45 protein-coding genes and 1 tRNA gene (1 of these 46 running past the window's edge) are annotated in these 57671 nt (G+C 60.2%); 22 read left to right on the top strand and 24 right to left on the bottom strand.

Annotation, left to right across the window (positions count from 1 at the left end; genetic code table 11):
• Positions 1-113 precede the first annotated feature (113 nt).
• Positions 114-4454, bottom strand: a complete 4341-nt coding sequence (locus AC19YY_RS23540; RefSeq protein WP_500604953.1) for an NACHT domain-containing protein — start codon at positions 4452-4454, stop codon at positions 114-116.
• A gap of 496 nt (positions 4455-4950) precedes the next feature.
• Between AC19YY_RS23540 and AC19YY_RS23545 the strand changes: the two genes are divergently transcribed.
• Together AC19YY_RS23545 and AC19YY_RS23550 are read left to right on the top strand one after the other, a co-directional pair.
• Positions 4951-5880 (top strand): AbiTii domain-containing protein, encoded by a 930-nt coding sequence (locus AC19YY_RS23545; RefSeq protein WP_500604954.1) that lies wholly within the window; start codon positions 4951-4953, stop codon positions 5878-5880.
• Between the two features lie 142 nt (positions 5881-6022).
• Complete coding sequence (locus tag AC19YY_RS23550) at positions 6023-6916, top strand: hypothetical protein (protein ID WP_500604955.1); 894 nt, start codon at positions 6023-6025, stop codon at positions 6914-6916.
• 326 nt (positions 6917-7242) lie between these two features.
• Here AC19YY_RS23550 and AC19YY_RS23555 read toward each other — a convergent pair.
• Positions 7243-7316, bottom strand: a tRNA-Cys gene (locus AC19YY_RS23555).
• A 239-nt stretch (positions 7317-7555) separates the two neighbouring features.
• A complete protein-coding gene (gene ggt, locus AC19YY_RS23560) occupies positions 7556-9280 on the bottom strand; it encodes a gamma-glutamyltransferase (RefSeq protein ID WP_170057134.1) in 1725 nt (574 codons plus the stop codon).
• Positions 9281-9424: 144 nt separating this feature from the next.
• Between ggt and AC19YY_RS23565 the strand changes: the two genes are divergently transcribed.
• On the top strand, positions 9425-10711 hold the full coding sequence (locus tag AC19YY_RS23565) for an MFS transporter (RefSeq protein ID WP_500604956.1): 1287 nt from the start codon (positions 9425-9427) through the stop codon (positions 10709-10711).
• Between the two features lie 406 nt (positions 10712-11117).
• Here AC19YY_RS23565 and AC19YY_RS23570 read toward each other — a convergent pair whose 3' ends face one another.
• From AC19YY_RS23570 to AC19YY_RS23635, 14 genes are all read right to left on the bottom strand, one after another.
• Positions 11118-11621, bottom strand: a complete 504-nt coding sequence (locus AC19YY_RS23570) for a nitrous oxide reductase accessory protein NosL (RefSeq protein ID WP_169957071.1) — start codon at positions 11619-11621, stop codon at positions 11118-11120.
• A 26-nt stretch (positions 11622-11647) separates the two neighbouring features.
• Positions 11648-12478 (bottom strand): ABC transporter permease, encoded by an 831-nt coding sequence (locus AC19YY_RS23575; RefSeq protein ID WP_432754305.1) that lies wholly within the window; start codon positions 12476-12478, stop codon positions 11648-11650.
• The gene (locus AC19YY_RS23580; protein WP_169957087.1) at positions 12475-13386 is read right to left on the bottom strand and encodes an ABC transporter ATP-binding protein; all 912 of its coding nucleotides are present in this window, start codon (positions 13384-13386) and stop codon (positions 12475-12477) included. Before AC19YY_RS23580 ends, AC19YY_RS23575 begins: the two co-directional genes overlap by 4 nt.
• Positions 13386-14633, bottom strand: a complete 1248-nt coding sequence (locus tag AC19YY_RS23585) for a nitrous oxide reductase family maturation protein NosD (RefSeq protein WP_500604992.1) — start codon at positions 14631-14633, stop codon at positions 13386-13388. Before AC19YY_RS23585 ends, AC19YY_RS23580 begins: the two co-directional genes overlap by 1 nt.
• A 172-nt stretch (positions 14634-14805) precedes the next feature.
• A complete protein-coding gene (nosZ, locus tag AC19YY_RS23590) occupies positions 14806-16728 on the bottom strand; it encodes a TAT-dependent nitrous-oxide reductase (RefSeq protein WP_169957073.1) in 1923 nt (640 codons plus the stop codon).
• A 38-nt stretch (positions 16729-16766) separates the two neighbouring features.
• A complete protein-coding gene (gene nosR / locus AC19YY_RS23595; protein WP_500604957.1) occupies positions 16767-18947 on the bottom strand; it encodes a transcriptional regulator NosR in 2181 nt (726 codons plus the stop codon).
• Between the two features lie 110 nt (positions 18948-19057).
• Positions 19058-20338, bottom strand: a complete 1281-nt coding sequence (gene dctM, locus AC19YY_RS23600) for a C4-dicarboxylate TRAP transporter large permease protein DctM (RefSeq protein ID WP_099169959.1) — start codon at positions 20336-20338, stop codon at positions 19058-19060.
• Entirely contained in the window at positions 20338-20970 is a 633-nt protein-coding gene (locus tag AC19YY_RS23605) for a TRAP transporter small permease (protein ID WP_169957076.1), read from the bottom strand. Before AC19YY_RS23605 ends, dctM begins: the two co-directional genes overlap by 1 nt.
• 145 nt (positions 20971-21115) lie before the next feature.
• Positions 21116-22099 carry a TRAP transporter substrate-binding protein gene (locus AC19YY_RS23610; RefSeq protein ID WP_170041092.1) on the bottom strand — a complete coding sequence of 328 codons (984 nt, stop codon included), beginning with the start codon at positions 22097-22099 and terminating at the stop codon, positions 21116-21118.
• Positions 22100-22222: 123 nt separating this feature from the next.
• Positions 22223-23044, bottom strand: coding sequence for an HpcH/HpaI aldolase/citrate lyase family protein (locus tag AC19YY_RS23615; RefSeq protein ID WP_170041090.1), 822 nt, complete (start codon positions 23042-23044; stop codon positions 22223-22225).
• 14 nt (positions 23045-23058) lie between these two features.
• Positions 23059-24255 carry a CaiB/BaiF CoA transferase family protein gene (locus AC19YY_RS23620; RefSeq protein WP_169957078.1) on the bottom strand — a complete coding sequence of 399 codons (1197 nt, stop codon included), beginning with the start codon at positions 24253-24255 and terminating at the stop codon, positions 23059-23061.
• A 9-nt stretch (positions 24256-24264) separates the two neighbouring features.
• Entirely contained in the window at positions 24265-25614 is a 1350-nt protein-coding gene (locus tag AC19YY_RS23625; RefSeq protein ID WP_500604958.1) for an MmgE/PrpD family protein, read from the bottom strand.
• 10 nt (positions 25615-25624) lie between these two features.
• Positions 25625-26788, bottom strand: coding sequence for an acyl-CoA dehydrogenase family protein (locus AC19YY_RS23630; RefSeq protein ID WP_500604959.1), 1164 nt, complete (start codon positions 26786-26788; stop codon positions 25625-25627).
• 28 nt (positions 26789-26816) lie between these two features.
• Positions 26817-27635: an HTD2 family dehydratase gene (locus AC19YY_RS23635; protein ID WP_500604960.1), complete on the bottom strand. Its 819-nt coding sequence runs from the start codon at positions 27633-27635 to the stop codon at positions 26817-26819.
• A gap of 131 nt (positions 27636-27766) precedes the next feature.
• On the opposite strand from AC19YY_RS23635, the gene AC19YY_RS23640 reads away from it, so the two are divergent.
• Together AC19YY_RS23640 and AC19YY_RS23645 are read left to right on the top strand one after the other, a co-directional pair.
• Positions 27767-28654 carry a LysR family transcriptional regulator gene (locus AC19YY_RS23640; protein WP_170041597.1) on the top strand — a complete coding sequence of 296 codons (888 nt, stop codon included), beginning with the start codon at positions 27767-27769 and terminating at the stop codon, positions 28652-28654.
• Positions 28655-28746: 92 nt separating this feature from the next.
• Positions 28747-29538, top strand: a complete 792-nt coding sequence (locus AC19YY_RS23645) for a MipA/OmpV family protein (RefSeq protein WP_500604961.1) — start codon at positions 28747-28749, stop codon at positions 29536-29538.
• Positions 29539-30102: 564 nt separating this feature from the next.
• Here AC19YY_RS23645 and AC19YY_RS23650 read toward each other — a convergent pair.
• The 3 genes from AC19YY_RS23650 to AC19YY_RS23660 all read right to left on the bottom strand — a co-directional run bounded on the left by AC19YY_RS23650 (position 30103) and on the right by AC19YY_RS23660 (position 32859).
• On the bottom strand, positions 30103-31383 hold the full coding sequence (locus AC19YY_RS23650) for an ATP-binding protein (protein WP_169957368.1): 1281 nt from the start codon (positions 31381-31383) through the stop codon (positions 30103-30105).
• A 4-nt stretch (positions 31384-31387) separates the two neighbouring features.
• Complete coding sequence (locus AC19YY_RS23655; RefSeq protein WP_169957369.1) at positions 31388-32095, bottom strand: winged helix-turn-helix domain-containing protein; 708 nt, start codon at positions 32093-32095, stop codon at positions 31388-31390.
• Positions 32096-32256: 161 nt separating this feature from the next.
• Entirely contained in the window at positions 32257-32859 is a 603-nt protein-coding gene (locus AC19YY_RS23660) for a MiaE family protein (RefSeq protein WP_029294839.1), read from the bottom strand.
• 157 nt (positions 32860-33016) lie between these two features.
• Between AC19YY_RS23660 and AC19YY_RS23665 the strand changes: the two genes are divergently transcribed.
• Entirely contained in the window at positions 33017-33883 is an 867-nt protein-coding gene (locus tag AC19YY_RS23665) for a universal stress protein (protein ID WP_500604962.1), read from the top strand.
• A gap of 189 nt (positions 33884-34072) precedes the next feature.
• Here AC19YY_RS23665 and AC19YY_RS23670 read toward each other — a convergent pair whose 3' ends face one another.
• On the bottom strand, positions 34073-34543 hold the full coding sequence (locus tag AC19YY_RS23670) for a DUF1289 domain-containing protein (RefSeq protein WP_170041082.1): 471 nt from the start codon (positions 34541-34543) through the stop codon (positions 34073-34075).
• Positions 34544-34938: 395 nt separating this feature from the next.
• Here AC19YY_RS23670 and acnB point away from each other — a divergent pair, with 395 nt between their 5' ends.
• The 5 genes from acnB to AC19YY_RS23695 all read left to right on the top strand — a co-directional run bounded on the left by acnB (position 34939) and on the right by AC19YY_RS23695 (position 41505).
• Positions 34939-37548, top strand: coding sequence for a bifunctional aconitate hydratase 2/2-methylisocitrate dehydratase (gene acnB, locus AC19YY_RS23675; RefSeq protein ID WP_169955792.1), 2610 nt, complete (start codon positions 34939-34941; stop codon positions 37546-37548).
• Positions 37549-37863: 315 nt separating this feature from the next.
• Entirely contained in the window at positions 37864-38757 is an 894-nt protein-coding gene (locus AC19YY_RS23680; protein ID WP_170041081.1) for an alpha/beta fold hydrolase, read from the top strand.
• 25 nt (positions 38758-38782) lie between these two features.
• The gene (locus tag AC19YY_RS23685) at positions 38783-40054 is read left to right on the top strand and encodes a glycosyltransferase (RefSeq protein WP_170041596.1); all 1272 of its coding nucleotides are present in this window, start codon (positions 38783-38785) and stop codon (positions 40052-40054) included.
• Positions 40055-40172: 118 nt separating this feature from the next.
• A complete protein-coding gene (locus AC19YY_RS23690) occupies positions 40173-40898 on the top strand; it encodes an autoinducer binding domain-containing protein (RefSeq protein WP_169955743.1) in 726 nt (241 codons plus the stop codon).
• Between the two features lie 28 nt (positions 40899-40926).
• Positions 40927-41505, top strand: a complete 579-nt coding sequence (locus AC19YY_RS23695; RefSeq protein WP_169955744.1) for an acyl-homoserine-lactone synthase — start codon at positions 40927-40929, stop codon at positions 41503-41505.
• 42 nt (positions 41506-41547) lie between these two features.
• On the opposite strand, the gene AC19YY_RS23700 is transcribed toward AC19YY_RS23695, so the two are convergent.
• Positions 41548-42825, bottom strand: a complete 1278-nt coding sequence (locus AC19YY_RS23700; protein WP_169955745.1) for an HAAAP family serine/threonine permease — start codon at positions 42823-42825, stop codon at positions 41548-41550.
• A 237-nt stretch (positions 42826-43062) separates the two neighbouring features.
• On the opposite strand from AC19YY_RS23700, the gene AC19YY_RS23705 reads away from it, so the two are divergent.
• From AC19YY_RS23705 to AC19YY_RS23740, 8 genes are all read left to right on the top strand, one after another.
• Positions 43063-43257: a hypothetical protein gene (locus AC19YY_RS23705; protein WP_169955746.1), complete on the top strand. Its 195-nt coding sequence runs from the start codon at positions 43063-43065 to the stop codon at positions 43255-43257.
• A 433-nt stretch (positions 43258-43690) separates the two neighbouring features.
• On the top strand, positions 43691-44185 hold the full coding sequence (locus tag AC19YY_RS23710) for a DUF4822 domain-containing protein (RefSeq protein ID WP_500604963.1): 495 nt from the start codon (positions 43691-43693) through the stop codon (positions 44183-44185).
• Positions 44186-44239: 54 nt separating this feature from the next.
• A complete protein-coding gene (locus AC19YY_RS23715) occupies positions 44240-44659 on the top strand; it encodes a hypothetical protein (protein WP_169955748.1) in 420 nt (139 codons plus the stop codon).
• 155 nt (positions 44660-44814) lie between these two features.
• Positions 44815-45768 (top strand): 2-hydroxyacid dehydrogenase, encoded by a 954-nt coding sequence (locus tag AC19YY_RS23720; protein ID WP_169955749.1) that lies wholly within the window; start codon positions 44815-44817, stop codon positions 45766-45768.
• Positions 45769-45897: 129 nt separating this feature from the next.
• Complete coding sequence (locus tag AC19YY_RS23725) at positions 45898-46965, top strand: phosphotransferase family protein (RefSeq protein ID WP_169955750.1); 1068 nt, start codon at positions 45898-45900, stop codon at positions 46963-46965.
• 17 nt (positions 46966-46982) lie between these two features.
• A complete protein-coding gene (locus AC19YY_RS23730) occupies positions 46983-47750 on the top strand; it encodes an SDR family oxidoreductase (protein ID WP_169955751.1) in 768 nt (255 codons plus the stop codon).
• A gap of 72 nt (positions 47751-47822) precedes the next feature.
• Positions 47823-49256, top strand: a complete 1434-nt coding sequence (pdxR, locus tag AC19YY_RS23735; protein WP_169955752.1) for a MocR-like pyridoxine biosynthesis transcription factor PdxR — start codon at positions 47823-47825, stop codon at positions 49254-49256.
• A gap of 84 nt (positions 49257-49340) precedes the next feature.
• On the top strand, positions 49341-49748 hold the full coding sequence (locus AC19YY_RS23740) for a cupin domain-containing protein (protein WP_169955753.1): 408 nt from the start codon (positions 49341-49343) through the stop codon (positions 49746-49748).
• 29 nt (positions 49749-49777) lie between these two features.
• On the opposite strand, the gene AC19YY_RS23745 is transcribed toward AC19YY_RS23740, so the two are convergent.
• Positions 49778-50407: a DNA-3-methyladenine glycosylase I gene (locus tag AC19YY_RS23745; RefSeq protein WP_169955754.1), complete on the bottom strand. Its 630-nt coding sequence runs from the start codon at positions 50405-50407 to the stop codon at positions 49778-49780.
• Between the two features lie 217 nt (positions 50408-50624).
• Between AC19YY_RS23745 and AC19YY_RS23750 the strand changes: the two genes are divergently transcribed.
• The 3 genes from AC19YY_RS23750 to AC19YY_RS23760 all read left to right on the top strand — a co-directional run bounded on the left by AC19YY_RS23750 (position 50625) and on the right by AC19YY_RS23760 (position 53497).
• Positions 50625-51950 (top strand): C4-dicarboxylate transporter DctA, encoded by a 1326-nt coding sequence (locus AC19YY_RS23750; protein WP_170041595.1) that lies wholly within the window; start codon positions 50625-50627, stop codon positions 51948-51950.
• 152 nt (positions 51951-52102) lie between these two features.
• Positions 52103-52804, top strand: a complete 702-nt coding sequence (locus AC19YY_RS23755) for an FCD domain-containing protein (RefSeq protein ID WP_172311742.1) — start codon at positions 52103-52105, stop codon at positions 52802-52804.
• 15 nt (positions 52805-52819) lie between these two features.
• Complete coding sequence (locus tag AC19YY_RS23760; protein WP_500604964.1) at positions 52820-53497, top strand: GntR family transcriptional regulator; 678 nt, start codon at positions 52820-52822, stop codon at positions 53495-53497.
• 1984 nt (positions 53498-55481) lie between these two features.
• Here the strand turns inward: AC19YY_RS23760 and AC19YY_RS23765 are convergent.
• A protein-coding gene (locus AC19YY_RS23765) for an NAD-glutamate dehydrogenase (protein WP_169955757.1) crosses the window boundary here: on the bottom strand, positions 55482-57671 show its 3' end. Its footprint extends 2670 nt past the window's final position; 2190 of the gene's 4860 nt are visible here — the last part of the coding sequence; the start codon falls outside the window, past its right edge — the gene reads right to left on this strand; it ends in the stop codon at positions 55482-55484.

Raw genomic sequence — 57671 nt, forward strand, 5'->3', positions numbered from 1 at the left:
TGCTTTTCGGTCACTTGCTTGACCGCCTGGATTTTGAATTCTTCGGGATAACGCTGGTTGCTCATGGCACCTCCTAATGGGCCTCATTTTAAGGCTTGGAGGTGTCTACGAAACTAGGGGCGATTCACTATGTAGTCTGCCGCTGTTTGTACGACATCTTCTAGTCCTGTGGCGCCATCGCTGAGTGTGAGCAACGCAGCCTCTAGATTACATTTATCGCATCCAGAGCCAGCCAGCAGAAGCATCCCCCTACGTTTGTAGTAGGGAGCATCCGAGCTCAAATCGCGTTCCGCCTGGCCAAGGAGCCATTCACGATTTCCTCCTTGGATTAGTAGCTCACAATTGGCTAGAACATAGGCGTCGCTCTCTGACGCATCGATGCGTGCTAGCCAGAGATGGCAAGCTTCGTTTGGTCGGGGATAAGACGATAGCGCCGCATCTAGTAGGTCCCCCTCAGTCAGGCCATCAACTGTCCGTACCACCACATCATCCGTTCGAATCAAGCTCATAAGCTCCAACCCCATTGCGTCGCCAGAATTGAGCAGCACCCTGGCGAGCGCTGAAACAAAGCTCCCGATAGACCTCAGGCGATTGCGGTTCTTGGCGTATTCAATGAGCGCCTGGACTTCCTCTCGAAAACCAGACACTTTGTCGAGCATTGCATTGAGCGTTAAATCCGACCAGAAGGCTGTGTAAGCCCAATTCCCGCGCTCAGTTGACGACTTAATCCCATCTCTCAGAGCTTTCTGTAGGTCCGCAAACTTGCGGTCAGAAAAGCTGTCCTGCAATGCAGCAAATCCGTCGCCTTGCTCCAACCCTCCCCATGATGACAACTCAGAACGGAAGGATACGGTGCTGTCAATTTGGCTCCAGTCCACTGAGACAGACGCCACGCCTCTTCGATCTGGTGCTGGCGCCTGGACAGTCACTCTGAGTTCAGGAGAGGGGGGCTGCTGCGGGTCAACCTGCAACTGTAGCCAAGCGAGTACATGCCCAGCAAACGCTGTCGCAAATTCGTGCTGGCGCTCGCCAATAACATTCCCAAGCTCTTGTGCGCAGGTGGCGAAGTCGCACCTGTTGAGAAGTGCAGATGGTGTCTCTGTAGAGTGCATAAGCAAAAGTGTGGTGAACCAATGATTCTCTAAATGCGTAGGCTCGCGCGTCAGTTCCAACCGGTCGAGTCTTTTGCACACCTCTGCTTTTGGCATATGGAACAGCAATTCAAATGCGAACCCGCGAACGACACTGTCAGAGATTGCAAGCGCCCGGTCGATAAGCGGTAGCCAAACGGCGCTCGTGGGCATTCTCTGTGCTACGGCGTACCAGAGCACAGGCAACAGTTGGTCATCTTCCTCCGCAAGACCTGCTATTTGCTCCTGAACATCGGGGGGGAGCTGCCGAAATTCATTTGTAAAGCTCACCAGATGAGCTCGGGAATTATCACGTCGCAGAAGCTCCTGGACCTGCTCCTGCGGCGGCAAGTGTGCCAATAGCATGCCGAACAGGGTGTATTCAGTTGCCTTTAAATTGTCCGTATCGTTGTCCACGGAGGTAAGTACTCGTTCCCACGCTTGTCGAACCAACGCAACGTCCATAGGTTCGAACAAGCTAACGTAGCTATGTGCGGAAAGGGCCCAGGGAAACATTGCTTCGTTCTCCCGCTGCCCGATTGTGCGGATGAAGTCGCGAACCGTAGCCACATATACGTCTTGGCAAAGTCGGCAGAGCAGCGGCTCAAGTAACTCCCAGTCGTGGTCCTCAATAGTCTGCCCACGCCCGACGCGGCGGTTCCCTACTGGAAAACTCTGCGCATAGGCTCGCAGCTCGCATACGAAATCATTCGGATAGTGAAATGTTGTATCCCATGCGTACTTGTTCGCAGCTTGCAGCTTCCTTCTGAATCCCATGTCAGTTCTACTCAGATAGGCCGGGAGTTCCTCTCTGCTTGGGCTTCTATAAAGGTTGAGCTGCGGATCGTTGCGGATCGCCTCTTCGGACGCCTTTCGCGCTGATCTCAATTGCGAGGCAAGAATCGGGTCGGCTGCAGATTCGAGCATTGTTCTTCTGACTCGAGCCTTGCCATCTTCCGATACCAAAGACATCGTCTCCACTCGTTGGAGAGCTGCGGCCACTTGCTGGCCGAGCGCAGACCTACTGGAGCCAAGAATCCAACCGCTGATACGCCCTCTAAATGTCAGCATGACTGAATCAGCCACTAAGCTATTGAAAGCGACCTGGAAAAAAATCCGGCGGTCCCCCTGTGAAATTACCGCCAGTGCCAGCCTTGCGAGTCGCAGAAGCCGTTGGTTCTCCACCCGGTTAAGTACTACTGACCCGTCTTCGGTGAGTTGAACTCGGCCTATGGTGGGTGCAACTGCGGTCACACTTGCGCTAGTCCGTTCCGTTAAAGCCTCTGCATCATGCCGATAGAACTCGCCGTGCTCGTGAATAAAGCTTGTCCAGCGAGCAAGCACGTTCACAATCGCACTGCTAGGGCTTGCGTGCTTAGCGATCTGTATGAGCCCGTGTAGAATCATTTGCTCAATGGTCGAATCCACGCCTGCCACTGCCCACAGCTCCTCGGCAACTTGAGCAATGACGTGGGGCCGCTTCGAGGCGAGCGCGATGACCCCTTCGACCGAAGTCTGGTCGGCGTTCTGACAGTCCAAGAATTCCAAGGTGAGGGCAACAGCGACATCGTCTCTCATTTTCTCATCGGCCAGCGCTTTGTACGCCGCCGATGCACAGATTTCGGCGGTGAGCGGATTTCGCTGCGTATCGTGCACGAAAATGCCAATCTGCTGGCGTAATTCGGCGACCGTTCCGACATCTAACGCAAGCGCATCAATCAAAAGAAGGCTCAATCCTTCGACGAGATATGGGCGCTCGAGGTAGAGCGTAGTTTTTTCCTGGCGCAACACTCCCCCCGACGCGAGTTCGGATAACGCATCAGCAGCGTGCGGATTGAATGCGAGTAATTCCTTCAATTCACCTGCGGTCACGCGCCTGCTCATCTCGCCGGCAAGATGCTTCAGAACGTTCTCAAACTCGTCGGGAGCAACCGGGTAGTCCATGCGCGTGCGGTAGCGATTTTTCCAAGCGTGATACTGAAGCATCTCGACGGTGAGCTCGCTCGCATCGCCACCTTGCCGAAAGTAAGCGAGCGCATCCGCCAAATAGCGTGGCTTTCGAGCCACAGGTCCAAGAGCCCAAAGCTTCTCAACGATTTCCCGGGACTGGTACTGCATCGCAACTGCGAACTCTTGCTCGTTGAATTCAGAGAGATCGAACTCCATCGCCTGCAGATTGAGTCGAGGCTTCAACTGCTTGCGCCAGGTATCAGGCCTACAGGTGATGACAAATAGGACGTTCGGACCAACTTCGGCGACTAGGTTCGCTATGTAATCGGTCCAGAACTGAAAGCTATGCCTTTCGTTAATTCCATCCAGCACGATGATTCCGCGCGAGTCCGATGCGCTGCCAAGCCACCTTTGAAGCTTCAGACGGAAGATGTCTTCTTCAGATGTTTGCAGTTGGGTGACGGCAAGTCTGGCCAAATCTTTTAGGCCGAGGTCCTTACTTGCCGAAGACTTGAACCAGAAGACAGGCGGTGCAGCTTGTTTGGAAATCACCCCCCGTACCCATGTGGCGACTGCCCATGACTTCCCGTTTCCCTCATCACCTTGAATGACGCATATACGGGGAGCTTCGGCTGCCCGGGAAGTAGAAGCGAAGGACTCAAGGTGCTGCTGCACGGCCGGCCGTGGGACATTCACAGATGATAATGCGCCCGACGCCAGGGGAGCATTCAGCCGTAAACGGCTGGTTTCCTCATTTTCCAGGACTTTGCATAGCGATGCATTCAACCGTGAGCGAAAGCTTGGCAGACCAACAGTGGCGCTCTCGAACGCTTTTCTGATGCGCTTCAGAGCGTTCCCGAATCCGGCGCTCTCACTCACCTTATGAAGATAATCGTGTAAATCAGAACTATCGATGCTGCTGCCTTTGCAGAAGGAAACAACATCGTTCCAGAAAGCGGCTGCAAGGTAGTCGAGATCCGCGGGTTGAGAAAGGGAGGCACAAGACAGGACGTAAAAGTCAGCGCCCATTTCCCGCGTTTTCTTCGCCAGCCACTCTGCCGCCGAGGCGTCCACAGTGCGCGTAGTCGCCAAGACCCACATATCTAAGTTGGGCGATGCATTTATAGAAATTTCGATTTGCGTGCGCAGTCCCCTTTCGTCAAGAGAGCTTGACTCTTGGTACCGCTTGCACTCGACGAAGATGCATTCATCTGCGTTGACATTGGAGTCCAAATCGCGCCCTTGTTGGGAACCGGATCTCCGCACAAGAAACGGGACCTCCGTGAGCTTCGTCAGCAATTTGGCAATCAATCCTTCAAAACCTGCCTCACCGCTTGCAGGCAATGAATGAAGGGCCCGAGCAAGTACGCTCATTGTCGACTTCTTTGCCGAGGCCCGCATCGACGCAGGGCTCGGTTTCCTTGTCTTATTGGTTGCTGCCACAGCTACGCTCCTAGTGCTTATACTGGTCTGCTCTGCAGATCCCGTTTACTTGTACAGTTCGCCAGCCGGACGCACAGGATACTTAGCCAACCAACGTTGGTTCCACACCTCACCTCGACGGCACCTGGCACCGAATAGAGTATTAAGCATGGCGCCGCGTAAGCCGGCTACTCGGTCATGTAGGCTCGATGTTACCGTCCTCCATTTGCTTTGACTCTACCCACTTGGATGAACCGTCCATGATCGATTGAAGCCTGCCGGCATTGTCCGCTTTGGGTTGATCGCTGCCCGTCACGAACGGCAAAAATCGGCCATTAGCAGGCACTCATGATCACCATCAATCGTACAAAAGCGCATGATCGACATTGCAGTGGCATTATGGTACTACGAAGGAAAGGAAATTTTTCTTACGCGCTAGGAGCTTTCTGTGGAACAAAGTAGATCAGAGCATATTTTAGCCCTAGCCAAAGAGCTACTGGACGACATCGAACTAAGCAGGCTGCCCGCTGAGTCCTTGCTTTTGAAAGCTTCAAGGCTCGCTCGATGGGTTGGCTCTGACGAGATCAAATATTGGATCAGTCTGGAGATGCAAGGGTATAGCGGAACAAATGAAGTATCGATCAAATATATGGGTCTTACAGGTAGATGGATCAATAGAGAGGAGAAGAAAGGCTACTGGGGTCCTCTCGCACAGCAGGAGGCAGCACTGGCAGCCCAGAACATAAAGTTAAAATCTCTTACCACTCCCGATACTAGCGGGGACTGGGCATACCGTATCATGGACATGCATGAAAAGCAGCTGACCAATACGACAAACTATATATCCACCTTAAGCGGAATTAAAAGTCGCGTTCTTTCGATCCTGCATACATTTGTTTCTGGAATATATTATGAAAAGGAATTTGACAACTTGTCCGAATCCATCTTCGAAAAATATAAAAGCGACGTTGATAGCCTAATATCTGCCAATTGTGGCGACGTTCTAGAGCAGATACCATCGGTAATATCAAGATTGGCAGAAGGGAATTCGGAATCCATCAGCCAAGCGTTGACAACCGTACGCAGAATAATTGATTCTTTTGCAGATTCAATTTTTCCTCCGAGAGAAACAACAGTTAACATTGGGGGGAACGAAATTACTCTGGGCGCCAACAAGCATCAAAATAGGATTAATGCATTCGTCAATGAAAGAGTTGAAAGCAAATCGCGTAAAGCCAAGATCCGTCAAAATCTTTCGAATTTTTATGAAAGAGTTTCTGTTGGCGTGCATAACGATGTGTCTGCCGAAGAAGCTAGATCGCTATTTCTGAACTGCTACTTATTATTAGGTGAGGTTCTGCATATTTCAGAAGATTGAAGCTTCAGAGCTTTTTGACAATGTTCGGCTCTTAGAATGAGTTCCCTTCAGAGTTGAAAGACGGGTGCAGATTAATTTTTTCGATTCGGCTTCTGCAGGCTGTGCGTAACAATTATAAAACTAACTTCATTGAGAGATGTTGATGAACTTGACAAAAATAACAATCACAGTCGGTATAGGCGTACTTTTAATATTCGGCTCCTATGGATCCCTCGTACTGTATAAAACATGGCCGATAACCGAATACTCAATTGCAAAGGCTGGGACTTTTGGTGACAGTTTTGGCGTGGTAACTTCTCTGTTTTCCGGCTTGGCTTTTGCGGGAATTATTCTAACCATATTGTTGCAAAGAAAAGAGCTCACCGAATCGAGAGAAATTTTTAGAATTCAAAGATTCGAGGGTTCTTTTTATCGTTTGCTGGAGCTTTGCAGAAGGAATCTAGAAGACGTAAGAGTTATAGATTTCGAAGGTAAAGCTCACGAAGGCATTGGCGCGCTTTATTACTATAGCAAGAAATTTACAGATGCAATGAAGCGACATAGTAGCTTTCTACAGGTCGATCATGGTCAAGTCGTATACGAATATCATTTGTTCGTGGAAATTCAAAAACACATTGTTCGACAGGCTCGTTATCTTGGTACGCTTCAGAATATTCTGGAATTGATCGAGCGAGATCTTCCAATCGATCAAGAAAGGAAGCCTTATTGGGACATAGTTTCCAGTCAAATCACGTTTGGTGAAGCTAGGTATATTTTTTATTGCTGCCTGGTGTCAAGGAACGACGACCAGCTCCGACCATTAATGGAGAGATCTGGCTTGATAGTAAGACTCATAAGCGGTTCAAATATAAGTAGCACGCTTCGTGAATCGTACAAACGGGCTCATGGAGTCGAATTTATAAAGTCTCCCGTTAAACTGGTACTTCCATACTCGCTTAAAAAGCTTAAGGAACATACAAAGCTCGCAAAAGCTTCTTTGCGGGCCGCTGCAAGTGTTAAGGCAACTAAAAAGGCTGAGCTAGACCGGATTCGATAGAATTTAACTCGCACATGCGATGGATCGGAAAGATTGATTTGGCCTCTAGCTGTGAACTGTAAATCGCCCCTAGTTTCATAGATTCTTTCGGGCCACAGGAACACCAGCCTAGTCCGAGTTAGACTGTCTGCTTTTGGCCGTTAGTGGACGCTTAATCTCGAGCACAATCCCATGCCCAATCGAGGAGACGCATACCGATAATGGCGTCTTAAATTGCCAGAAAACAGATAGGGTTGCGGAAGCGATCCGAAAAATTGCGGAAGTGATCGTCAAATCTTAGGCAATAAAAAACCCCGTAGACCATTGATCTACGGGGCTTTCAAGAGTGGAGGCCGAGGTCGGAATCGAACCGGCGTAGGCGGATTTGCAATCCGCTGCATAACCATTTTGCTACTCGGCCTCAAACGATCAATGCCAAAACCACTGACATTCACCGCATATAAACTTGAGTGGGCTATGTGAAGCTTGCCTCTACTCTATCTCATTGAAAACATTGAAGTTTTTTATGTCTCAGCGCGTTCAATGGCGGCAATTATGTACTCATTTGCTGGGGCTGGCAACCCCTTGATTTCAAAAAATATTCTTCTGTAGGGCAGAGCCGGGGCGGTCTGGGAGAACACGCCCCTGCCCTGCCTATGCTTAGTAGCCCAGTGACAGCCCAGTATTGCGCCGTGGGTCGTTGGCGCCGTAGAAGCGGTTGTTGCCCACGGGCTTGCCGTCCAGGGACGGGGCGCCGACGAGGATCGCGGCCAGGTGATTGGCGTCTTGGGGGCCGGCGAATTTGTGGCCCCAGCTTTCGAGGATTTTCTGGGTGTCGGGGCTCAAGGCGAAGGTTTCGAGGTTGGTGGTGTCGGGCATCCACTGTTGGTGGAAACGTGGAGCGTTGACGGCTTCCTGGATGTTCATCTTGTAGTCGATGACGTTGAGGATGGTGAGCAAGGTGGCGGTGATGATGCGGCTGCCCCCCGGTGTGCCGATGACCATCACGGCCTTGCCGTCCTTGGTCACGATGGTCGGGCTCATGGACGACAGGGGTGCCTTGCCCGGGGCGATGGCGTTGGCTTCGCCCTGGACCAGCCCGTACATGTTTGGCACGCCGACCTTGACGGTGAAGTCGTCCATTTCGTCGTTGAGGATCACCCCGGTCTTGCTGGCCATGACGCCGGCACCGAACCAGTCGTTGAGGGTGTAGGTCACCGACACCGCGTTGCCCCATTTGTCGACGATGGAGTAATGGGTGGTGTTGCTGCCTTCATGGGGCGCAACGCCGGGCTTGATGGCCATGGAGTCGCCGGCCTTTTGCGGTTCGATGGCGGCGCGCAGTTTGGCCGCGTAGTTCTTGTCCAGCAGATGCTCCACGGGGTTCTGCACGAAGTCCGGGTCGCCCAGGTAGCTGTTGCGGTCGACGTAGGCGTGGCGCATGGCTTCGATCTGGTAATGGGTGCCCTGGGCCGAGCCGTAGCCCAGTTCGGCCATGGGGTAGCCTTCGAGGATGTTCATGATCTGGCAGATCACCAGGCCGCCCGAGCTCGGTGGCGGCGCCGAAACTACGTGGTAGCCGCGGTAGTCGCATTCGATGGGGGCCAGCTCGCGGGTCTGGTATTTGTCCAGGTCGGCCTGGGCGATGATGCCCTTGCCAGCCTGGCTGGAGTCGACGATAGCCTTGGCCACCCAGCCTTTGTAGAAGCCATCGGCGCCCTTGGCGGAGATTTCCCGCAGGGTCCGCGCGAGGTCTTTTTGCACCAGTTTCTGCCCAACCTGCAGCGGCTCGCCTTTGTTGAGGAAGATGCCGCGCAGGTCCTGGTCTTTTTTGAATTCTTCGGTGGCGCTGTGCAGCATGTCGATATCGCCCTGGTCGAGGGCAAAGCCGTTTTCTGCAAGCTTGATAGCCGGCGCGATCACCTGGGCACGCTTGAGGGTCCCGTATTTACTCAGGGCCAGCTCCATGCCGGAGACGGTGCCGGGCACGCCGACCGCCAGGTGGCCCTTGGCGCTGAGGCCAGGGACGACATTGCCGTCCTTGTCCAGGTACATGTCGGCGGTGGCCGCCAAGGGGGCTTTTTCGCGGAAGTCGAGGAAGGTCTTGCGCCCGTCCGCCAATTGCACGGTCATGAACCCACCGCCGCCGAGATTGCCCGCTGCCGGGTAGACCACCGCCAGGGCGTATCCCACGGCCACTGCCGCATCCACGGCGTTGCCGCCAGCCTTCAACACATCGACACCCACGTGGGTCGCCAAATGCTGGGCCGTCACCACCATGCCGTTTTCACCGGCCACCGGGGCCTGGGAGGCCGCCTGCACACAGCTGAATGTCAGGACCAGGGCCGTCGCGATCAAGGTTCGGGTAAAGGGTTGGTAGTTCATCCGTGGATACTCTGTTTATTAGAAGCGTTAAACGTAGCTTCTTTCGCACAGCAACCCCAGCCAAGTGGCGCTTTTCAGACAGAGCTTGTCGGTGACGGAATGCTATATTCGCCCCGCCCTCCTCATTGCCCATGAGACACACCGATGCCCACGGTCGCCGACCCAATCCACGCGCTGTACCACAAGATCACCTGGAAGCTGATTCCGTTCCTGTGCTTCTGCTACCTGGCGGCCTACCTGGACCGCATCAACATCGGTTTTGCCAAGTTGCAGATGCAAGACCAGTTGCAGTTCAGCGAAACCGCGTTCGGCCTGGGCGCCGGCCTGTTTTTTGTCGGCTATATCCTGTTTGAAGTACCGAGCAACCTGATCCTCGAGCGCGTCGGCGCACGGATCTGGATCGCGCGCATCATGATCACCTGGGGCCTGCTCTCGGCCTGCACGTTGCTAGTCACCTCCACCACCCAGTTCTATGTGCTGCGGTTTTTGCTCGGCGTCGCCGAAGCGGGATTCCTGCCGGGGGTGTTGTATTACCTGACCACCTGGTTCCCCACCCATCGCCGGGGGCGGGTGTTTGCGCTGTTCATGATCGGCCTGCCGCTGTCCAGTGTGATTGGCGGGCCGTTGTCCGGCTGGATCATGGGCCACTTCGACCAGGTAGGTGGCCTGCGTGGCTGGCAATGGCTGTTCCTGCTCGAAGCGCTGCCCAGCGTGCTGTTGGGGGTATTGGCGTTCTGGGCGCTGCCCAATACCTATCACCAGGCCAAATGGTTGTCAGCCGCCGAAAAGACCCTGCTGCAACAGCAGTTGCAGGCCGATGACAGCCAGGCCAGTCAAAGCCCACGGCGTTTTCGCGAGGGGTTCTTCAACCTCAAGGTGTGGATGCTTGGCGGGATTGATTTTTCGATCCTGCTCAGTGCCTACGCCATGGGCTTCTGGATGCCGACCCTGATCCGCAACGCGGGGGTCAGCGACACGTTCCATATCGGCCTGCTCACCGCCCTGCCCAGCGTCGCCGCGCTGGCGGGCATGCTGCTGATCGGCGCCAGTTCCGACAAATACCGTGAACGCCGCTGGCACATTATCGTGCCGTTTTTGGTGGGCGCCGCGGCCATGGCCAGCAGCACGTTCTTCACCCATAACGTGATCGCCACCGTGGCCCTGTTTGCCGTGGCTTCGGCAGCGATCCTCGGTGCGGTGCCGGTGTTTTTCAGCCTGCCGGCGACCTTCCTTACCGGCACTGCGGCGGCCACCGGTTTTGCCCTGGCGTGCTCCCTGGCGAATATCGCCGGGCTGGTCAGCAACTCGTTGATGGGCCTGGCGATAGATATCACCGGCAGCAGCGCTGGGGCCATGTGGTTCTTTGCCGCCAGCCTGCTGCTCAGTTGTTTGCTGGTGATTGCGTTGCCGGCGAAATTGGTCAACCGCTAGGAGCGAGCGCGAAGCTACATACCCCTGTGGGAGCGGGCTTGCTCGCGAAAGCAGTGGGTCAGTCAACATCAATGGTTGCTGGGCCGACGTCTTCGCGGCGATGCGGCGATCCGACAAGCCCGCTCCCACATTTGATCTTCGCTGCTTTGAGCATTTCGTTCGCTTAACTGATCGGCATTGGGGCTTGCCTGCGATAGCGGTGTGTCATCCGCCAGAAATGCTGACTGAACTGCCGTCTTCGCGGGCAAGCCCGCTCCCACATTTGATCTTCGCTGCTTTGAGCATTGCGTTCGCTTAACTGATCGGCATTGGGGCTTGCCTGCGATAGCGGTGTGTCAGCCGCCAGAAATGCTGACTGAACTGCCGTCATCGCGGGCAAGCCCGCTCCCACAGGGGGGAGGCAGGCTCAATGACCGCTATGGGCCATGCCACTCGGCTGCTGCAACAGTGCCAGGTCTATCTCTTCGAAACGCAGCACCCGCCCGCCAGTATCTGCCGCGACTTTCTGCGCCACCGCCTGCTCGGCAAACGAGGCCAGCACCACGCCCATGGCGCCCTTGAGCCCGGTGCCGAGCACGTAGTAGGCGGTCTTGGCGTCGATCAGGTGGGCATCGTCCGGGGTATTCCAATGGCTGCGCCCCATGTCATGCACATACAGCTTTGACTGGGCATGATGATTTTCCGGCTGCAACCACCAGCCGAGCATTTCTGCGGTCGAGCAGAACTTCTTCGCCGCGCCCTGCTCCACCACCTCGCCCTTGGGCCCCGGGAATTCGCTGATCACCATGCCACACACATGGCACTCATCCGCCGGATGGAACGCCACCGGCCCATCACCTGCCCCCGCCGCCACCGGCTTGTCACACCCCACCAACAGCAGGCTCAACAGCAACACCCATCCGATTTTCATGCTCAGCTACTCCACCGATAAAAAATTCATGCCGCGCGCCGCCCGAACAGCCAATAGGCCCAGGCCAGCGGCCCGGCGACCCACGCCGCCAGGCACAGCCACAACGCCGCCTCCGGCACTGCCAAGTCACCGCCCAGGGCCATCACGCCTACCGACGCGGGGCCGGCATCGAAGCCCGACAGGTTGATCAGCCGGTACACATCCGCCGGGTTGAACAGCAACAGCCAGGGCAGCAGCGTCGGGCTGAACTGCCCCTCGCTGAGCACCAGCAGCGCCAGCAATGCCAGGTCAAAGACCAGCACAAAAAAGAACCACACCCCCAGGGCCAACCCGGCCGCCGTGGACTTTTCCGCCGAGACGCTGCTCAACACATACGCCATCCCCAAAAAGCCCCAGCCGAGCAAGGTCGAGGTCAGCATGAAGCGGCCAAAGGCCCAGAGCAGCAGGCTGAACTCGACGTCATCCACCAGCAGCGCGATGGCGAGCATGGCGCAGCCGAATCCGATAAAGGTCGCCAGCGCCAGGATCAGCCCATGCCCGACAAACTTGCCGAGCAGGATCTGCCCACGCCCCAGGGGATAGGTGAGCAACAGCAGCAAGGTGCCGCTTTCGTCCTCGCCAACAATCGCGTCATAGGCCAGCAACAGCGCAATCAATGGCATCAGGAAGGTCGCCAGGCTAGCCAGGCTGGCGATGGTTGCCGGGATCGAGGTAAAGCCCAGTTGCCCGGACGCCGCCGCACCGAGCCACCCAATACCGATGGCCAGCACCGCGAACAACAGGCTGATGGCCAATAACCAACGGTTGCGCAGGCCATCGCTGAACTCTTTGCGGGCCATGTTCCAGATCGGCGTCATTGGGCACGCTCCACAGGGCTGTCCATGTAATGGCGGTACAGGTCTTCCAGGGACGGCACGACAATTTCCACGTCAGTGGGGCTGTCCTGGTCGAGCAACTGGCGCAGCAGGTCCAGCTTGTTGCCATTGAACGCCGCCACTTGCAGCCCTTGCGCGCCCCAGCGCTGGGTCACGTGGCCGGCCTCGCTCCAGCGTTTTTGCAAGAGCGCCGCACGTTGCAGGCCGCTGCTGCGGATCAGGGTCGGCAGCCCCGCTTCTTCGCGCAAGGCCGCCAGGGTGCCGAGGGCCAGCAGGCGGCCCTGGGTGAGGATCGCGGCACGGTTGATATGGGCCTCCACGCCCGGCAGCACATGGGAGCAGAGGATGATGCTGGTGCCCTGCCCGCGCAGGCGGTCGAGCAAGCAGTACAAATCCTGGGTGGCGATCGGGTCCAGGCCCACGGTGGGTTCGTCGAGCAGCAACAGGCGCGGCTCGCCAAGCAGGGCCTGGGCCAGGCCGAGGCGCTGGCGCATGCCCTTGGAATAGGTCTTGACCCGCCGCCGCGCCGCCGCTGTCAGGCCGACGTCTTCCAGCAACGTCGAGACCTGGCTCATCGGCGCGCCCTTGAGCCGGGCAAAATGCTGCAAGGTCTCCAGGCCGCTGAGTTGCGGGTAGAACGTGACGTTTTCCGGCAGATAGCCGAGCATCCGGCGCACCTGGGGATCACTGGGCGCGCGGCCAAACACCCGTACCTGGCCGCTGCTTGCCTGCAATAAACCGAGGATCAGTTTCATGCTGGTGGTCTTTCCCGCGCCGTTATGGCCGAACAGGCCCAGCACCTCCCCGGGCGCCAGGCTCAGACTCAAGTCATGCAGCACAGTGGCGGGCCCATAGCGCTGGGTCACGCCTTCGATTTCGACGACAGGCATCATGCGGGCTCCTTGAGCGGGGAAAGCGTGGGGTCTTTCATCAGCGGATGGCTGTCCATCACCCCCGGCGACTTGATCACCGGAAACGCCCGTTGCACCCAGCGCAGCAACTCGATGCCGGGGCTGTTCATCAGCAGGCGCACCTGGGGATACAGCCACAGCAGGCGGTCGACGTTATCGTTGGGCTCGTAGGCCACATCCCCCAGGCCGTCGTTATTGCGGTCCCAGCCCAGGTAATCGCTCCAGTAATTGCCGCGACCATCTGCCGACCATTCCTGCAAGCGGGTGGCCACGTACTTGACCTGGCGCTGGTTGCCGACAAAGGCATTGTTGGCAATCCGGTTGTCTTCGGAGCCGGCCGTGAGGTGGATGCCCACCGCGCTGCGCCCAAAGTGGTTGTGTTCGATGCTGTTGAACAGCGAGTTGTAGATAAACAGCGCCTTGCCTTCGGCCCCGGTGATCATGGTGTCGCCGGTGGTGCCGTCGCGCACGTCGTTGACCACGTTGTCGCGCAGGGTGGAATAGGTGATGTAGTTCATCAGGATCCCGTAGTTCTGGTCCTGCTCGGAGCGATTGCCGATCACCGTCAGCTTGCGGCTTTGCATCAGCGCATAGCCGGTGCGGGTGCGGCGGGTGATGTTGCCGAGCACCTGGTTGTCGTTGGCGAACATGTAGTGGATGCCGTAGCGCAGGTCTTCCAGGGTGTTGCCTTGCAGCAGGTTGCCGTTGGAGGTGTCGATGTAGATGCCATCGCGGGCATCGCGCACCAGGTTGCCGATCACCCGCGCGCCCTTGACCGCGTACAAATGGATGCCATTGCCCCGGTCCTGGGAACGCATGGTCGGGTCGCCCTGGATCTGGTTGTCGATCACGCTCACATCCGCCGTGCCATCGACCCACACGCCAAACCCCTGGCCGCGCAGGCGGTTGTTCTTGATCAAGGCGCCGTGGGCCTTGGGCTGGATGAAAATGGCCGCGTTCATCGCGGTGAGGTCATGGCCCCAGTCGAGGAAGGTGCAGCCCTCGACGGTGACGTCGGCAGCGTTGATCAGCAGACCATTGCCCTGGCCCTGGCTGTGGATCACCGCACCGGGTTCGCAAGTCAGTTGCAGGGGCTGGTCGATGCTGAAGGAGCCCTGGTAGTCACCGGCGGGCAATTGCCAGCGGTGCGGGCCTGCGGCTACCAACGGCAGGTCGGTGATGGGCAGTACAGCGGCACTGGCGGTGGCCGAAAATAGCAGCCACACACACCCGGTCCATAACGTGCGGGGTCGAGCCACGGAGTATTCCTTTTTGATCAAAACAGATCCCATGTGGGAGCTGGCTTGCCTGCGATAGCGGTGTGTCAGGCAACCGACAGTTTTCTGATGCACCGCTATCGCAGGCAAGCCAGCGCCTACATTTGTTGGGTGCTCGCCGTTAAGTGCGCTCCACCAGCATCCGCCCCACCATCTCCATATGCAGCGCATGGCAGAACCAGCTGCAGTAGTACCAATGCAGCCCCGGCTTGTCGGCGATGAAGGTGATGGAAGATGTTTGCTGCGGGCTGATTTCCATGCTCACGCCATGGTTGGTCATGACAAAGCCATGGGTCACGTCCTCGATCTGGTCGATGTTGGTGATGGTCACGGTGACCTCATCGCCATGTTTGACGGTGAATTCCGTCAGGCCGTAGGTCGGCGCCATGGAGGTCATGTACACCCGCACTTTCTTGCCGTCGCGGATCACCTTGTTATCGGTCTCCAGCTTGATCCCGTCCTTGGCCGCAATGGCCACGGTTTCGGCAAAGAACGGGTCGTTGCGCTCCCAGATTTTCTTGGTCTTGATCTGGTCGCGCCGCGCCATCACGCAGTCGTGGGGTTCGGCGAAGGTCGGGCCGTCGTGGACCAGTTTCATTTCATCGCCGGAGATATCGATCAACTGGTCGTTTTCCGGGTGCAACGGGCCGGTGGGCAGGAAGCGGTCCTTGGAGAACTTGCTCAGTACCACCAGCCATTGGCCGTCGGCATCCCGGGTTTCGGTGAGCGAGGCGTGGTTGTGGCCAGGCTGGTAGTGCACATCGAGCTTCTGCTTGATGTAGTTGACCTTCTCACCGCCGTAGGCGCGGATGGCTTCGGCGATGTTCCACTTGACCACCTGGCTGTCGATAAACAGCGTGGTGTAGGCAAAACCCCGGCCATCGTAGGTGGTGTGCAGCGGGCCCAGGCCCAGCTCCGGCTCGCCGACCACCACGCCGCGCGGGTCTTTGATCTTGTCGCTGAACAGGTCGTCGAGCTTGTCGATGGCAATGATGGTGCAGGTCGGCGACAGCTTGCCGTTGGCGATAAAGTACTTACCGTCCGGCGAGGTATTGCAACCGTGGGGGTTCTTCGGCACCGGGATATAGCGGGTGAATTCGCTGTCCTTGCCGTCGTCGCCCTTGCGCCCGTCCACCACCGGCACCTTGACCCCGTCAAGGTTGATGAACTTGCCGGCCTTGATCGCCGCCTCGATGCGCGGGATGTTGAATACCACCACCCAGTCGCGTTCGTTGCGCATCATGCCGCCCAGGTCGGAGGCCTTTTCCGAGTTGTAGCAGGTGGCCGCCGCGTATTTGCCGGTGTAGTCCATGTCGGCGTTGTCGAGGTTGCCGTCGACGATGACCTGGAAAGCCATTTCCATCTTCTCGGCGTCGATGGCGTTGAACAGGGTGAAGCTGTTCTTGTCCTGCAGGTCGAAGGTGTGGCCGTCATTGGGGTGCGGGATGATGAACTCGGCGTTGCAGAACACGTACTTGGTGTACGGCACCTTTTGCAGGCGCAGGCCGTGGATCGCCTGGGCGTTGGGCACGGTGACGATCTTGTCGCACTTCATGATGTCCAGGCGGATCCGCGCCACGCGAGTGTTGGCCTTGTCGTTGATAAACAGGTATTTGCCGTCGTAGCGGCCATCGGTGGTGGACAAGTGCGGGTGATGGCAATCGCCGTTCTGGTACTTGGCGCCCTCCCCCAGGATGCGCTTGCTCTCGTTGGTCAGGCCCCAGCCGGTAGCCGAATCGACGTTAAACACCGGGATGCGCATCAGCTCGCGCATTGACGGCACGCCCAACACCCGCACTTCGCCCTGGTGGCCGCCGCTCCAGAACCCGTAGTACTGATCCAGCTCCCCTGGGCCCACATGGATTTTCGACTTGGCTTCCTTGGCCGCCGCCGCAAAGGACTCGCGGGTAAACACCGTACCGCCGAGGGCCGAGGCCCCTGCCAGCACCGCGCCGGTGACGGCGCCAGTGCCAAGGAAACCACGCCGGCTCATGCCTTCGGGTTCCGGGGTGGTCCCGGTTTTGTTCGATTCGCTGTCGTTCATGATGTGCTCCAGATATGAAAAGTGGGTGCCCAAGGCCGTCATTCAGGCACCGCCACCTGCACCACCGGGATCAATTGCCCAGTGGCGGGTGCGGCCTTGTTGCGTTTCTTGCGCTTGTTGATCAGGGGCGGGCATTTGTGGTCGTTGTGCCAGGTCATCTGGCAATCGAGGCAGTAGTGGCATTCATTGGCGTTGATATGGCCGTCGGGGTGGATCGCCTGGATCTCGCATTCCCTGGCACACAACTGGCACGGATCGCCACACTCCTTGCGCCGTTTGAGCCAGTCGAACAGCCTGAATTTGCTGGGGATCGCCAGCGCCGCGCCCAGTGGGCAGAGGTAGCGGCAGTAGACTTTGCGCGTGAACAGGTTGATCACCAGCAGCGCCACGGCGTACAGCACGAACCACCATTGGCGGTCGAAATGCAGGGTGATGGCGGTCTTGAACGGTTCCACTTCGGCAAACCGCTCGGCGGTGGCCATCGACTCCAGGGACAGGCCAAACAGCCCCAGCAGGATCAAATACTTGATCGCCCACAGCCGCTCATGCACGGCAAACGGCAACTCGAACTGGCGCACCTTGAGCTTGCGCGCCGCCTCGTTGAGCAGCTCCTGCAGCGCCCCGAACGGGCACAACCAGCCACAGAACACCCCCCGGCCCCACAGCAGGATGCTGGCGGCGGTGAATACCCAGAGCATGAAGATCAGCGGGTCGGTGAGGAACAGCTCCCAGCGGAACTGCTGGAACAGGGCATGCACAAAGGTCAGCACGTTGACCACCGACAACTGCCCCAGGGCGTACCAGCCGATAAACACCACGGTAAACAGCAGGTAGCCACGGCGCACCCAATGCAACAGGCGCGGGCGCCGGGCCAGGCTGTCCTGCAAAAACAAAATCACCGTCAGCAGCACCAGGGCGGCGCCCAGGATCAGGATCTGCACGTGTTTCTGGTACCAGATCGTCAGCCACATCGGCCGGTTGGCTTCGTCGATGGCGGCCTGTTCGGCGGCGGTGGGCAACGGGCGCTCCAGATACGCCTCGGGCATCTGGTAGGGCAATTCAAAACTGCTGAAGGTGCCACTGACCGGGCCGGTCTGGCGCCGTACCAGCAGCTCCAGGGTCCACGCTGAGCCTGGATCGAACGCAGCCTGGGGGCGCACGATAAACACCGACATTTCATCGAACTCGGGCATGCCCTCGGCGAACACGTCGTACAGGCGCTGGTGGTCCATATCGCGGAAGCTGATGACATTGCCGAACTGGCGCAACTGCACCCGATCAAAAATCCCGCCGCGCACATAGCCCGAGCCCTTGAACGAAAAAATCCCGCGTCCCAGCACCGCGATGGCCTGCTCGCCGGGCTTGAGGCCCTGCATCAACACCCGGTACTGCGCGTCACCCAACAGGTTGCGGCCGATGGTCGGCGCGTTGAGATCGGCCACATACAAGTCGATAAACGTCTCGTCGACCTGCCCCGCCCCCGCCACGTCCACGCCTTCGGCCTCGGTGCCCTTGAAGGCGGCATCCACCTGGCCGCGCGTCAGGTGCAAGCGGCGCACCGCGCCATTGCCGGTCAACTGCGCCCAGTTGGCCGGCTCGAACAGGTCAGCGCGCACCAGCGCGACTTTCTGCGCGGTGCTGGCCTTGTCCTCGATCAGCTTGAGCGACACCGCCACTTCGTGGGCGGCGCGCATGATCACCTCATTGACCACCATCGCCGTGACCGTGGCACCGGCCACCGCATCCACGGTCACCGCCTGGCTGTCACTGGAATGCCCCACCACCACCCGCTGCTTGACGTTGATCCCGCTGTAGCGGGCGGTGAAGTCATGCAGCTTGGCCTCGGGAATGCCGATCAACAGAATCGGCTCGTGGTGCTCCAGCACATAGGCATCACGGATCACCCCGGCCGGGTCGAGAATCACCTGGGTGTTGATCGGTTTGCCGGAGTACGCCGGGATGTCCACCACGTCCAGGCTCTGGAACACATAGCCGATGACCGCGCCTTTGGCCGACAGCGTGCGCACCTTGAACGGGCCTTGGGCGGCGGAAATGGCGTCGGCCTGCGGGAAAATCTTGTCGATGCGCTGCTGTTCAATCGCGCCGTAGGACTTGGCCTGGGCCGGGCCGGCCAGGCTGAACAGCAGCACCAGGACAACCAGCCAGGTAACGGGACTTGCAGCCAGGGTAGCGAGGGTCGAGGGCTTGGTGCGGTTCATGGGCTCACTGACTTCAACGGCCGGGATATGCAGCCGATGGTAGGTGGCACGTGGCCAGTGAGCCCTTGATTGAAATCAAGTCTGGGGGTGGTGCGGCGTTTGGGCGCTGGCTACATGCCCAACCACTGCGGCAGCGCCAGTGAGATAAACGGCACGTACGTCACCAGGACCAGGAACGCCAGGAGGATCATCAGCCATGGCATCGCTGCGCGGATCGTCTGGCCCAGGGTCAGGCCGGTCACCGCCGAGGTCACGAACAGGTTCAGCCCAACGGGCGGATGCACCAGGCCGATCTCCATGTTCACCACCATCACAATCCCCAGGTGAATCGGGTCGATGCCCAGCTTCATCGCAATCGGGAAGAAGATCGGCGCCAGGATCAGCACAATGGCCGAGGGCTCCATAAAGCTGCCGGCGATCAACAGCACCACGTTGACCATCAGCAGGAAACCGATCGGCGTCAGCCCTTCGGAGATGACCCAGGCCGTGATTTCCTGCGGGATCTGTTCGGTGGTCAGCACATGGGCAAACAGCATGGCGTTGGCGATGATGAACATCAGCATGATCGACAGGCGCCCAGACTCCAGCAGCACCTTGGGGCAATCCCTCAAGCGCATGTCCTTGTACACAAACAGCGCGACAAACGCCGAGTACACCGCCGCCACCGCTGCAGCTTCAGTGGGGGTGAACATGCCGCTGTAGATACCGCCGAGGATGATCACCAGCAGCAACAGGCCCCAGAACGCGCGACGGGCACAGCCCAGCCACTGGGCAAAGGTCGCCCGGGGTTGTGCCGGCAGCTTTTTGATACGCGCCACGATGTAGATCGCGATCATCAGCATCAGGCCCAGCAGCAAGCCGGGGATCACCCCCGCCATAAACAGCTTGCCCACCGAGGTTTCCGTCGCCGCCGAATACACCACCATCACGATGGAAGGCGGAATCAGGATGCCCAGGGTCCCGGCATTGCAGATGATCCCGGCACCAAACTCCTTGGGGTAACCGGAACGCACCATACCGGCCACGGCAATCGACCCCACCGCCGCCACCGTCGCCGGCGATGAACCGGACAGCGCGGCGAACAGCATGCACGCCAGCACCGCCGCAATCGCCAGGCCGCCACGGATATGGCCGACACAGGCGTTGGCAAAATCGATCAAGCGTTGCGCCACGCCGCCGGTGGTCATGAACGCCCCCGACAGCAGGAAGAACGGAATCGCCAGGAAGGTGTAGGCATCGCTGGTTTCGAACAACTTGATCGCCAGAGAGCTTAACGAGTCCTGGCTGAACATCAGGATCGACATCGCCCCCGACAACCCCAGGGAAATCGCGATGGGCACGCCGAGAAACATGAACACCAACAGCAGTAAAAACAGACAGAGAACGGCCATCAGTCACGCTCCTCATGGCTACCGGCCAACTTGCTGGCTTCACCGGCTTCGTCGGCCAGCCCCAACCCGACCTGACGGTGGGTAAACAGGCGGTAGAAAATTTCCAGGTAGCGGATCAACACCAGGGCAAAGCCGATCGGCACGATCAGCGCGATATGCCCCACTTCCAGGCCGAAATGATCGAGGTCCTCGGCCCCGATCCCGGCCGCCAGCACGGCACTCACCCACTTGTAGCTGGCCACCATGAACAACCCGGCGTAGGCCAGGCAGCACAGGCACGCGAGCATTCCCAGCAGGCGCTGGACCCGGCGTGGCGTCAGGCGCACCAGGGCATCGACCCCCAGGTGGCCGGCGGTGCGCACGCCATAGGAAATCCCGAAGAAAATCAGCCAGCCGAACATCGCCTTGGTCAGCGCGACGCTCCAGGTCATGTCCTGGGCCCAGGTCATGGTGCCGTCGCCCAGGGCGTTGAAAAAACTGCTGCTCCAGGCCCATTTGTCGGCCAGGGCAAAAAACAGGGTGTAGATGTTGTTGAGCATGACGTAGACAAACGTCACCAGGGTCATGGCGGCCAGCAGGAAGGCGATAAAACCTTCCTCCAGGTGCTCCCAGACGCGCCTTAGGGATTGCATGGCAAAACCTCGCTTACAGGGAAAGGGGTCGCAACATGTGGGAGCGGGGTTGCCCGCGATGGGGCATCAACGGCCTCTCGGCTGGCTCAGACGCCGCCATCGCGGGCAAGCCCGCTCCCACATTGGGTCGGGGTCGCGCAGGCGATCAGTGGTTGGACGCGTCTGCGGCCTTGATCAGGTCAGCGCCAATCAGCCCCTCGAACTTCTGCCACACCGGACGCATGGCTTCGCGCCATAGCTGGCGTTGCTCGGGGGTCAGCTCGATGATTTCGCTGGTCTTGGCGTCGATAATCTTCTGCTTGGCCGACTGGTTCAGCGCTTCGGCCTGCTTGTTCACCTCGACGGTGACTTCGACCATGATCTGTTCCAGGCTACTGCGGATGTCCGGCGCCAGGCCGTTCCAGAACTTGGCGTTGGTGATCACCATGTAGTCGATCAGGCCGTGGTTGGACTCGGTGAAGTACTTCTGCACCTCGTTGACCTTCTGGCTTTCATAGTTCGACCAGGTGTTTTCGGTGCCGTTGACAGTGCCGGTCTGCAAGCCTTGGTAGACCTCGGCAAAACTCATCTTGCGCGGGTTGGCACGGATCGCCTTGAACTGCTCCTCCAGCACACTGGAGGCCTGCACGCGGAACTTCAGGCCCCGGGCATCCTTGGGCTCGTGCAGGGCCTTGTTGGCCGACAGTTGCTTGAGGCCATTGTGCCAATAGGCCAGGCCGAGGATGTTCTTGTCCTGCATCGACGTCAGCAGTTGCTTGCCTTCAGCGGCCTGGAAACGGTCGACGGCGGCCAGGTCGTTGAACAAAAACGGCAGGTCGTAGATCTGCACCTGCTTGGTGTACTGCTCGAACTTGGCCAGGGACGGCGCCAGCATCTGCACATCGCCCAGCAGCAGCGCTTCCATCTCCTTGCCGTCGCCAAACAGCGACGAGTTGGGGTACACCTCGACCTTGACCTTGCCCGCCAGGCGCTCTTCGGCAAGTTTCTTGAACAGCAGCGCGCCCTGGCCTTTGGGGGTGTTTTCCGCTACCACGTGGGCGAACTTGATGATGATCGGATCAGCCGCCTGGGCCAGGCCTGCGGCAAACAACGTGGCGGCGCACAACAGCGCCCGAGAAAGCTTGAGCATGGGTATCACCTTTTTATTGTTGTGGTGGTGTCAGGCAAGGTGCCTGATGTGAGGCGTGTAGTGAATTTCAATTTTTTAAACACTGCGTTCGGCCAGGCCGAACACCAACCTGGGGAGCAATGCCTATCCCGCGTGGGAGTTCTGTGCTGCCAGCAGCCTTTGGGCCCGCAGCAACACCGGCGCATCCACCATCTGCCCATCAATCTGGTAGGCCCCAGCCCCATGGGCACCGGCCTCCACCACCCGTTGGGCCCAGGCCAGGTCCGCCGCACTCGGCGCCAGGGCCTCATGGATCACCGGCACCTGCTTGGGATGGATACACAGGGCCCCGGCAAAGCCCATTTCATAGGCATGCCGGATCGAGTGGCGCAGGCCCTCCGGGTCGTCGATCGCCGGGTGTACACCGTCCAGCGGTGCCACCAGGCCGGCGGCGCGCGAATGCACGATCAGCGCCAGGCGCGCCTGATCCAGGGCAAAATTCGCCGCCGCCGAGTGGCTGCTCAGGTTCAGGTCCAGCGCCAGGTCCAGGCCACCGAACGACAGGCGCTGCACTTGCGGCGCATGGGCGATTTCGGCCACCGCCAGCAGGCCTCGTGCACTTTCGATAATCGGCCAGATGACTTTGCCGGCAGCGGCGACCACCGCCACCTGGGCGGCACTTTCCACCTTGGGCAGCAACACCCCGGCCACGTTGCCGTGGGCTTTGCAGAACGCCACATCGGCAAAGTGCTCGGCGTGTTCTGGGGCATTGATGCGCACCCACACACAGGCATCGGGGTTGGCCGTTAAAAACCCGCCGAGGTTGTCCCGGGCCTGGCGCTTGAGCGGTTCTTCCACCGCATCTTCAAAATCCACGATCACCGCATCGGCACCACTGGCCAGTGCTTTGGCAAAGCGCTCCGGGCGGCTGCCCGGCACGAACAAGGCAGAACGAATCAAAGGCATCACAGAACTCCTGATTAGATAACGCCGCGCGCGCGCAGGCTGTCGATGGCCTCACCCGAGTAGCCCAGCGCCTGGAGAATTGCCTGGCTGTGCTGCCCCAGTCCCGGTACGCCGTCCATACGCGGGCTAAACGCGGCGTTACGCGCCGGTGGCAATAACGACGGTAACGGCCCGGCCGGGCTGTCGATTTCACGCCAGCTGTCGCGGGCCTTGAGTTGCGGGTGGTCCCACACGCCTTGCATATCGTTGACCCGTGCACTGGCGATCTGCGCGTGTTCCAGACGCTGGATCACGGCCTCGGTGTCGAGTTGGGCAAAGCTGTCGACAATGATCTGGCGCAGCACTTCGCGGTTGGCTGAACGCTTGAAGTTGGCCGAGAAGCGTTCATCCGTCGCCAGCGTCGGGGTGAGCAGTACCTTGTCGCAGAACGCCGCCCATTCGCGTTCGTTCTGCAAACCGAGCATCACCGTGCCGCCATCGCCGGTGGGGAACGGCCCGTAGGGGTAGATCGTCGAATGCGCCGCGCCGGCCCGCGGTGGCTGCGGGGCACCGTCGAAGGCGTAGTACATCGGGTAGCCCATCCACTCCACCAGGCTTTCCAGCATGCTCACGTCAATGCGGCTGCCCTTGCCCGTCTTGCCGCGCAATAGCAGTGCCGACAGGATGCCGCTGTAGGCGTACATGCCGGCGGAGATATCCGCGATGGAACAACCGGCCTTGGCCATCTGCTCTTCACCGGGGCCACCGGTCACCGAAAGAAAACCGCCCTCGCTCTGGATCAGCAGGTCATAGGCTTTCTTTTTCTCGTAGGGCCCGCCTTCACCGTAGCCGGAAATATCACACACAATCAGTCGTGGAAAGCGCGCCTGCAGCGCCTCGAACGCGAGCCCCATACGCGCCGCCGCACCGGGTGCAAGGTTCTGCACCAGCACGTCGGCATCGGCCAGCAAGGTGTCGAGGATAGCGCCGGCCTCCGCCTGCTTGAGGTCCAGGGTCAGGCTTTCCTTGGAACGGTTGGTCCACACAAAATGCGAGGCCAGGCCGCGCACGCGCTCGTCGTAGCCACGGGCAAAATCACCGCTGCCCGGGCGTTCGATCTTGATCACCCGCGCCCCCAGGTCGGCCAGTTGGCGGGTACAGAACGGCGCAGCAATCGCGTGTTCCAGGCTGACCACGGTGATGCCGTCCAGCGGTCGTTGATTAGCAGTCATGACAATTCCTCAAAGCCAATGGGCCATGGATACGGCGTTGCGCAGGTTCCAGACTTTTTCGATCAAGGCGCTGGCCTGGGCCGGCGTGCGGGCGCCGCTGAACTGGCAGAGGCGCTGGAACTTGTCCGCCAACTGCACTCGGTCCAGGGTGTTGCCCGGGTCGCCCTTGGGCTCGTCAATCGCACCATGCAACGTGCGGCCATCGACGCAGGTCACGGTGACGCGGCCCAGCCAGCGCTGCGGATAGGCGTCGTCGACTGCGCGGTCGAAGATCATGCTGACCTTGTCGCGGAACGCAGCGACGGCGGGATCGCTCAGGGCCCACTGATGAAACTCGGTAAGCCCGGCTTTGCCGTGCACAGCAATCAGGCCGAGCACGGTACCCATGGAGAACTTGGCCTGGTGCACGGTGGCCGGTACGGTCACGCGGCCGAGCACATCAATAGCGCCTTGGTACACGCGGGTCTCGACCCTGGCGATATCCGCAGCGGCCAGGCCTTCGCGCTGCATCAAGTCCAGCAACGCATCGGCGGCCGGGTGGGTATGGCGGCACGAAGCGTGGAACTTGAACGAGGTTTCCAGCAGCGCCCAGCGGCTACCGAGGCCTGCGGACAATTTGCCCGGCTCGGCGTCAGTGGACATACCCGCCGCCAAACCCTGCTCGCCTTCGAGGATATTGCGCGCACCGCTCAAGCCATCCGCCGTCAGGTACGCGGCCAGCAAGCCATCCGCTGCGGCCTTGGCGGTGTGCAACTGCTTGGAGTCAGCGGCATCGCGCAGGAACTCCCAGAGCCCGGCGGCCTGGGTGCCGGCGCTGCCGAGCAGGTTGATGAATTGTTCTTCGTTGAAGTCCAGCAACTTGCCCACGGCCACCGCCGCCGCCAAGGTGCCGACTGTGGCCGTGGTGTGGAAGATCCGGTAGTGGGAACGGCCCATGAACTCGCCGATGCGAATCCCGGCCTCATAACCGGCCACCGCGGCCAACAACAACTCGCGACCGGATTTGCCGAGATCTTGCGCGGCGGCCAGGGCAGCGGGAAACACCACCGTCGCCGGGTGCAGCACCGAGCTGTTGTGCAGGTCGTCCTGCTCCACCAGGTGCGATGAGGCCGCGTTGAGCAGCGCGGCAAAATACGCGCTGCTGCTGCCACCGTTGACGATTATCTGCGAAGGCCCGGTGGCCGGGCCCATCTTTTGTGCATAGCGCTCGAACAAGGGAATCGGGTGCGAACCTTGGCTGGCCAGCGCCGAGGCCAGCCAATCCAGATACAGTTCTTCGATACGCGCCAGCACCGCGTCGGGCAATTGCGCGTCATTCAACTCGGCGAGGAACCGGCACAAGGCTTGGGTATGGCTCATGCTCAGGCCCTCAGAAGCTGCGTGGCAGCTCGAGCAGATGCTCGGCCACGTACGACAGGATCAGGTTGGTGGAGATCGGCGCCACCTGGTACAGGCGCGTCTCGCGGAATTTGCGCTCCACGTCGTACTCGCAGGCAAATCCGAAGCCGCCGTGGGTTTGCAGGCAGGCGTTGGCCGCTTCCCAGGACGCCTTGGCCGCCAGGTACTTGGCCATATTGGCGCTGGCCCCGGCATTGACGCCGCGGTCGTATTCCTCGCAGGCACGCCAGCGCATCAGGTCCGCCGCCTCGATTTCGATATGGGCTTCGGCAATCGGGAACTGCACCCCCTGGTTCTGCCCGATTGGCCGGCCAAACACCACGCGGTCGCGGGCATAGGCACTGGCCTTTTCGATAAACCAGCGGCCATCGCCGATGCATTCGGCGGCGATCAGCGTGCGTTCGGCGTTGAGGCCGTCAAGGATGTATTTGAAGCCCTTGCCCTCCTCGCCGATCAAGCTGTCGAGGGGCAGCTGGAGGTTGTCGAAGAACAACTCGTTGGTCTCGTGGTTGACCATATTGGCGATGGGCTGCACGGTCAGGCCGTTGCCGATGGCCGCGCGCAGGTCCACCAGGAAGATCGACATGCCCTCGGACTTTTTCTTCACCTCGGCCAGCGGCGTGGTACGCGCCAGCAGGATCATCAGGTCGGAATGCTGCACCCGCGAGATCCACACCTTTTGCCCGTTGATCACGTAGTTGTCGCCGCGCCGAATCGCGGTGGTCTTGATCTTGGTGGTGTCGGTGCCGGTGGTGGGCTCGGTAACGCCCATGGACTGCAGGCGCAATTCACCGCTGGCCAGCTTGGGCAGGTAGAAGCGCTTTTGCGCCTCGCTGCCATGACGCAACAGGGTGAACATGTTGTACATCTGGCCATGGACGGTGCCGGAGTTGCCGCCACAACGGTTGACCTCCTCGAGGATCACCGAGGCTTCGGCCAGGCCCAGGCCGGAGCCGCCGTATTGCTCAGGAATCATAGCCGACAGCCAGCCAGCGTCCGTCAGGGCCTTGACGAAGGCTTCGGGGAAACCCTTTTCTTCATCGATTTTGCGCCAGTAAGCGGCGTCGAATTCAGCGCACAAGGCGCGCACGCCTTCGCGGATGGCGTTGAGTTCTTCGTTGTCATTGGGGTTCATTAACGGCTCTCCGCCTGTTGTTCTTGGATTATTCGAAATGCACTTCAGCCTGCTGCGCCAGGCCAGCAGCGTTACCGGCCCACAGCTGGGCGACACCGGCCGCCGTCACTCGCCCGCCCACCTCAAACGCCTGTGGCGCAATCAACGGACGCACGCCGCGATAGGCAAAACGGCGCAAGGTGGCTTCGGGATGTGCCCGGCAAAAGGCGCGCAGGCTCAAGGTGGCGATCAGCGGCCCATGCACCACCAGCCCCGCATAGCCTTCGGTGCCGGTCACGTAGGGGTAGTCGTAGTGAATGCGGTGACCGTTGAAGGTCACGGCGCTGTAGCGAAACAGCAAGGTCGGCGTGGGCTCGATCGCCTCACACCAGTCGCCCCGGGCCAGGGCATCGCCGCTGCCGGCCTTGGGCGGTGTGGGCTCGCGGTAGACGATGTCCTGTTCCTCACGGATTGCCAGGCGGCCCTCCTGGGAGTAGTCGTGGCGCACGGTGACAAACAGCAACGAACCGCTGCGCCCGGTCTTTTCCTCGACCTGGGTGATGGTCGACACGCGGGTCGCCGCCTCACCGGCACGCAAGGCGTGCAGGAACTCGATACGCCCACCGGCCCACATGCGGTTGCGGTTATCGGCCGGCGGCAGGAAGCCGCCACGGGCCGGGTGGCCGTCGGCGCCCAGGGCGGTTTCCGCCAGCGGGTCCTGGAAGAAGCACCACTGCCATAGCGGTGGTAAATCTGCTCCGTCGTCCGGCACCGCCTCGCCGAAGGTGGCGGCAATACGCTTGAGTAGGTTACGGCTCAAATGGTCGTGGGCGGTTTCGCTTCGGCCAATCCAATCAGTGGCGCTCATCGGGGGCAGGTCCTCGGGCAGTGAGTGTCTGCCCCGGATCATGCAAGCGCCTGGCCGTTCTGAGAATTTGCATTTCAATAAACCAGCGTTCGGCTATGCTGAACGCCGCTATCTTCACCTGGGAGCCTTGCATGCACTTCGACCTGGCCGACCTGCGCCTGTTTATCCATATCGCCGAATCCCCCAGCCTGACCCAGGGTGCCAAGCGTGCGTTCCTCTCGCCGGCAGCCGCCAGTGCACGGATCAAGGCCCTGGAGGGCCAGTTGGATACGCGCCTGCTGTACCGCGACAGTCGCGGCGTGGAAGTCACCCCGGCCGGTGAACGGCTGCTGCACCACGCGCGGCTGATCATGCGCCAGGTCGATTACCTGAAAAGCGAATTCACCCAATATGGCGCCGACTCCGCCGGGCATATCCGTATCTTTGCCAATACCACGGCAGTCACCGAGTTTCTCCCGGAAATCCTCGCTGGTTTCCTCTCCCAGCGCCCCGGCGTGACGGTCGACCTGCAGGAGCGCCTGTCCCGTGACATCGTGCGCGGGGTGCTCGACGGCACCAGTGACATGGGCATCATCGCCGGCCCCGTGCAGGCGCCGGGCTTGCAGGTCTTGCACTTCAGCACTGACCACCTGGTGCTGACGGTGCCGGTGGGCCATCCCCTGGCCAACCAGCCGTCAGTGACCCTGGAACAGACCCTGGCCTATCAGCATATTGGCCTGCACGAAGGCAGCACCTTGCTCAGCTTCTTGCGTGAACACGTCGAGCACCTGGGCAAGCAACTGTCCCTGCGCATCCAGATGTCGAGTTTCGAAGCCATCTGCCGCATGGTCGAGGCCGGAGTCGGCATCGGCATCATCCCCGAGTCCGCCGCCGTGCGGCACAGTCGGACCATGCAACTGGTGAGCATCAAGCTCGATGAAAGCTGGGCGGTGCGCGAACGCAGCATCCTGGTGCGCGAGCTGGATGCCCTGCCGGGCGCGATCCGCGCGCTGATTGCGACCCTGAGGCCAGCCGTTTAACAGTCTTTGACAGTTTCCCGACAAAGCTGCCAAAGACCCCTGCCCCCGCCGTCCCTAGGATTTGAGCCTTCCTTGGAACGACGAAGGCCATCATGCGTTCAAAAACGATCTACCTCGCTGCCACTTCTGTGTGCCTGATCACCTGCACCCAACTGTCAGCCGCCGCCGACTGGCAATACAGCCTGCAAGCCGGGGCAGCCAACCTGCCGCGCTACAGCGGCAGCAATGAGCGCATGACCGCGCCCATGCTCGGCGCAAACATCGTCAGCCCGTGGGGGATTTTTCTCGATACCAACAAGGGGCTGGGTTGGGGTTATGAAGATGACAACCTCAGTTTCAATGCCTATGTCGGCGCCAGCACTGCGCGCAAGGACCAGAAGAAAAGCACCAGCCTGGGCTCCGACCGGCTCAAGGGCATGGGTCAAATCAAGTCGCGGCCGCAGTTCGGCGTGAGTGCCAGCTATACCCTGGGCACCGCAATCCTCGGCGCAACCCTGGAACATGCGCTGGAGCAAGACGATAAAAAAGACAGCGGCAAGGCGTTTACCTCCCTGGAACTGAGCATTGGCACCAACCTGTATGACGGTGACTACGGCACCGTGGACGCCAGCCTCAACAGCCGCTTTGGCGATGGCAACTATGTGCAGACCTGGTATGGCGTGACCACCGGCCAAGCCCAAAGCAGCCGCTTTCGCGCGTATGACGCCAAGGGTGGGATGGTCAGCCGGGGCTTGAACCTCGATTGGAGCGTGCCGCTGGGCGACCACACAACCTTCTCGACCTTGCTGGATGTGCAGTATTTGTCCGGTGATGCGGGCAAAAGCCCGATTGTGGAACGCAGGATGCAGACGTCGGTGATGGGCGTGTTGAACTACACCTTTTGATTTGCAAACCCAATCAGACAGGGGGGGCTGGCTTGCCGGTCGCCGCATTGCTGCGATGATCATTCGCTCTTTTTGGGTTGTTGGGGGGGGGTGTATATATCCGTTGCTGCGGTTACGGCCACTTAGGGTTCCGCCCTTACGGCGGGTCACTTTCGAAGAGCGCGAAAGTAACCAAAGCGCTTTTGCCCCACCACTCGGTGCCTCGCCTAGGCTCGGCATGCCCGCAGTCAGGCATTGCTCCGTGGGCCCGCCGCGATCGGCCATCCATGGCCGTGTCGCGGCTACCCCGGCATCCATGCCGGGGTGCCCACTGCGCAATACCTGCCTGCGGCCATCGTGGTTTAACGGGGCGCCTAAGATCAAAAGCCAGATCAAAAGCAGAGCAACAGCAAAGCCAGAGCGCGAAGCTGCATTCGCCTGTGGGAGCTGGCTTGCCTGCGATGGCGGCCCAATAGATCGCCACAGAGTGTCAGGTACCCAACGTCATCGTTTACGACCATCGCAGCGAGGCGGCGACCCGACTAGCCAGCCCCACATTTACAACCTTCATGAGTTTGCAAAAGGTTAGTCGGCGTAGGCCCAGGTCATGCGGAACGACGCCCCGCCCCACTGCGAATCCAGCACCTGCACCTGTCCGCCATGCCACTGGCTGACCCGCTGCACCAGCGCCAGGCCCAGGCCAAAGCCGCCGGTGCGGCGGTCGCGGCTGGCGTCCAGGCGCATAAACGGCTGGAAGATTTTCTCCCGGCCGTCTTCGGGTACGCCGGGGCCGTCGTCGCACACCCGTACCTCGTAGCCACTGCCAAATTTGACCAGCGATACCTCTACCCGCTGCTCCGCGTAACGAATGGCATTGCGCAGCAGGTTGATCACCGCGCGCGCCATAAACCGTGGTTCGATCTGGATGAAATCAACTTCACAGGTGCGCAGCGACAACTGGACGCCTTCGGCCTCGGCTTCCAGGGCCACGCTGCCGATCACACTGTCGAGCCAGCTTTGCGCCTCGATATTCTCGCGGGTGACCTGCGTCGCGCCACGCTCAAGACTGGCGTAGGTCAACAGCTCAGAAACCATATCCTCCAGCTCGCCGAGGTCGGCGTACATGTCGCCAATCAGCGCGCGGCTCTGGCGCGGGTCGGCTTCCTGCTTGAGCTGATCGAGCTCAAACGACAAGCGCGCAATCGGGGTGCGCAACTCATGGGACACCGCGTTGGTCAGCTCACGCTGGTTGGCGATCAGGTGCTCGATGCGCTCGGCCATCTGGTTGAAGTGCCCGGCCAGCTCGCGCACGCTCGAGCGCCGTGGCAGTAAGATGCGCGAGCCCAGGTCATTGTTACCAAAACCCTGGGCCGCCACGCGGATATGCTCCAGGTCGCGCCAATGCGGGCGCACCCAGAAATACAGGACGATGGCCAGGCACAGGCCCAACAGGCTATAGGCCCACAGGTACAGCCAGCGCGGTTCCACCGGGAGTTTGACCTGGAGCAACTGCGCGCCGCCGTCGATTTCGGTGATGAACTCCATGAAGTCGCCGCGCACCACCAACTTGCCGTCAGCCAGTATTTGTTGCTCGCGAGGGTCGAATCCCGCCGCCTTGCGGTCGATAAAACCCAGGCGCAATCCATAGTGCTTTTGCAGCTCGGCCAGGCGCGCCTCGCGAGCTGCGCCCGCCGGCAACGGGCGTAATTGCTCCACCAGGCCGTAGGCCGGGCCGCGCATGGCTTCGCGGTTGTAGGTCTCGTTGGCTTCGGGCAGCAATTCATCGAAGGTGTAGTTCACCAGCCAGATCGCCCCGGCCAGGCCCAGGGCCAGGATGATGTACAGACGCAGGAACAGGCGCAACATCGGGCTAGACCTCCCAGGCAAACGGGTTGAACAGGTAGCCCTTGCCCCAGATGGTCTTGATGCACACCGGCTCACGGGGGTTGTCATTGAGTTTGTTGCGCAGCTTGCTGATATACACATCGACACTGCGGTTGAGCCCGTCAAAGGCGATCCCGCGCATGCGGTTGAGGATATCGTCGCGCGAGAGGATCTTGCCCGCACTGCTGGCCAGCAACCACAGCAGCTCGAATTCCATGGTGGTCAGGTCGATCTTTTCGTCACCCAGGCTCACCCCTCGGCAACTGCGGTCAATCGCCAACTGGCCGAACGCCAGGGAGCCGCGCACCGTCGGCTCCGGCAGATGGCGGCGCTGCAAGGCCCGCAAGCGTGCCAGCAACACCGGCGGCTTGATTGGCTTGATCACATAGTCATCGGCGCCGGACTCCAGGCCGAGGATATGGTCCAGGTCGTCTTCCTTGGCGGTGAGGATCACGATGGGGGTGTCGGACACATTGCGGATCTCGCGGCACACATGCAGGCCGCTCTGGCCCGGCAGCATCAGGTCGAGCACGACGATCTTCGGTTTGAACGCCAGGAACACCGCCAACGCCTCATCGCCCCGGTGCACCACGCGCACTTCAAAGCCATGCTGTGACAGAAAATGCGCGATCAGCCCTGCCAGCTTCTCATCGTCCTCAACGAGCAGGACCTTGCCCAGACCCAAGTTTTCCATAAGTTTCCACTGTGCCAGCGCCGATTGAAGTGCGCGCATTATAGTGGGCAACAGCGATCCACAAGCGCACGCAGGGCCCCATACAGCAGGGCTTTGACGCAAACTTCATGTTTTTAAGAGTTTTTTACAAATAGCCCGCAGTCTTTCACGGGCGTTTGAGATCAGGCCGGCACGCCGCTGTGGAAACGGAACTCGACGTCCGGTGATTCGATCAGTTCCTGCTCAGCGGCGCGGACCCGCTCGATCACTTGGGCAACATCCTTGGCATCGCCGTATTGATAGGCCAGCTTCAGATAGCCCTGAAAGTGTCGCGCCTCGCTTTTCAGCAGGCCAAAGTAGAACTTGCCGAGTTCTTCGTCCAAATGCGGCACCAGTGCTTCGAAACGCTCGCAACTGCGCGCTTCGATAAAGGCGCCCACCACCAGGGTGTCCACCAGTTTCACCGGCTCGTGGCTGCGCACCACCTTGCGCAAGCCCGAGGCATAGCGGCTGGCGTGCAGTTGGCGCAGTTCGATCTTGCGCTTTTTCATCAAGCGCATGACTTGCTCGTGGTGGACCAGTTCTTCGCGGGCCAGGCGCGACATCATGTTGATCAGGTCAACATGGGAGTGGTACTTGGCAATCAGGCTCAAGGCGGTGCTGGCGGCCTTGAACTCGCAATTCTTGTGGTCGATCAGCAGGGTTTCCTGGTCGGCCAGTGCGGCCTGGACCCAGGCGTCAGGGGTGCGGCAACCGAGGAATTCATGGATTTCGGGCAGGTTCATCGGGCTCACGGGCAAAGGATCACAAAAGGCCGCCGATTATACCGACCCCGCCGCAGACCACCAGTCACGGGCCTTGATGTGCATCAACATGACGTACGGCGGGCAACAACTATAGTTGTTCGAAGCCTTGTCCTTCCCACCCTTGGAGATCCCGCTCATGAACGAAATTGGCAAAATCCTGGTGATCATCGAGCCCGAACACTCGGAAAGCCTGGCGCTCAAGCGCGCCAAGCTGATCGCCGGGGTGACCGACGCTCACTTGCATTTGCTGGTGTGCGATGAAAAGCATGAGCATTCGGCCTTGTTGAGCTTGCTCAAGGCCGGCTTGCAAGAGGATGGCTATAGCGTCAGCACCGAACAGGCCTGGCACAACAACATGCATAAAACCATCATCAGGGTGCAGCAGAGCGAGAGCTGCAAGCTGGTGATCAAGCAGCACTACCCCGACAGCCCGCTGAAAAAGGCCCTGCTGACACACGAAGACTGGAAACTGCTGCGCTTGTGCCCGGCCGCCGTGCTGCTGGTCAAGACAGCGACCCCATGGACCGACGGGGTGATCCTGGCGGCCATCGACGTGGGCAACCTCGATAACGAGCATAAAGCCCTGCACGCCGCCATCGTCGATCATGGTTTTGACATCGCCAGCCTGGCCAAGGGCCAGTTACATGTGATCAGCGCCCATCCGTCGCCCATGCTGTCGGCAGCTGACCCGGTGTTCCAACTCAAGGAAACCATCGAGGCCCGCTATCGCGAGCAGTGCAAGGCGTTCCAGGCCGAGTTCGACATTGACGACAGCCGGCTGCACATCGAAGAAGGTCCGGCCGATGTGCTGATCCCCCATGCCGCCCATAAACTGCGCGCGGCGGTCACGATCATAGGCACCGTGGCACGCACCGGGATTTCCGGGGCGCTGATCGGCAATACAGCGGAAGTGGTGCTCGATGCACTGGAGAGCGACGTGCTGGTGCTCAAGCCCCAGAGCATCATCGATCACCTGGAGGAACTGGCCAGCAAGGCAAAATGAAGATCAAACATGTGCGAGCGGGCAAGCCCGCTCCCACTGGGGATCTTGGCGGTGCAGAGTATTTTGGCCACACCGCAGAGCAATTGTGGGAGCTGGCTTGCCTGCGATAGCGGTGGGTCAGTTGACAGATGCCTGACTGACACGCCGCCATCGCGGGCAAGCCCGCTCCCACAGGTTGATCAGCGACAGTCAGTGGCCTAGTGCATCCTTGAGGAAGCCTGGCGCGATGTAGCGCTGGTAATGCGCTTCGGACAGGATAAAAAACTCCCGATCAATGGCATCGCGCAGTTCCGGCAGGTTCCAGTCGCGAAACTCGGGCATCAGCACCATGCCGTAGGCGTCCAGGTTGTTGATCACCCGGGCGCCCCGGGCGATCAACTGGTAGGCCCAGCAGTATTCGGACTGGTGCGGCACAAAGCGAATTTTGCGCTGCTCCAACTGCCAGCGCAGCCGTTTGGGGTCGAACACCTCCAGTTTGCCCGCCATCACCTGAACCAGCAGTTGCTCAAGCCGCAGCCATACTGCGCGCTTTTCTTCCTCGCCATAGCCGTTCCACTGGATCACTTCGTGGTGGAAACGCTTGCAGCCCCGGCACACGAGATCGCCGTAAACCGTGGAGCACAGGCCGATGCAGGGGGTCTTGATGGTGTGATTGGACATGGGTGGCAGCGCACAAATCAGCGAAACAGTGGCCCATGTTAGCCCTTTGTCTAAGGTTCATCACCCTGCAAACTTGCTGCGGCAACTTACCTTTAGAAATTTTTTGCCGTAGAATCATCCGGCCTTGTAAGGCGCCAAATAATCCGTTGGAAGCTGTTTTCAAAGCGTCACGAGCACAGTCGTTCCTTCAGAACGGTGTTGGCGCTGGTTATTTACCCTCCAAATAACCAGCACCAACCCTCATCAGCTCCGTTCTGCAGGCGTAAAACTTTGAAAGCAGCTTCTGTGAGAAATGCCGGCAGCGCTGGCTCTACGGCCCAAAAAGCCCTCGAGCGCATGCGTGCCGTGCATGTCTGGATGAGCGTCCCGTGGGACCACTGATGAGGGTAATAACTGTGCTTGAAGCCTACCGCAAACATATCGAAGAGCGTGCAGCCCTGGGTATCGTTCCCCAGCCGCTAAACGCCGAACAAACCGCAGGCCTGGTCGAGCTGCTGAAAAATCCCCCGGCTGGCGAAGAAGAGTTCCTCGTTGACCTGATCACCAACCGCATTCCACCAGGCGTTGACGAAGCTGCCTACGTCAAGGCCGGTTTCCTGTCTGCCCTGGCCAAGGGCGAAGTTTCTTCTCCCCTGATCGACAAAAAACGCGCTGTTGAACTGCTCGGCACCATGCAAGGCGGCTACAACATCGTGACCCTGGTCGAGCTGTTGGACGACGCCGAACTGGCGGCCGTTGCAGCTGCCCAGCTCAAGCACACCCTGCTGATGTTCGATGCGTTCCACGACGTCGCGGAAAAAGCCAAGAACGGCAACCAGCACGCCAAGGAAGTGATCCAGTCCTGGGCCGACGGCGAGTGGTTCAAGAACCGCCCGACCCTGGCCGACAAGATCAGCCTGCGCGTGTTCAAGGTCACCGGCGAAACCAACACCGACGACCTGTCCCCTGCTCCCGATGCCTGGTCCCGTCCTGACATCCCGCTGCACGCCCTGGCCATGCTGAAAATGGCCCGTGAAGGCATCGTGCCGGACGAGCAAGGCAAGACCGGCCCGATGAAGCAGATCGAAGAAATGCGCGGCCAGGGCTTCCCGATCGCCTACGTCGGTGACGTGGTCGGTACCGGTTCGTCCCGTAAGTCGGCGACCAACTCGGTACTGTGGTTCTTCGGCGACGACGTACCTTATGTGCCTAACAAGCGCGCTGGCGGCTTCTGCTTCGGCAGCAAGATCGCTCCCATCTTCTACAACACCATGGAAGATGCTGGCGCACTGCCAATCGAATTCGACGTCACCAACATGCACATGGGCGACGTGATCGACCTGTACCCGCATGCTGGCAAAGTCTGCAAGCACGGCACCGATGAAGTCCTGACCACCTTCGAAATGAAGACTCCGGTCCTGTTGGACGAAGTTCGTGCCGGCGGCCGTATCCCGCTGATCATCGGCCGTGGCCTGACCGAGAAGGCTCGCGCCGAGCTGGGTCTTGGCCCTACCGACCTGTTCAAGCTGCCTGAAGCCCCTGTCGACACCGGCAAGGGTTTCACCCTGGCCCAGAAAATGGTCGGCAAGGCCTGCGGCCTGCCAGAAGGCAAAGGCGTTCGTCCAGGCACCTACTGCGAACCGAAGATGACCACCGTGGGCTCCCAGGACACTACTGGCCCCATGACCCGTGACGAACTCAAGGACCTGGCATGCCTGGGCTTCTCGACCGATCTGGTGATGCAGTCCTTCTGCCACACCGCGGCCTATCCAAAGCCGATCGACGTGACCACCCACCACACCCTGCCTGACTTCATCATGACCCGTGGCGGTGTATCGCTGCGTCCGGGCGACGGCATCATCCACAGCTGGCTGAACCGCATGCTGCTGCCGGACACCGTGGGTACCGGTGGTGACTCCCACACCCGTTTCCCGATGGGCATTTCGTTCCCGGCCGGTTCTGGCCTGGTAGCGTTCGCCGCAGCCACTGGCGTAATGCCACTGGACATGCCGGAATCGATCCTGGTGCGCTTCAAAGGCAAAATGAAACCTGGCATCACCCTGCGTGACCTGGTGCATGCCATCCCTTACTACGCGATCCAGTCCGGCCTGCTGACCGTTGAGAAGAAAGGCAAGAAAAACGCCTTCTCCGGCCGCATCCTGGAAATCGAAGGCCTGAACGACCTGACGCTGGAGCAGGCTTTCGAGCTGTCCGACGCCTCGGCCGAACGTTCGGCTGCCGGTTGCACCATCAAGCTGTCCAAAGACTCCGTCACCGAGTACCTGAACTCCAACATCACCCTGCTGCGCTGGATGATCGGTGAAGGCTACGGTGATGCACGTACCCTGGAACGCCGTGCCCAAGCGATGGAAGCCTGGGTTGCCAACCCTGAGCTGATGGAAGCCGATGCCGACGCCGAATACGCCGAAGTCATCGAGATCGACCTGGCTGAAATCAACGAGCCAATCCTCTGCGCGCCAAACGACCCGGACGACGCCCGTCTGCTGTCCAGCGTTGCTGGCGAGAAGATCGACGAAGTGTTTATCGGTTCGTGCATGACCAACATCGGTCACTTCCGCGCTGCCGGTAAGTTGCTGGAGCAGGTCAAGGGTCAGCTGCCAACCCGTCTGTGGCTGTCGCCGCCGACCAAGATGGATGCTCACCAACTGACCGAAGAAGGCTACTACGGCATCTACGGCAAGGCTGGCGCGCGCATGGAAATGCCGGGCTGCTCGCTGTGCATGGGTAACCAGGCTCGTGTTGAGCCGAACTCCACTGTAGTGTCGACTTCGACCCGTAACTTCCCGAACCGTCTGGGTGATGGCGCGAACGTCTACCTGGCTTCGGCCGAGCTGGCGGCAGTCGCTTCCACCCTGGGTCGCTTGCCGACCGTCGAAGAGTACATGGGCTACGCGGCGAAACTGGACACCATGGCCAGTGACGTCTACCGCTACCTGAACTTCGACCAGATCGCCGAGTTCCGCAAAATCGCAGCAAGCGCCAACATCCCGGTGGTTCAAGCCTAAGGGTGTGTTGATGTGAAGAACGCCGCGTATCGCAAGGTACGCGGCGTTTTTTTATGCCTGGAAAAACCTGCCAGGCACTGGCTGTCGACGACCTTTCTCCCACGACCTACCAGATCAGGTAGTTGTCCCGCCACACCTTGAAGACCGAAACTCTCTACACCCTGATGCCCGCGTCATGGGATCTGCCTGCTTTGGATGTACTCGCGCTGTATGCCGTACTACTTCTAATAAAAACAGCCAAACCTTGTCCTCGATGCCCGAACCCGGTGGCAGGGGCGCTCTCACCCGTTTTTAAGTGATTAATGGAGGTGTGTTATGTGGCGCAACCAATACGTGATCAAGAACGTCTTCAAGGACTATGCGGTGTCGGTGGAACAAATCGGCGATGCCCCCGATAAAAAGAACGTACTGCTGGTCAATGGCGCCATGGCCACCACATCGGCCTTTGCCCGCACCAGCAAATGCCTGGCCGAACACTTCAACGTGGTGCTGTTCGACTTACCGTTCGCCGGAAACTCCCGGGCTCACAACCCGAGCCGTTGCCTGGTGACCAAGGACGACGAAGTACAGATCCTGCTGGCGCTGATCGAAGGCTTCAACATTCACCATCTGGTCTCCGCCTCCTGGGGCGGCCTGTCGACCCTGCTGGCCCTCGCGCAAAAGCCGGACAACATCGAAAGCTCCGTGGTGATGTCATTTGCCCCCGGACTCAACGGCCCGATGCTCGACTACGTCAGCGGTGCCCAGGCCCTCATGGCCCGGGATGACAATGCAGGTATCGGCCACTTGCTCAACCAGACGCTGGGCAAGCACCTGCCGCCCCGGCTCAAGACCGCCAATCAACAGCACATGGCGCAGTTGATCAACGCCGAACAACATCAAGCGCGATTCCATATCGACCAGGCCCTCAAGCTCAATGAAGGGGCTTACCTGCCGCAGTTGTCGAACATCGACAGCCATGTGCACTTCTTGAACGGTGCCTGGGACGAGTACACCAGCGCCATGGACGTGCAGCGCTTCAAACAGTACATCCGCGACTGCAGCTTCTCCACGGCCGAGTGCAGCGGGCATTTTCTCGATCTGGAGTCCAGGGCCGCGGCCAACGGCGTGCACCGCGCGCTGCTCGGCCATCTACTGAGGCAGCATGACGCCCGGCCAGAGGCGTTCTGCATGCCGCCCCCTCAGCAAGCGCAGTTGAGCTTTGCCTGAACACTTTTGAGCAAGGATGTAGATGATGCGAGTAATCATGATTGCCATCGGATCGGCCGGTGACGTTTTTCCCTTCATCGGCCTGGGCGCAGCCCTGACCCTGCGCGGCCACCAGGTGACGCTGTGCAGCATGCCGGCGTTTCAGCGCACCATCGAGGCACGGGGCCTGGCGTTCGTGCCGTTGTGCGATGAAGCGACCTACAACGCCGCCATGGGCGATCCTCGGCTGTGGGATCCGAAAACCTCCTTCGCCGTGCTGTGGCAAGCCATCGCCGGCCTTTTAGAGCCGGTCTACGATTATGTAACCGCCCATAACACCGACGATACGGTGGTGGTGGGCTCGCTGTGGGCCCTGGGCGCTCGAATCGCCCATGAAAAATATGGCTTCCCTTACCTTTCCGTCCAGGTGTCTCCCTCAACGCTGCTGTCGGCCCACTTGCCGCCCGTACACCCCACGTTCAATGTGTCGCCCCGCTTGCCATTGACGGTGCGCAAATTGCTCTGGCGCGGGATCGAATACCTGAGCCTGGACCGAACCTGTGCCCCACAAATCAATGCGTTACGTCGCAAGCGTGGTTTGCCAGGCGTGGCGAAGAACATCTTCAGCCAATGGATGCATGCGCCCCACGGGGTGATTTGCCTGTTCCCCGAATGGTTCGCCCCCGTACAGCAAGACTGGCCACAACCCTTGCACATGGCCGGTTTCCCGCTGTTCGACGGTGGCACCCTGGGGCTCGATGAACAGACCCGGGCCTTTCTGGATGCAGGATCGGCCCCCGTTGTCTTCACCCAAGGCTCCACTGAGCACTTCGACCAGCAGTTTTACCGCTTCGCCCTGGAAGCGCTGCACAGGGTCGGCGCACGTGGCATTTTTCTGACCGGTGATCGGCCACTCCTCAACGACCTGCCACCCACTGTGCTGCAGTGTCCGTTTCTGCCGATGAGTTCGCTGTTGCCCCGCGCCGCCGGCCTGGTCCACCCCGGCGGCATTGGCGCCATGAGCCTGGCCCTGGCGGCCGGCATTCCACAGATTGTCCTGCCGATTGCCCATGACCAGTTCGATAACGCCGAACGACTGGTGCGCATGGGGTGTGGGATACGTCTTGCCCTGCCATTGGACAGGCATGACCTGCAAGGTGCGATCTCAGCGCTCTTGCATGACACCCGGTTGCAAGGGGCGTGCCTTCGGGCGAGCAACCTGATGCCCACGGATGCTGCGTCCTGTGAAACAGCGGTCATGGCCATTGAGCAGTGCCACGCGCGCCACTCCCTGCCTCGCCTGTGCCGAGCGTCATAAACACGGCCTCCACGGCAAAAGTACCGTGCCAGAGCCGTCGGCACAGCGCCGGAAAAGTTTGACAGAAATATCTCGTGGGCTAGATTGCCAAAGGTTCCAGGAATCGAGGCGACTGTCCATGGAGAAGGAGAACGACCTCATCCGCTGGTGGAATCGCTTGCGGATAGAGATGCTCACGCAACAGGAAGGGGCACAAGTGTTCGCACTGCTGGAGCGGGAAGTGTTGCAACTGGGGTTCGAGTACTACGCCTATGGCGTACGCCACCTGACCCCGTTTACCCGCCCTAAAACCAAGATTTACGGCTCCTACCCCGAAACATGGCTGGAGCATTACAAGGAGCAAAACTACGCGGCGGTCGATCCGTCGATTCTCAGTGGCTTGCGTTCCACCGAGATGGTGCTGTGGAACGACGCACTGTTTGATAACAGCCGCAAGCTATGGCTGGAAGCCCGGGATTGGGGCTTGTGCATCGGCGCCACACTGCCGATTCGCAGCCACGATCATTCGCTGCGGGTACTGTCGGTGGCCCGGCGCCAGGACCAGATTTCCCAGGCCGAAAGCGACGAGATTCAATTGCGCCTGCGCTGCATCCTCGAACAGGTGACACAGCGCCTGACAGACCTTGGCCATAGCGAACGCTGCCATCAGTCGGTATGCCTCAGCCAGCGGGAGCGGGAGATTTTGCAGTGGACCGCCGATGGCAAGAGTTCAGGCGAGATCGCGCTGATCCTGACCATCTCCATCAACACGGTGAATTTTCACCTCAAGGCCATCCAGAAGAAATTCGGGGCGGCCAACAAGACACTGGCGGCAGCCTATGCCGCCGCACTGGGCCTGATCTAGGGCCCGCCGATCACGATAAGGACATCCAATGATCAGCATCATCACCCGCCATCACCATGAACTGTCTGCAGCCCTTGAGGACGATCTGGGTCGCTACCGGCACGAAGTGTTCATCCAGCAACTGGGCTGGCAACTGGACTCCACCTACGCCCTGCCCCAACGCGAATTCGACCAGTTCGACCAGGCCGACACGCGCCACATCCTCGCCCTGGACCCAAAAGGCCAGGTCTGCGGTTGCGCGCGGCTGCTGCCAACCACACAACCTTATCTGCTGTCGGAAGTCTTCGGCTTTCTGTGCGACCAGCCGAGCCCACGCAGCAGTGACACCTGGGAAGTGTCGCGCTTTGCCGCCCGCGCCCTGGAAAAAGGCCGCCTGCCGATGCGCGTCTGGTGGAACAGCCTGCACCATGCCTGGAGCCAAGGCGCCAACCGGGTGGTGGCGGTGACCACGCCGGCGCTGGAGCGCTACTTCCTGAAAAATGGCGTGCAGCTGAGTCGCCTCGGCTCCCCGCAACGGGTGAACAAAGACCATGTGGTAGCGCTGAGTTTTCCTGCCTGGCAGAAAAACGGCCGACTCGCGTTACAGGCGCAGTCGGCCGTTGCCTAGCTGAATGTACGAATAAAGCCGAGGTAGCCGGCTCTGGTCACATCAAGGGATCAGCGAGTAAATCAGCGAGGAGATGGCTACCAGGCCGACCAGGGTTACGAACACATTGGACATCTGCCCGCGGTACTTGGCCATGGCCGGCACCTTGCGGATCGCGTACATCGGCATCAGGAACAGGATCGAGGCGATGATCGGCCCACCCAATGTCTCGATCATCCCCAGGATGCTCGGGTTGAGCGTGGCCACGATCCAGCACACCACCAGCATGAAGCCTGCGGTCATGCGGTCCAGGGCCTTGGCGCCCGGACGACGGCCGCTCTTCACGATCAGGCCCTTGAGGCCTTCGCTGGCACCGATGTAGTGGCCCAGGAACGACTTGGCAATCGCCACGAACGCAATCAACGGCGCAGCAAAGGCGATGGTCGGGTTATCGAAGTGGTTGGCCAGGTAAGACAGGATCGACAGGTTCTGCGCCTTGGCCTCGGCCAGTTGGCCTGGCGACAGGGTCAGCACGCAGCTGAACACGAAGAACATCACCATCGCCACCATCAACAGGTGCGCGCGGGACAGGATCTGCGAGCTGCGCTCTTCGGCGTGGGCGCCGTACTGGCGCTTTTGGTCAACGGCAAAGGCCGAGATGATCGGCGAGTGGTTGAACGAGAACACCATCACCGGAATCGCCAACCACAGCGTGTGCAGCAACGCTGACGGTGCCGGCACAGTGCTGGCAGTGCTGAGAATGCCGCCGTTCCAGTGCGGCACCAGGTACACCGCCAGAAACAGCAAGGCGACGATAAACGGATAGACCATCAGGCTCATGGCCTTGACGATCACCTGCTCGCCGCAACGCACCACGGCCAGCAGGCCCAGGATCAGCACGAACGACAGCAGCGCCCGTGGCGGTGGCTCGATGTGCAACTGGTGCGACATGAAACTGCCGACCGTGTTGGTCAGCGCCACGCTGTAGATCAGCAGGATCGGGAAGATGGCAAAGAAGTACAGCAGGGTGATCAGCGCACCGGCCTTGATGCCGAAATGCTCTTCAACCACCTCGGTGATGTCCGAGCCCGCACGCCCCGACAGCACAAACCGGGTCAAGCCACGGTGTGCGTAGTAGGTCATGGGGAACGCCAGCAACGCGAGGATCAGCAACGGCCAGAAGCCGCCCAAACCTGCGTTGATGGGCAAAAACAAAGTACCGGCACCAATCGCCGTGCCGAACAGGCCAAGCATCCAGGTCGTGTCCTGGCGGCTCCAGCCCGTGAGGGTTACAGGTGTCGTTGCGTAGCGTTCATCGACGCTATTGGCCTGATCATTCATCCGCTCGGTTCTCCGCTTTCATACGATCGCGACGAGTCAGAAAAACCTGACAGGCAGCGCCACAACCGCAACAGGGGCGCGATTGTCCGGGATTCGCTTGAATAAGCAAAGACTTAGCTGAGGAATGGTTGTGCGTAGCAGATAAATCAGATTGACGACAATTTGTTTGAACCCGGAACGTTACGCCAGTGCGGGCCACTCAAAAAGCGCTCTTTACCAAACCCTGGAGACTCAAGCATGACTACATTAGGACTGAATTTGTTCAATGCCGGCCAATTGGTCGATAGCGTAACGTCTTGCGTTGCCGATCACATCGAGGCACGGGAAAAGCTCAAGCAACCCCAGAATCAAACCTTCTCGTTTGGTGGCGTTGAATACACCGCCGCGCCCAAGCCTCGCAACACCCTGATCCCCACACCTCGAATCGGCTAAACGTTCGCGACCTGCCAGGGCACGGATCTATTGCGCAATAGATTCGTCGCCCTCTATCCGCCCCGCCGTCGCCCCGTGGCTGGGATGCAACGGCCCGGGACACGCTTGAACATGCATAGGCGTCGGTGAGGAATGGGCGTGCAGTGCAACTGCGCTCAAGCAGCCAATAACCCTACAACCGCCACCCAAACACAAAGTTTATACATACTTAAAATCTGCAAGTTACGCCGACCTATTTGTAGGAATAGACCTACTTACATTTCCCGCTTCATATTTAACATTCAAATTATCTTTTAACTTAATTGCCAATGGAATTGTTACAAACATATACCCAGGCATTGATAGCGCTCCCTATCAGCCCTATATTTCCCCCGCCCCAATATAGACAACAACAAAAAAAACAACTTATCAAATCCCCTCCCGGAGTTATTTAATGCGTAAATACAATGCTATTTTTGCAGGCCTGTTTCTCGCTGGGCTGCTTACCCCGCTCACCAGCCAGGCACAATGGGCAACGTCCGATATTCGCGCACTGGCCGCCTCGCCTCAGTGGCTGACCACCAAGGTCTACATCGAGGGCGCACCGCACGTAGACGTCAAGGACAAGTACCCGGGGGTGGTTGGCATCTCCACGTGGGACCCGGAGCGCAATCGTTATGAGTTCTTCTACGCCGACACGGGGTTGTCAAAGTATGAGCATGGCGGCGGCGGTTACTTCCTGGTCACGGGCGACAAGAAAAACCACATCCTGGTGCCCGACAAAGGCCCGATCAGAAGCGTAGTGCGCCGGCTGGAAGTCTTGAACAACCAGGAGTTCACCTACTCTCGGGAAGTCCCGCGCGACATGCTCGAAACTACTGAAACCGTGCGCATCTATGTTGTTCACGCACCTTACAAAGGGCCGATCAAAACGTCCACCTCCCACTAACTTCATATTAATACCCCACGCAATATCCATAAAACCAACAAAAAGACACTACCTATGAAAACCCAACTCAAGTCCTTACTGATATCTACCGTTTGGTTATCCGCCCTTATTTCGAGCGGTGCCAATGCACAACCGATAGCCAAAGAACCTGTTGCCACTCCCGACAACGCAGTCATGCTGACGGTATTTCTAAAACATGACCAATCACGCCCACTAAGCGAACTAAGGGCACAACTGGCCAAACAGGAGTTCTATAAGGTATTTCCACCGGCGGGCGTAGAAGTCGTCAGTTGGAACATCACCATGGGTATCGGACAGGTCATTGTCCTACGCCTGCCCGCCTCTCGCCTGTCAGCGGTCAACCTGGCATTGGAAAACACCGCCTGGGGGACCTACAGGACCGAGTTCTTCCCGACCTATGATTTCAAGGAAATCGCCCAGGCCGAACAAAACAAGGTACGCCAGGCCCAGTAACACCCCACTCGATGCCAGCGTCTTCAGCCTATGCAGACGCTGGCATCCCCGCGCCAAAGCCTTGCATCCAGGGAAGATCTTTCACCCGCAAGCATTTCGCACTGCAAAAAATGCCGCATAATCCAGGACTCAAACCCCACAACAAGAGCCGCCCCATGCCCGCCACTGTTCTGGTCCTGGTTGAAACCATCAATGACTACCTGCCCATCATCGAGAGCAATGGCTTTCATGTGATCCTGGCCCCGACACCGGCCGAACGCAGCCAGGCCATCAAGAGCCATGGCGCACAGATCCAGGCCGTGCTGACCCGTGGCCCGCTGGGCTTGCATGCCGATGAGATCGCCGCCCTGCCCTTGCTGCAAATCATCTGCGTGATCGGCGCGGGCTATGAGCAGGTGGACCTGCAGGCCGCCAGCAATCGCGGGATCGTGGTGACCAACGGTGCCGGCGTGAATGCACCGTCGGTGGCGGACCACGCCATGGCGCTGCTGCTGTCGATGGTGCGCGATATTCCCCGGGCCGATGCCGCAGTACGCCGCAGCGAATGGCCCAAGGTCATGCGCCCGTCCCTCGCCGGCAAGCAGTTGGGCATCCTCGGCCTGGGCGCGGTGGGCCTGGCGATTGCCCGGCGCGCGGCCCTGGGGTTTGACATGCAGGTCAGCTACCACAGCCGCCAGCCCCGCAACGATGTGGACTACACCTACTGCGCCACGCCAGTGGAACTGGCCCGCAACTCCGACTTCCTGGTCATCGCCACCCCCGGCGGCCCTGGCACCCGCCACCTGATCGACCGCCAGGCCCTGGATGCCCTGGGGCCCAACGGTTTTGTGGTGAACATCGCGCGGGGCAGCGTGATCGTCACTGCCGACCTGATCAGCGCCCTTGAACAACGGCGCATCGGCGGGGCAGCGCTGGACGTGTTCGATGATGAACCCAACGTGCCCGACGCCCTCAAGCGGCTCAGCAACACCGTACTCACCCCGCATGTGGCCGGGCTGTCGCCTGAAGCGGCCCACGACACCGTGCAACGGGTGGCAGACAACCTGCTCGAATACTTCGCCGGGCGCCCGGTCCTTACACCGGTCGCCTTGCCTGCGCCCGAAAAGTGACCGATCAGGCACGCTGATTGCCGTCCAACACGCTAGCCTATTAAGCCGTCGCCGCCTTGTGGCGGGTCGGCTGTGCGCATTAGATTAGCCAATAGTCCAAGGCCTCAAGAATAAGCAGAAGGGATAAGCATGGCGCTCAATGACCAATCCACCCAGATTCGCCCCGGCGAAGAACTGGATGCCAGCCTCATCGACCCCTACCTCAAGGCCCATATCCCGGGCCTGAGTGGCAGCGCCAGAATCAGCCAGTTTCCGGGCGGCGCCTCCAACCTGACCTATCTGCTGGAATACCCCGAACAGGAATTCGTGCTGCGGCGCCCGCCCTTCGGGCACAAGGCCAAGTCAGCCCACGACATGGGCCGAGAGTTCCGCATTCTCAACCAGCTCAAGGATGGCTTCCCCTACTGCCCCAAGGCCTACGTGCACTGCACCGACGAATCGGTGATCGGCGCCGAATTCTATGTAATGGAGCGGGTCAAGGGCATCATCCTGCGCTCGGACCTGCCGCCGGAGCTGGGCCTGGACGCAGAACGCACCGAAGCCCTGTGCAAGAGCTTTATCGACAAGTTCGTCGAACTGCACCAGGTGGACTACCACGCCTGCGGCCTGGCCGACCTGGGCAAGCCCGAAGGTTACGTGGCACGCCAGATCAGCGGCTGGAGCGATCGCTACGAGAAAGCCCTGACCCCCGACGCCCCGAAATGGGAAGCCGTGCGCGCCTGGCTCAACGACAAGATGCCCGCCGACCACCCCACCTCAAGCATCGTGCACAACGACTATCGCTTCGACAATGTGATCCTCGACCCCGACAACCCGATGCAAATCATCGGCGTGCTGGATTGGGAACTGACCACCCTGGGCGACCCGCTGATGGACCTGGGCAACAGCCTCGCCTACTGGATCGAAGCCGCTGACCCCGCGCCCGTGCAACTGATGCGCCGCCAACCGAGCAACGCTCCCGGTATGCTCACCCGCCGCCAGTTTGTCGACTACTACGCCGAGCGCTCAGGCATCCAGATCGACAATTTCGACTTCTACTACACCTACGGCCTGTTCCGCCTGGCCGGCATCGTGCAGCAGATCTACTACCGCTTCTTCCATGGCCAGACCCAGGACAAACGCTTCGCGCAGTTCATTCACATGAACAAGCTGCTGGAGCAGATGAGCCTGAACGTCATCCACAAATCCACGCTCTGACCCGACAAGGAACCACCATGTCCAAGACCAACCTGTTCGACCTCGACGGCAAGATCGCTTTTGTCTCCGGCGCCAGCCGTGGCATCGGTGAAGCCATTGCCAAGCTGCTGGCCCAGCAAGGCGCCCACGTGATTGTCTCGAGCCGCAAGATCGACGGCTGCCAGCATGTGGCCGATGCGATCATCGCCGCCGGCGGCAAGGCCACGGCCATCGCCTGCCATATCGGCGAGATGGAGCAGATCAGCGAGGTGTTTGCCGGCATTCGCCAGCAGTTCGGGCGCCTGGACATCCTTGTCAACAACGCCGCGACCAACCCGCAGTTCTGCAACGTGCTGGACACGGACCTCGGCGCGTTCCAGAAAACCGTCGACGTGAACATCCGTGGCTACTTCTTCATGTCGGTGGAAGCCGGCAAGCTGATGCGTGAGAACGGCGGCGGCAGCATCATCAACGTGGCCTCGATCAACGGCATCTCCCCAGGGCACTTCCAGGGCATCTACTCGGTGACCAAGGCCGCCGTGATCAATATGACCAAGGTATTTGCCAAGGAATGCGCGCCGTTCGGCATCCGCTGCAACGCCCTGCTGCCAGGCCTGACCGATACCAAGTTCGCCTCGGCGCTGGTGAAAAACGAATCGATCCTGAACATGGCCCTGGCCCAGATCCCCCTAAAGCGCGTAGCCGACCCCAGCGAAATGGCCGGCGCGGTGCTGTACCTGGCCAGCGATGCGTCAACCTACACCACCGGCGTTTCGCTGAATGTGGACGGTGGGTTCCTCTCCTGATCCCACATTTTTGATCGGCGTTGCCCTTGCATACGAGTAACCTTGGCAGGATTGACCGCCTCGGAATGAAACATGGAACTGCACGTCGTCATCCAGGGCCGCAAGGACCTGGCCGAACAGCTTTACCAGCAACTGCGCGACGCCATTGAGTCAGGACGCCTGGCCGCTGGCGCGCAGTTGCCCCCCAGCCGCTTGCTGGCCGAGCAGTTGGGGATCTCGCGCAAGACCGTGTCCGACACCTACACCACCCTGACCTACGAAGGCCTGCTGATCGGCAAGATCGGCCGTGGCACCTTCGTCAGCGCCCATGCGCTGCGGCCGAAGGGCCTGCAAAGTGCGGCCGACCTGGCCTGCGCCGCCAACCTCGCCAAGTGGCAAGCCCTGCCCTCGCCCATGCGCCACCCGACGCGCGAGAGCACGTTGCGCTGCGAGTTCATCGGCGGTGCCACCACCCGCAGCCTGTTCCCCCAGGACGAATGGCGGCGCTGCACCCAGGACGCCTTGCGGCGCATCGCCCAGAACAGTGGTTTCTACGGCCAGCCCGAGGGCTTGCCGGCCTTGCGCAATGCGATTGCCGGGCACATCGCGTTTTCCCGAGGGGTCAACTGCCGGGATGACGACATTGTGGTGTGCAACGGTGCGCAGCAGGCATTGGACCTGATCGCCCGCGTGGTCCTCGAACCGGGCAGCATTGTCGCCATGGAAGACCCCGGCTACACCCCGGCGCGCCTGCTGTTCGAAGCCATGGGTGCCACCGTGGCCGGCGTGCCGCTGGACGCGCAGGGGATCCAGGTCGAGTTGATTCCCGAGGGCACCCGGCTGATCTACGTCACCCCGTCCCACCAGTTTCCATTGGGCATCCCCATGAGCCAGCCACGCCGCGAAGCGCTGCTGGCGCGGGCGCTGGCCCTGGGCGCGATTGTCATCGAGGACGACTACGACAGTGAGTTCCGCTACGAAGGCCGCCCCACCGACGCCCTGCAGAGTATGGATACACGGGGCATCGTCGCCTACGTCGGGACCTTCTCCAAAACCCTGCTGCCGGAGCTGCGCCTGGGCTATACGGTGCTGCCCCCGGCCATTCGCGGCGCGGTGCTCAAGGCCAAGCAACTGAGCGACCAGCACAGCTCGACCCTGCCGCAATGGGCCCTGGCCAAGTTCATCAGCGAAGGCTACCTGCTCAAGCACATCCGGCGTTGTCACACCGTCTACAGTAGCCGCCGCGAACGCATTCTCAGCCGCCTGGCCGGCGACCTGTCACCTTGGTTCGAGGCCGTGCCCAGCGTGGCCGGGTTCCACCTGGCGGCACTGTGCAAAGTGCCGATCAACATCCCCCTGCTGATCGAACTGGCGCGGCAGGTGGAAGTCGGGCTGTATCCGCTGGATGTGTTTTTCCATCAGGCGCCGGTGCGTAGCGGCCTGATCATCGGTTTTGGCGCCATCGAGACCCTGGACATCGACCCGTCCCTGGACAAGGTGCGCGATATCCTGCAGCAGATTGGCTGAGGGGTTTTCCAGCAGATTGGTTATAGGTACGCCGCGCGCCCGGGCGTAGGGTGAGGGGATCTGAAACGATGGGAACCCCGCACCATGAAAACACTGCTCGGCACCACCCTCCTGCTGGCTTCGCTTAGCGCCTTTGCCCACGAGCCGGTGTACAACCAGGAATCGATCAAGGTCCTGCAAGAGCACGCCTTGAGCAACGTACCCGGCAAGAAAACCCTCATGCTCACCGTGGATTACGCGCCGGGCCAGGCCACCGTGCCCCATAGCCATACCGGCACGGCAGTGGCCTACGTACTTGAGGGGCAAATCACCTCGCGCGTCAATGATGAACAGGCCATTACCTACAAGGCCGGGCAATCGTTCTACGAACCGGCCGGTTCGCGCCACTTCGAATCAAGCAATGCCAGCCAGACCCAGCCGGCCAGGCTGCTGGTGGTGATGGTGCTGGATGACAAGGCCGAGGTGCTGACGCCCCTGCCACCGCAAAACTGAACGGTAGGAGGCTTGCCAGCTCCTACCATTCAGGGACGCTTGAACTGACGCCGCAGGTCTTCGATCGGTTGCCGACAGGCGCAGCCCTCCAAGTGATCGTTGACCATGCCCATTGCCTGCATAAACGCATACATCGTCGTCGGCCCGACGAACGTCCAGCCGCGTTTCTTCAAGGCCTTGGACAAACGTACCGAAGCCGGCGACGTCGGGTTGCCCGTCCAATAGGCCATGTCCACCACCGCCGGGCGCTCGGCCGCCGTCGGTTCAAACGCCCACAGCCACGCCGCCAGCGAGCCGTGCTCATCCACCAGCTCGCACGCCCGGCGCGCATTGTTGATGGTCGAGACGATCTTTGCGCGATTGCGCACGATGCAAGGATCAGCCATCAGGCGCTGGACATCCTCCTCGGTGTACTGCGCCACCCGGCGAAAATCAAAACCGGCGAAGGCCCGCCGAAAATGCTCGCGCTTGCGCAGGATGGTGATCCACGCCAGGCCGGCCTGGAAGCCCTCCAGGCAGATCTTCTCGTACAGCGCCCTATCTTCGGCCACCGGCACCCCCCATTCATGATCGTGGTAATCGGGGTATTCGGCGGCGGCCGTACGCCATGTACAGCGGGTCAGTCCCGCTTCATCGGTTGTCAGTCCCGGCTTATCCATACATCACCTCAGCGGCCAAGCCCGGGATGATAAGCGAAAAATTTTCCAGGCCGCCAACCGCTCAAGCATCACGGTTACCGAGCAACTGGTAAGACCGGAGCACACAAACACCCCTTCATCCCCTTGTAGTTTGCAAAAAACCGAGCGTAGACTGGCCGCGCACTGGACTTACCGGTAAGACCACAACAATTAAGCCCTGGACCCACCAGGGCACCGAATAGAGATCCCTCCCATGCTCAGATGGTGCTCGCGTTCGATTTTCCTGCAAGTCGTCATAGGCCTGATGCTCGGCATCGCGTGCGGCTTGGTCCTTCCCGAATTCTCCTCACAACTCAAACCCCTGGGTGACGGCTTTATCAAGCTGATCAAGATGCTGATCGGCCTGATCGTGTTCTGCGTGGTGGTCAGCGGTATTTCCGGCGCGGGCGACCTGAAAAAAGTCGGGCGCATCGGCCTCAAGTCAGTGATCTATTTTGAGATCCTCACCACCATCGCCCTGGTGCTCGGCCTGGTCCTGGCCTTCAGTACCGGAATTGGCAGCGGCGCCAATATCCACCTTGAACAGCTGTCTTCCGCAGGCCTCAATGAATTGGCGGATCGCGGCCAGCATATCAAGGGCACCAGCCAGTTCTTGATGGACCTGATCCCCAACTCCGTGATCGGGGCCTTCGCCGACAACAACGTGTTGCAGGTGCTGTTGTTCTCGGTGCTGTTTGGCAGTGCGCTGAACCTGGTGGGCGAAGCGGCTTCGGGCATTTCACGGCTGATCAACGAACTGAGCCATGTGATCTTCCGGATCATGGGCATGATCGTGCGCCTGGCGCCCATTGGGGTTTTCGGCGCCATCGCCTTTACCACCAGCACCTATGGCCTGGATTCGCTGCAGCACCTGGGCAGCCTGGTGGGCCTGTTCTACCTGACCTGCATGGCCTTTGTCGCGCTGATCCTGGGCACGGTGATGCGCCTGTCGGGCCTGCGTATGCTGCCGCTGCTCAAATACCTTCGCGAAGAGTTGCTGATCGTGATGGGCACCGCGTCGTCCGATGCGGTGTTGCCACAGATCATGCGTAAACTGGAACACCTGGGCATTGGCAGTTCCACCGTTGGCCTGGTGATCCCCACTGGTTACTCGTTCAACCTCGATGGTTTCTCGATCTACCTGACCCTGGCCATTGTGTTTATCGCCAATGCCACCGGGACACCGTTGTCGATGACCGACCTGCTGACCATCCTGCTGGTGTCGCTGATCACCTCCAAGGGCGCCCACGGCATACCGGGCTCGGCCCTGGTGATTCTGGCGGCCACCCTGACGGCTATTCCTGCCATCCCGGTGGTCGGCCTGGTGCTGGTGTTGGCGGTGGATTGGTTCATGGGGATTGGTCGTGCGCTGACCAACCTGATCGGCAACTGCGTCGCGACCGTGGCCATTGCCCGCTGGGAAAAGGACATTGATCTGCAACGGGCCAACAAGGTACTGGAGGGGCAGCAAGGGTATGCGTTCCAGGCCAAGAAGCCGGTACTGCCGGCGCACCAGGAGTTCTAGCGCAGATCGAATGTGGGAGCGGGCTTGCTCGCGATAGCGGTGTGTCAGCCCCTACATGTGCTGACTGATCCACTGCTATCGCGAGCAAGCCCGCTCCCACCGTTAATCGTCGCCATTTTTACCGTTTGTGTTTGCAACATAAGGAGCCCGGCGTGATCAGCACTTCAACCGTCGTCAATTCAGTCGTAGAAAAACTGCGCGCCGCCCTGGCACGGGGCCAATGGCGGCGTGGCGAAATGCTCCCCGGCCAGCGCGAACTGGCCGAACAACTGGGCATCAGCCGCCCCAGCCTGCGTGAAGCGGTGATCGTCCTGGAAACCCTCGGCCTGGTGCGCTCGATGCCCGGCAAAGGCGTGGTCGTCCTGGAAACCAGCGTCAGCGAGCCACACGCCCATGATGCCGTGGCCGACGCCAGCCTCGCCGATATCCTGCAACTGCGCTACACCCTGGAGCCGTTTATCGTCGGCCTGGTGGCCCAGTCCATCACCAGCAAGGAAATCGGCCAACTGCGCCTGACCCTGATGGACATGCGCGAAGCCCTGGAAGCCAACGACAGTGAAGCCGGGATGAACGCCTACATTGCCTTCCATGAAGAACTGTTCGCCCTGACCTCCAACCCGATTTTCCAGAACGTGGTGCAGCAGACCAGCAACGCCCTCAAGCAAAGCGCTCAGGTGTTGCGCAATTCCCCCGAACACCTGGCCGAGCGCCTGCAGGAAAACGAAGCCGTGGTGCGCGCAATCCGCAACAAGAACAGCGCCCTGGCCAGCGCCGAAATGCGCCGCCATATCCTCAACGAGGGCCAGCGCATGGGCACCGCCCTGAATATTCCCGACGACCATCTCGGCAACTGACTCTGGAGGCTGGCCATGAGCGCTCACGCCCTGCAACGCACTTTTGCTGTCACCGCCCCACCCGCCATGCGCCTGGTGCCCGATAAACGGCCATCGGTGGATGACCTCTACCCACGACTGTTCGATGCCATCCTCGAACAGCGCATCGTGCCCACCAGCCGCTTTACCGAAGAAGGCCTGGCCCAGCAATTTGGCGTCAGCCGCAGCGTGCTGCGCCGGGTCCTCGCGCGCCTGGCCGAGCAGCAAGTGATCATCCTGCGCCCCAACCTGCGCGCCCAGGTGGCGGCGCCGGATGCCGAGCAGGTGCAACATATGCTTGAGGCGCGGCGCTTGATGGAAGTGACCGTGGTCCAGTTGGCGTGCGTACAGGCCAGCCCTGGGCAGGTGCGGCGCCTGCGCGAACTGGTGGCCCGCCAGCGGGCCTGCGTCGAGCAGGGCCAGCAAGGCCCGGCCATCCGCCTGTACGGCGAGTTTCACCTGTTGCTGGCGGCCATTGCGGGCAACCGGCCATTGGCGCAGTTTCTCAACAGCCTGGTACCGTTGACCTCGCTGGTCATTGCCCGGCAAGGGGCGTTCACCGGCGCCTGGCTTGAGCAGGCAGAGATTGTCGAAGCGGTGGAGCGACGGGATGCGGGTACGGCAGCATGCTTGATGACCCAGCATCTGGATCATCTGCAAGCAAAACTCGCGTAAGCCCATAGAGATTCAAATGTGGGAGCTGGCTTGCCTGCGATGGCGGTGGGTCAGCCGCCAGCAACAGTGCCTGGACTGCCGCTATCGCGAGCAAACCCGCTCCCACAAGAGATCTCACTGAGGCAGAAAATTGTGGCCCCTCCACAGATCAAATGTGGGAGCTGGCTTGCCTGCGATGGCGCTGGGTCAGCCGCGAGCAACAGTGACGGGACTGCCGCTATCGCGGGCAAGCCCGCTCCCACAGGGGATCTCATTGGGGCAGAGAATTTTGGCCCCGCCACAGATCAAATGTGGGAGCTGGCTTGCCAGCGATGGCGCTGGGTCAGCCGCCAGCAACAATGACTGGACTGCCGCTATCGCGGGCAAGCCCGCTCCTACAAGGTATCTCACTGGGGCAGAGAATTTTGGCTCCACCACAGATTAAATGTGGGAGCTGGCTTGCCTGCGATGGTGGTGGGTCAGCCGCCAGCGACAGTGACTGGACTGCCGCTATCGCGGGCAAGCCAGCTCCTACAAGGGATCTCACTGTGGCAGAGAGTTTTGGCCCCATCACAGATTAAATGTGGGAGCTGGCTTGCCTGCGATGGCTGTGGGTCAGCCGCCAGCAACAGTGACTGGACTGCCGCTATCGCGGGCAAGCCAGCTCCTACAAGGGATCTCACTGTGGCAGAGAATTTTGGCCCCACCACAGATTAAATGTGGAAGCTGGCTTGCCTGCGATGGCGCTGGGTCAGCCGCCAGCAACAGTGACTGGACTGCCGCTATCGCGGGCAAGCCAGCGCCTACAAGGGATCTCACTGGGGCAGAGAGTTTTGGCCCCACCACAGATCAAATGTGGGAGCTGGCTTGCCTGCGATTGCGGTGGGTCAGCCGCCAGCAACAGTGACTGGACTGCCGCTATCGCGGGCAAGCCAGCTCCCACAGGGGATCTCACTGGGGCAGAGAATTTTGGCCCCACCACAGATCAAATGTGGGAGCTGGCTTGCCCGCGATGGCGTTGGGTCAGCCGCCAGCAACAGTCACTGGACTGCCGCTATCGCGGGCAAGCCCGCTCCTACAAGGGATCTCACTGGGGCAGAGAATTTTGGCCCCATCACAGATTAAATGTGGGAGCTGGCTTGCCTGCGATGGCGGTGGGTCAGCCGCCAGCAACAGTCACTGGACTGCCGCTATCGCGGGCAAGCCCGCTCCTACAAGGGATCTCACTGGGGCAGAGAATTTTGGCCCCACCACAGATCAAGTGTGGAGGCTGGCTTGCCTGCGATGGCGGTGGGTCAGCCGCCAGCAACAGTGACGGGACTGCCGCTATCGCGGGCAAGCCAGCTCCTACAAGGGATCTCACTGGGGCAGAGAGTTTTGGCCCCATCACAGATCAAATGTGGGAGCTGGCTTGCCTGCGATGGCGGTGGGTCAGCCGCCAGCAACAGTGACTGGATTGCCGCTATCGCGGGCAAGCCAGCTCCCACAAGGGATTTCACTGAGGCAGAGAATTTTGGCCCCGCCACAGATCAAATGTGGGAGCTGGCTTGCCAGCGATGGCGTTGGGTCAGCTGCCAGCAACAGTAACGGGACTGCCGCTATCGCGGGCAAGCCCGCTCCTACAAGGGATCTCACTGGGGCAGAGAACTTTGGCTCCACCACAGATTAAATGTGGGAGCTGGCTTGCCAGCGATGGCGCTGGGTCAGCCGCCAGCGACAGTGACTGGATTTCCGCTATCGCGGGCAAGCCCGCTCCTACAAGGGATCTCACTGGGGCAGAGAATTTTGGCCCCATCACAGATCAAGTGTGGGAGCTGGCTTGCCTGCGATGGCGGTGAGTCAGCCGCGAGCAACAGTGACGGGACTGCCGCTATCGCGGGCAAGCCCACTCCCACAGGGGGCGGTCGGGGCAGCAAATTTTGCATACGCCCCACCTTGTTCCGAACCCACAAAAAAGCCCCGTCTCTCGCGAGACGGGGCTTTGTTTTAACGCTCCAGCAGCCGATTACAGCACCGCTTGACCACTCATTGCCAGGTCCAACAGTTCCCGATTGGCCACCGCGTACATGGCGTAGTCCGTACCCACCGCAGCACGGATTTCCACCATCATCGCGCGCCAGCGCTCGACCATGCTCGCGTTCTGCTCCAGCCACAGGGCCACGCGGGCTTCCATGTCTTCTGGCGCATCGGCCATTTGCAGAACCTTGATGGTGATCGCCCGTTGCTGCCAGTCCACGTCATCGCGGAAGGCTTCGCGGGCCTGGGCCTGCCAGTTGTTGCCCACCGGCAGATCGCTGATCTGCTGCAGGTACCACGGCAAGTCCAGGGCGCTGCCTACGGCGAAGTAGGCCTTGGCCACATCGGCAGCGCTCTGGCCGGTAACGTCAGCGGCTTCGATGATCGGCAGCAAGGTGTACAGGTGCGTGGTGCCAGCAACCATGCGCGCCAACAACTCCGGCACACCGGCTTCGACATAGGCCTGGTAACGGTTCTGCCAGCCTTCGCGGGTCGGGCCTTCCAGCAGTTCGTCGAGCTTGAGGCCCAAAGCTGCCAGGTGCGGACCGAAGTGCGCCACATCGCGCGCGGCGTCCTGCTCGTTGCGACGGCTGCGCAGGAACCAGCGGGTAGCCCGACGGCCCAGGCGCATCAGCTCGTCCATCAACGCCAGTTGCACCTCGGCGGAGACCTGGTGATCCAGGGCTTCGATCTGCCGGAACCAATGCGGGAGGTGGAAGATGTCACGCACGATCACATAGGCGCCCGCCACGTTCGCCGGGCTCATGCCGGTCGACTCTTTGAGGCGTTGCACGAAGGTGATGCCCATGTGGTTGACCAGGTCGTTGGCGATCTGGGTGCTGACGATCTCGCGCTTGAGGCGGTGGCGACGCATGGCCTCGGAGAACTTGGCCACCAGGCTCGGTGGGAACGCGGTCTCCATGTCGCGGGTCAGGTAGTCGTCATCCGGCACCAGGGACTTGAGCAGCGCTTCCTTGAGGTCGATCTTGCTGTAGGAAATCAGCACCGACAGTTCCGGGCGCGTCAGGCCCTTGCCAGTCGCGGCGCGCTCGACGAGCTGCTCCTCGGTCGGCAGGTACTCGATGGCGCGGTCCAGCTTGCCACGGCCTTCCAGGTCGCTCATCAGGCGCTTGTACTCCGCCGCACGCTCGTAGGCTTTGCGGGCGGCCAGGGACAGGGCCTGGGTCTGCTTGTAGTTGTTGCCCAACACCAGGCTGCCGACTTCGTCGGTCATGCTCGCCAGCAACTGGTTGCGTTGCTTGTCGGTCATATCGCCCGCCTGCACCACTTCGTTGAGCAGGATCTTGATGTTCACTTCGTGGTCGGAGCAGTCCACGCCACCGGCGTTGTCGATAAAGTCGGTGTTGGAACCGCCGCCATTGAGGCCGAATTCCACACGACCCAGCTGGGTCATGCCCAGGTTACCGCCCTCACCCACTACCTTGCAGCGCAGCTCGTTGCCGTTGACGCGCAGCGCGTCGTTGGCCTTGTCGCCCACATCGGCGTGGCTTTCCGTGCTGGCTTTGACGTAGGTGCCGATACCGCCGTTCCACAACAGGTCCACCGGTGCCTTGAGCAAGGCATTCAGCAGCTCGGTCGGGGTCAGCTTGTCGGCCTGGATGTCGAAGCGCTCTTTCATCTGTGGCGAGATGGCAATGCTTTTGGCGCTACGCGAGAAGATACCGCCGCCTTCGGACATGATGCTGGTGTCGTAGTCCGACCAGGCCGAACGCGGCAGCTCGAACATGCGCTGGCGCTCGATGAAGCTGGTGGCCGGGTTCGGGTTTGGATCAATGAAGATATGCAGGTGGTTGAAGGCGGCGACCAATTGCAGCTTGTCGGACATGAGCAAGCCGTTACCGAACACGTCACCGGCCATGTCGCCAACGCCGACCACCGTGATGCTGTCTTGCTGCACGTTGATGCCGCGCTCACGGAAGTGACGCTGCACCCCGACCCACGCGCCCTTGGCGGTGATGCCCATTTTCTTGTGGTCATAACCGGCCGAGCCACCGGAGGCAAACGCATCCCCCAGCCAGAAGCCGTAGTCGATGGCGATACCGTTGGCGATGTCGGAGAAGGTCGCGGTGCCTTTGTCGGCCGCCACTACCAGGTACGGGTCATCGTTGTCGTGGCGCACCACGTTCAACGGAGGCACCAGGGCGCCGTCTTTCAGGTT

This window comes from Pseudomonas sp. MF09156 (assembly GCF_059862305.1).

What these genes read in the sequence shown, in the direction of transcription:
- AC19YY_RS23540 (WP_500604953.1), bottom strand. Translation starts at nt 4,454, where the DNA reads ATGAGCGTACTTGCTCGGGCCCTTCATTCATTGCCTGCAAGCGGTGAG.
- AC19YY_RS23550 (WP_500604955.1), top strand. Translation starts at nt 6,023, where the DNA reads ATGAACTTGACAAAAATAACAATCACAGTCGGTATAGGCGTACTTTTA.
- ggt (WP_170057134.1), bottom strand. Translation starts at nt 9,280, where the DNA reads ATGAACTACCAACCCTTTACCCGAACCTTGATCGCGACGGCCCTGGTC.
- AC19YY_RS23565 (WP_500604956.1), top strand. Translation starts at nt 9,425, where the DNA reads ATGCCCACGGTCGCCGACCCAATCCACGCGCTGTACCACAAGATCACC.
- AC19YY_RS23570 (WP_169957071.1), bottom strand. Translation starts at nt 11,621, where the DNA reads ATGAAAATCGGATGGGTGTTGCTGTTGAGCCTGCTGTTGGTGGGGTGT.
- AC19YY_RS23575 (WP_432754305.1), bottom strand. Translation starts at nt 12,478, where the DNA reads ATGACGCCGATCTGGAACATGGCCCGCAAAGAGTTCAGCGATGGCCTG.
- AC19YY_RS23580 (WP_169957087.1), bottom strand. Translation starts at nt 13,386, where the DNA reads ATGCCTGTCGTCGAAATCGAAGGCGTGACCCAGCGCTATGGGCCCGCC.
- nosZ (WP_169957073.1), bottom strand. Translation starts at nt 16,728, where the DNA reads ATGAACGACAGCGAATCGAACAAAACCGGGACCACCCCGGAACCCGAA.
- nosR (WP_500604957.1), bottom strand. Translation starts at nt 18,947, where the DNA reads ATGAACCGCACCAAGCCCTCGACCCTCGCTACCCTGGCTGCAAGTCCC.
- dctM (WP_099169959.1), bottom strand. Translation starts at nt 20,338, where the DNA reads ATGGCCGTTCTCTGTCTGTTTTTACTGCTGTTGGTGTTCATGTTTCTC.
- AC19YY_RS23605 (WP_169957076.1), bottom strand. Translation starts at nt 20,970, where the DNA reads ATGCAATCCCTAAGGCGCGTCTGGGAGCACCTGGAGGAAGGTTTTATC.
- AC19YY_RS23610 (WP_170041092.1), bottom strand. Translation starts at nt 22,099, where the DNA reads ATGCTCAAGCTTTCTCGGGCGCTGTTGTGCGCCGCCACGTTGTTTGCC.
- AC19YY_RS23615 (WP_170041090.1), bottom strand. Translation starts at nt 23,044, where the DNA reads ATGCCTTTGATTCGTTCTGCCTTGTTCGTGCCGGGCAGCCGCCCGGAG.
- AC19YY_RS23620 (WP_169957078.1), bottom strand. Translation starts at nt 24,255, where the DNA reads ATGACTGCTAATCAACGACCGCTGGACGGCATCACCGTGGTCAGCCTG.
- AC19YY_RS23625 (WP_500604958.1), bottom strand. Translation starts at nt 25,614, where the DNA reads ATGAGCCATACCCAAGCCTTGTGCCGGTTCCTCGCCGAGTTGAATGAC.
- AC19YY_RS23630 (WP_500604959.1), bottom strand. Translation starts at nt 26,788, where the DNA reads ATGAACCCCAATGACAACGAAGAACTCAACGCCATCCGCGAAGGCGTG.
- AC19YY_RS23635 (WP_500604960.1), bottom strand. Translation starts at nt 27,635, where the DNA reads ATGAGCGCCACTGATTGGATTGGCCGAAGCGAAACCGCCCACGACCAT.
- AC19YY_RS23640 (WP_170041597.1), top strand. Translation starts at nt 27,767, where the DNA reads ATGCACTTCGACCTGGCCGACCTGCGCCTGTTTATCCATATCGCCGAA.
- AC19YY_RS23645 (WP_500604961.1), top strand. Translation starts at nt 28,747, where the DNA reads ATGCGTTCAAAAACGATCTACCTCGCTGCCACTTCTGTGTGCCTGATC.
- AC19YY_RS23650 (WP_169957368.1), bottom strand. Translation starts at nt 31,383, where the DNA reads ATGTTGCGCCTGTTCCTGCGTCTGTACATCATCCTGGCCCTGGGCCTG.
- AC19YY_RS23655 (WP_169957369.1), bottom strand. Translation starts at nt 32,095, where the DNA reads ATGGAAAACTTGGGTCTGGGCAAGGTCCTGCTCGTTGAGGACGATGAG.
- AC19YY_RS23660 (WP_029294839.1), bottom strand. Translation starts at nt 32,859, where the DNA reads ATGAACCTGCCCGAAATCCATGAATTCCTCGGTTGCCGCACCCCTGAC.
- AC19YY_RS23665 (WP_500604962.1), top strand. Translation starts at nt 33,017, where the DNA reads ATGAACGAAATTGGCAAAATCCTGGTGATCATCGAGCCCGAACACTCG.
- AC19YY_RS23670 (WP_170041082.1), bottom strand. Translation starts at nt 34,543, where the DNA reads ATGTCCAATCACACCATCAAGACCCCCTGCATCGGCCTGTGCTCCACG.
- AC19YY_RS23680 (WP_170041081.1), top strand. Translation starts at nt 37,864, where the DNA reads ATGTGGCGCAACCAATACGTGATCAAGAACGTCTTCAAGGACTATGCG.
- AC19YY_RS23685 (WP_170041596.1), top strand. Translation starts at nt 38,783, where the DNA reads ATGCGAGTAATCATGATTGCCATCGGATCGGCCGGTGACGTTTTTCCC.
- AC19YY_RS23690 (WP_169955743.1), top strand. Translation starts at nt 40,173, where the DNA reads ATGGAGAAGGAGAACGACCTCATCCGCTGGTGGAATCGCTTGCGGATA.
- AC19YY_RS23695 (WP_169955744.1), top strand. Translation starts at nt 40,927, where the DNA reads ATGATCAGCATCATCACCCGCCATCACCATGAACTGTCTGCAGCCCTT.
- AC19YY_RS23700 (WP_169955745.1), bottom strand. Translation starts at nt 42,825, where the DNA reads ATGAATGATCAGGCCAATAGCGTCGATGAACGCTACGCAACGACACCT.
- AC19YY_RS23705 (WP_169955746.1), top strand. Translation starts at nt 43,063, where the DNA reads ATGACTACATTAGGACTGAATTTGTTCAATGCCGGCCAATTGGTCGAT.
- AC19YY_RS23710 (WP_500604963.1), top strand. Translation starts at nt 43,691, where the DNA reads ATGCGTAAATACAATGCTATTTTTGCAGGCCTGTTTCTCGCTGGGCTG.
- AC19YY_RS23715 (WP_169955748.1), top strand. Translation starts at nt 44,240, where the DNA reads ATGAAAACCCAACTCAAGTCCTTACTGATATCTACCGTTTGGTTATCC.
- AC19YY_RS23720 (WP_169955749.1), top strand. Translation starts at nt 44,815, where the DNA reads ATGCCCGCCACTGTTCTGGTCCTGGTTGAAACCATCAATGACTACCTG.
- AC19YY_RS23725 (WP_169955750.1), top strand. Translation starts at nt 45,898, where the DNA reads ATGGCGCTCAATGACCAATCCACCCAGATTCGCCCCGGCGAAGAACTG.
- AC19YY_RS23730 (WP_169955751.1), top strand. Translation starts at nt 46,983, where the DNA reads ATGTCCAAGACCAACCTGTTCGACCTCGACGGCAAGATCGCTTTTGTC.
- pdxR (WP_169955752.1), top strand. Translation starts at nt 47,823, where the DNA reads ATGGAACTGCACGTCGTCATCCAGGGCCGCAAGGACCTGGCCGAACAG.
- AC19YY_RS23740 (WP_169955753.1), top strand. Translation starts at nt 49,341, where the DNA reads ATGAAAACACTGCTCGGCACCACCCTCCTGCTGGCTTCGCTTAGCGCC.
- AC19YY_RS23745 (WP_169955754.1), bottom strand. Translation starts at nt 50,407, where the DNA reads ATGGATAAGCCGGGACTGACAACCGATGAAGCGGGACTGACCCGCTGT.
- AC19YY_RS23760 (WP_500604964.1), top strand. Translation starts at nt 52,820, where the DNA reads ATGAGCGCTCACGCCCTGCAACGCACTTTTGCTGTCACCGCCCCACCC.